This window comes from Kitasatospora sp. NPDC032121, assembly GCF_055580145.1.
In genome coordinates this window covers 1-57671 of the sequence record NZ_JBVILX010000006.1, presented here as the reverse complement: position 1 = coordinate 57671, position 57671 = coordinate 1, and the positions used below count along the sequence as shown (strand labels likewise).

Here is a 57671-nt window from a genome sequence, read left to right as displayed (position 1 = left end):
ACGCCCGTCCGACCCTCACCGAGCTGGTCGACGCCCAGGTCGCCCGCACCCCCGACGCCCCCGCGCTGTACGCCGAGGGCACCACCCTCACGTACGCCGAGCTGGACGCCCTCGCCAACCGGCTGGCCCGGGTGCTGGCCGCCCGCGGCCTGGGCGCCGAGGACGTCGTCGCGCTGGCCCTGCCGAAGTCCCCCGAGGCGATCGCCGCGATCCTCGCCGTCGCCAAGACCGGCGCCGCCTGGCTGCCCGCCGACCCGGCCTACCCGGCCGAGCGGCTGCGCCACATGCTGACCGACTCCCGCGCCGCCCTGGTGCTCACCACCGCCGAGGCCGCCGGGCAGCTGCCCGGGACCGGCGCCCCGCTCCTGCTGCTCGACTCCCCCGAGCACCGGGCCGAACTCGACGCCCAGCCGGACACCCCGTTCACCGCCGCCGAGCGGGTGCGGCCGCTGAGCGCGCTGAACACCGCGTACGTCATCTACACCTCCGGCTCCACCGGCGTGCCCAAGGGTGTGGCCGTCACCCACACCGGGCTGCCCAGCATGATCGGCACCCAGGTCGCCGCCACCGGGGTCGGCCCCGGCAGCCGGGTGCTCCAGGCCTCCTCGCTCAGCTTCGACGTCTCCGTCTCCGACCTGTCCGTGGCGCTCACCACCGGCGCCGCGCTCGTCCTGCCGCGCGAGCAGAGCCAGTTGGTCGGCGAGCCGCTGGCCGCCCTGATCGACCGGTTCGGCGTCACCCACGCCGACATCGCCACCGCGATGATCTCCACCCTGCCCGACCTGCCGATGCCCTCGCTGCGCACCCTGATCGGCGGCGGCGAGGCCGTCTCCCGCGAGCTGGCCGCCCGCTGCGGCCGCGGCCGGCTGATGCTCAACAGCTACGGGCCGACCGAGGCCACCGTCATCGTCTCCATGAGCGAGCCGCTCACCGGCGAGGAGCAGCCGCCGATCGGCCGGCCCTGCCAGGACGTGCGCGTCCACGTGCTGGACGAGCGGCTGCGCCGGGTCGAGCCGGGCACCGTGGGCGAGCTGTACCTGGCCGGCCCGCACCTGGCCCGCGGCTACCTCAACCGCCCCGGTCTGACCGCCGAGCGCTTCGTGGCCGACCCGTACGGCGAGCCCGGGAGCCGGATGTACCGCACCGGCGACCTCGGCAGCTACCGCCCGGACGGCCAGCTGGACTTCCTCGGCCGGGCCGACGACCAGGTGAAGATCCGCGGCTTCCGGGTGGAGCTCGGCGAGATCGAGCAGACCCTCTCCGCCCACCCCGAGGTGCGCCAGGCGGTGGTGCTGGTCCGCGAGGACCGCCCCGGCGAGCGCCGCCTGGTCGGCTACACCGCCGGCGCCGCCGACCCGGCCGAGCTGCGGGCGTACTGCGCCGAGCGGCTGCCCGACCACATGGTGCCCACCGTCGTGGTGCTCGACCGGCTGCCGCTGACGCCCAACGGCAAGGTGGACAAGCGCGCCCTGCCCGCGCCGGTGTTCGGCGCCGGCGAGGAGGACGGCCGCGCCCCCGTCGGGGAGCTGGAGCACACCCTGGTCCGGCTGTTCGGCGAGGTGCTGGGCCTGCCCCGGGTGGGCGTCACGGAGTCCTTCTTCGAGCTCGGCGGGGACTCCATCGTCGCCATCCAGCTGGTCTCCCGGGCGCGGCACGCGGGCCTCCAGCTCACCCCGCGCGACGTGTTCCTCGCCCCGACCGTCGAGGCGCTGGCGCTGATCGCCCGTCCGCTGGAGGGCCCGGTCGTCGTCGAACCCGCCGGGGCCGGCCTCGGCGAGGTGCCGCCGACGCCCATCGTGCACTGGCTGGCCGCGCAGCACGGCGCGGTCGAGAGCTTCTACCAGTCGACCCTGCTCACCCTGCCCGCCGGCACCACCCGGGAGCACCTGGCCGCCGCCGTCCAGGCCCTGCTCGACCACCACGACCTGTTCCGCGCCCGCACCTCCCCGCTCGCCGAGCGCCCCTGGACGCTGCACGTGCCGGAGCCCGGCACCGTCGCCGCGGCCGACGTGCTGAGCCTGGTCGAGGGCCCGGCCACCGCCGGGGCGCTGCGCGCCGCGACCGAGGCCGCCCGCGAGCGGCTGTCGCCCGAGGACGGCCGGATGGTGCGGGCCGTGCGCTTCGACGCCGGCCCGGAGCTGCCCTCGCAGCTGCTGCTGGTGATCCACCACCTGGTGGTGGACGGCGTCACCTGGCGCATCGTCGAGGAGGACCTGCTGGGCGCGCTCGACGCGCTCCGCGAGGGCCGGGCCGTCGAGCTCGCGCCGGTGCCCACCTCCTTCCGCCGCTGGGCCCAGCGCCTCACCGCCGAGGCCAACACCGACCGCCGTGCCGCTGAACTCCCGCTCTGGGAGGCCGCGTTGGCCACCCCGGACCCGCTGCTCGGCGACCGCCCGCTGGACCCGGCGCGGGACACCTACGCCACCGAGGGCCTGCTGCGGCTGGTGCTGCCCGCCGAGACCACCCAGGCGCTGCTCACCAAGGTCACCGCCGCCTACCACGCCCAGGTCAACGACGTGCTGCTGACGGCGCTGGCGCTGGCCCTCGGCCACTGGCGCGGCCGGGAGACCACCGGGCCCGACGGCGCGGTGCTGGTCACCGTGGAGGGACACGGCCGCGAGGAGATCGTGGAGGGCGTCGACCTCCACCGCACCGCCGGCTGGTTCACCTCCGTCTACCCCGTCCGGCTCGCCCCCGGGGCTCTGGAGTGGTCCGAGGTCATCGCGGCCGGCCCCGCGCTCGGCCGGGCCCTCGGCCGGGTGAAGGAGCAGCTGCGGGCCGTCCCGGACAACGGCATCGGCTTCGGCCTGCTGCGCCACCTCAACCCGGAGACCGCCGCCGTCCTCGCCGACCGCGCCGACCCGCAGATCGAGTTCAACTACCTGGGCCGCTTCGCGCCCGAGGGCGTCACCGCCGAGGACGTGCTGGCCGGCACCGAGGCGATGTCCGAGGGCGCCGCGACGGGCCTCGCGCTCGGCCGGGTGCTCGGCCTGGACGCCACCACCGTGGACACCCCGCAGGGCCCGCTGCTGGTCGCCCAGTGGTCGTACGCCTCCGGGCTGCTCTCCGAGGAGCGGGTGCGCGCCTTCGCCGAGGCCTGGTTCGCCGCGCTGGGCGCGCTCGCCGAGCACGCCGAGCGGCCGGACGCGGGCGGGCACACCCCCTCCGACTTCCCGCTGGTCGAGCTGACCCAGGACGAGGTGGACGCGCTCGCCGCCCACCACGCCCCGGCCCGCCTGGTGGACGTCTGGCCCACCTCGCCGCTCCAGCAGGGCATGGCCTTCCACTCGGCGTACGACGCCGAGGGCGCGGACGTCTACACCTCGGTGGTGACCTTCGACCTGACCGGCCCGGTGGACGCCGACCGGCTGCGCGCCGCCGCCGAGGCGCTGCTGGTCCGCCAGCCGAACCTCAGGGCCGCGTTCCACCAGCGGCACGACGGCCCGCCGGTGCAGGTCGTCCCGGACGGCGTCGAACTGCCCTTCACCGTCCTCGACCTGAGCGGGCACGCCGACCCGGGGGCGGAGGCCGCCCGGATCGCCGCCGCCGAGTACGGCCGCCGCTTCGACCTGGACCGCCCGCCGCTGCTGCGCTACACCCTGCTCAGGCTCGCCCCCGGGCGCCACCAGCTGATCGCCTCCGCGCACCACATCCTGCTGGACGGCTGGTCCACCCCGCTGTTCGCCGAGGAGCTGTGGGGCCTGTACTTCGAGCAGCCGATGGCCCCGGCCGCCCCGTACCGCGAGTACCTGCGCTGGATCACCCGGCGCGACGGCGTGGCCGCCCGCGCCGCCTGGGCCCAGGCGCTGGCCGGCGCCGACGAGCCCACCCTGCTCGCGCCCGGCCGCTCGGCCGCCACCCCGCAGCTGCCGCTGCGCCTGCGCACCGGGCTCACCCCGGAGCGCACCGAGGCCCTCGCCCGTACCGCCCGCCGCTACGGCGTCACCCTCAACACCCTGGTCCAGGCGGCCTGGGGCGTGCTGCTGGCCCGGCTCACCGGCCGCGAGGACGTGCTGTTCGGCACCACCGTCTCCGGCCGCCCGCACGACCTGCCGGGCGTGGAGCGGATGATGGGCCTGCTCATCAACACCGTGCCGGTGCGGGTGCGGCTGGACCAGGCGGAGAGCTGGGGCCAGCTGCTGCTGCGCCTGCAGCACGAGCAGTCCGCACTACTGGACCACCAGCACCTCAGCCTCACCGAGATCCAGCAACTCGCCGGAATGGGAAGCCTGTTCGACACCGTCACGGTGTACGGCAACTACCCGGACCCGTCCGCCCTGGACGGCGCCGACCCGAGCGGCGCGACCGGCGTCACCCTCGTCGAGGACGTCGACAGCGCCCACTACCCGCTGGTGCTGGCCCTCACCCCCGGCGACGGCCTCCAGCTGCGCCTGGACCACCAGCCGGACGCCTTCACCGCCGACGAGGCCCGGGCCCTGCTGGACCGCTTCCTCGCCCTGCTCGACCGGATCGTCGCCGACCCGGCCGAACTCGTCGGCACCGTCGAGGTGTTGACGGCGGCCGAGCGCGCCGAGCTGGTCACCGGGTGGAGCGGCACCGACACCCCGCTGCCGGAGGGCTCGCTGCCCGAGCTGTTCGAGGCGCGGGCCGCCGCCGCCCCGGACGCGATCGCGCTCACCGCCGACGACGCCGAGCTGACCTACGCCCAGCTCAACGCCCGGGCCAACGGCCTGGCGCTGCGGCTGGTCGAGGCCGGGGTCGTCCGGGAGACGCCGGTCGCGCTGATGATCGACCGCTCGGCCGCCCAGGTGGTGGCGATCCTGGCGGTGCTCAAGGCCGGCGGCCTCTACGTGCCGCTGGACGACGCCCAGCCGACGGACCGGCTGCGGACCGTCCTCGCGGACGCCGGGGCCGAGCTGGTGCTGGCCGACGACGCGCACCGCGAGCACCCCGCGCTGGCCGGCCTGACGGTGCTCGACCCGCACGCCGAGGAGCACCCGGAGAACCTCGGACTGCCGCAGCGCGCCGACCAGTTGGTGTACGTGATGCACACCTCGGGCTCGACCGGCGTACCCAAGGGCATCGCCGTCACCCACCGCGGCGTGGTGGACCTCGCCCTCGGCGGGCAGTTCACCGGCGGCGGCCACGAGCGGCTGCCGGTGCACGCGCCCTCCGCCTTCGACGCCTCCACCTACGAGATCTGGACCCCGCTGCTCTCCGGCGGCCAGCTGGTGATCGCCCCGGCCGGCCGGCTCGGCATCGCCGAACTGGCGGCGGTGATCGGCCACGAGCGGACCACCTCCGCCTGGATCAGCGTCGGCCTGTTCAACGTGCTGGCCGCCGAGGCCCCGGAGACCTTCGCCGGGCTGCACGAGGTGTGGACGGGCGGGGACATCGCCTCGCCGGTCGCCATGCGGCGGGTCCTGGACAGCTGCCCCGGACTGCGGCTGGTCAACGTCTACGGGCCCACCGAGACGACCACCTTCGCGACGCACTTCCCGATGACCTCGGCCGCCGAGGTACCCGCCGTCGTGCCGATCGGCCGGCCGCTGCCCAACAACCGGCTGTACGTGCTGGACGCCGGGCTGCGCCCGGTGCCGGTCGGGGTGGCCGGCGAGCTGTACATCGGCGGCAACGGCCTGGCCCGCGGCTACGTCCGTCGCCCCGGCCTGACCTCCGAGCGCTTCGTGGCCTGCCCGTTCGGCGAGCCCGGCGGCCGGATGTACCGCACCGGCGACGTGGTCCGCTGGACCCCTTCGGGTGACTTGGAGTTCGTCGGTCGAGCGGACGACCAGGTCAAGCTGCGCGGCTTCCGGATCGAACTCGGCGAGGTCGAGGCGGCGTTCACCGCCCACCCGGCGGTCGGCCAGGTCTGCGTGGCGGTCCGCCAGGACCAGCCGGGCGACAAGCGCCTGGTCGCGTACGTCACCGGCGAGGTGCGGGCCGAGGAGCTGCGCGACTTCGTCACCGACCGGCTGCCCGGCTACATGCTGCCGGCCGCGATCGTCGTCCTCGACGAGCTGCCGGTGAACCCCAACGGCAAGGTGGACCGCAAGGCCCTGCCCGCGCCCGACTACAACGGCGCCGACGGCGGACGCGAGCCGCGCAACGCCACCGAGCGGGCCCTGTGCGAGCTGTTCGCCGAGGTCCTCGGGCTCACCCGGATCAGCATCGACGACAACTTCTTCGAGCGCGGCGGGCACTCGCTGCTCGCCACCAAGCTGGTCAGCCGCGTCCGCGCCGGGCTCGGCGCCGAGCTGCCGATCCGCGCGCTCTTCGACAATCCGACGGTGGCCCTGCTGGCCGCCGCGCTGCCCGACTCCGCCGCAGCCCGCCCGGCCCTGCGGCCGGCCGGGCGGCCGGAGCGCGTGCCGCTCTCCTCCGCCCAGCAACGCCTGTGGTTCATCGAGCAGTTCGAGGGTCCGAGCGCGCTCTACAACACCCCGGTCGCGGTCCGGCTCACCGGTGCCGTCGACGCCGCCGCCCTGGAGCGGGCCGTCCGGGACGTGGTGGAGCGGCACGAGGTGATGCGCACCGTCTTCCCGACCGTCGACGGACAGCCGTACCAACTGGTCACCGGTGCGGACGACTTGGCCCTGCACCGGGTGCGGGTCGCCGACGAGGCCGAGCTGCGGACCGCGCTGGTCACCGCCGGCGAGGAGGTCTTCGACCTCGCCCGCGACCTGCCGGTGCGCGCCACCCTGCTGTCGCTGCCGCACGACGAGCACGTCCTGCTCGTGCTGATGCACCACATCGCCAGCGACGGCTGGTCGGTCGAGCCGCTCTTCCGCGACCTCGCCGAGGCCTACCGGGCCCGCTGCGCCGGCGCCGAGCCGCAGTGGCGGCCGCTGCCCGTGCAGTACGCCGACTACACCCTCTGGCAGCGCGAACTGCTCGGCACCGACGAGCGGCCCAGCGCCCTGCTGAACGCCCAACTCGCCTACTGGCAGCAGGCCCTGGCCGACGCACCGGAGGAGCTGGCGCTGCCCTACGACCGGCCGCGCCCGGCCGTGCCGGGGCACCGGGGCGGCCTGGTCGAGGTCGCCGTCGACGCCGAACTGCACGAAAAGCTCGGCGAGTTGGCGGCGGCGCAGAACGCCAGCCTGTTCATGGCGCTGCAGGCCGCGGTGGCCACCCTCTACACCCGCCTCGGCGCCGGCACCGACCTCCCGCTCGGCACCCCCGTCGCCGGCCGCACCGACGAAGCGCTCGACGACCTGGTCGGCTTCTTCGTCAACACCCTGCTGCTGCGCACCGACACCTCCGGCGACCCGAGCTTCCGGGAGCTGCTCGACCGGGTCCGCCGCACCGACCTGGACGCCTACGACCACCAGGACATCCCCTTCGAGCGCCTGGTCGAGCACCTCAACCCGACCCGCACCCCCGCCCGCCACCCGCTCTTCCAGACCCTGGTGGCCCTGGAGAGCCGGGTCCCGGTGCCGGCCGCCTTCGGCGACCTGGGCTGCGCGGAGCACCCCTTCGAGCTGGACGTGGCCAAGTTCGACCTGTCCTTCCGCTTCACCGAGCAGGGCCCCCAGGCGGGCCTGACGGTGGCGGTCGAGTACGCCGTCGACCTCTTCGACCACGCCACCGTCGCCGCCCTCGGCGAGCGGCTGCTGCGGGTGCTGCGCGCCGCCGTCGCCACCCCGGACGCGCCGATCGGCGGCATCGAGATCCTCGACCCGGCCGAGCGCGAGCGGCTGCTCACCGGCTGGAACGACACCGCGGCGCCCGTCCCGGACGCGACCCTGCCGGAGCTGTTCGAGGCCCAGGCCGCCGCCACCCCCGACGCGCCGGCCGTGGTCACCGCGGACGCCACCCTCAGCTACGCCGAACTGGACTCCCGCGCCGAGCACCTGGCGACCCACCTGGCCGCCGCCGGGGTCGGCGCCGAGACGCCGGTGGTGCTGCTGATGGACCGCTCCGCCGACCTGCTGACGGCGATCCTCGCGGTGGCCAAGGCGGGCGGCGTGTACGTCCCGCTGGACGACCGGCACCCGGCCCAGCGGCTGCGGCGGATCACCGCCGAGACGGCTGCGGCGCTCGTCCTGGTCGACCCGGCGCACCGGGACCACCCGCTGGCCGCCGACGCCCCCTGCCCCGTCCTGCCGCTCACCGAGGGCTGGTTCGACGGTCCGCGCGAGCGGCTCGCCCACCGGGCCGCGCCCCACCCGGAGCAGCTCGCGTACGTGATGTTCACCTCCGGCTCCACCGGGGAGCCCAAGGGCATCGCGATCACCCACCGGGACGTGGTGCAGCTCGCCACCGACCCGTGCTGGCGGCACGACGAGGGCCTGCGGGTGCTGTTCCACGCGCCGCACGCCTTCGACGCCTCGACCTACGAGATCTGGGTGCCGCTGCTGTCCGGCGGCCGGGTGGTCGTCGCGCCGCAGGGCGACCTGGACGCGGCCGCCATCCGCGACCTGGTCCGGGTCCACGCGCTCACCCACGTGCACGTCACCGCCGGCCTGTTCCGGGTCATCGCGGAGGAGGACCCGGCCATCTTCGCCGGTGTGCGCGAGGTGCTGACCGGCGGCGACGTGGTCTCCGCCCCGGCCGTGCGCCGGGTGTTGGAGGCCGTCCCCGGCATCGCGGTGCGGGCGCTCTACGGACCGACCGAGACCACCCTGTGCGCCACCCAGTACCCGATGCCGGACGCCACGGCGGTACCGGGCACGGTGCCGATCGGGCGCCCGCTGGCCAACACCCGGCTGTACGTGCTGGACGCCGGGCTGCGCCCGGTGCCGGCCGGGGTGGCGGGCGAGCTGTACATCGCCGGGGCCGGCCTGGCCCGCGGCTACGTCGGCCGCCCGGCGCTCAGCGCCGAACGCTTCGTCGCCTGCCCGTTCGACGAGGCGGGCGGCCGGATGTACCGCACCGGTGACCTCGCCCGCTGGACGGCATGGGGGTCCCCCGGGCCGGAGAGTGGGGGAGGCGTCCTGGAGTTCCTCGGCCGGGCCGACGACCAGGTGAAGATCCGCGGCTTCCGGATCGAACTCGGCGAGGTCGAGGCCGCGTTCACCGCCCACGAGAACGTCGGCCAGGCGCTCGCGGTGGTCCGCGAGGACCAGCCGGGCGACAAGCGCCTGGTGGTGTACGCCACCGGCAAGGCCACCGACGGCGAGCTGCGCGCCTTCGTCGCGGACCGCCTCGCCGGCTACATGCTCCCGGCCGCCGTCGTCGTCCTGGACAGCCTGCCGGTCACCGCCAACGGCAAGGTCGACCGCCGGGCCCTGCCCGCGCCCGAGTACGCCGGGGCGGCCGAGGGCCGCGCCCCGCGCACCGAGCGCGAGCGGGAACTCTGCGCCCTGTTCGCCGAGGTGCTGGGCGTGCCGACGGTCAGCATCGACGACCGCTTCTTCGACCTCGGCGGCCACTCCCTGCTCGCCACCCGGCTGGTCAGCCGCATCCGCGCCACCCTCGGCGCGGAGCTGCCGATCCGCACGCTGTTCGACGCGCCCACGGTCGCCGCCCTCGCCGCCGTCCTGCCCGGCGGCGAGCAGGCGCCCGCACCGAAGAAGGCCCGCCCGGCCCTGCGGCCGATGCGCCGCCCGCAGGCCTGACCGGCGGCGGGACGCGGGCCGCCCACCGGCGGCGGCCCGCCCCGCCCCTCGACCGCCGCGCCCCACCGGGCGGAGCGGCCCCACCAGCCACAGCAGCCGTACGTCGCCAGTCGGAGGCAGACCTTGATCCCGTTGTCGTTCGCCCAGCAGCGGCTCTGGTTCATCGAACAGTTCGAGGGCCCGAGCTCCCTCTACAACACTCCGTTCGCCCTCCGGCTGACCGGTGAGCTCGACGCCGCCGCCCTCGAGGGCGCGCTCGGGGACGTGGTGGACCGGCACGAGGTGCTGCGCACCGTCTTCCCCACCACCGACGGCCAGCCCCACCAGCACATCCTCGCCGAGGGGCGCCCGCCGCTGCACCGGGTGCCGGTGGCCGGCGAGGCCGAGCTGCACGAGCTGATGCGCGAGGCCGCCGGGCAGGTCTTCGACCTCGCCTCGGACCTCCCGGTCCGGGCCTGGCTGTACACCCTGCCCGCGCCGGACGAGCACGTCCTGCTGCTGCTCACCCACCACATCGCCAGCGACGGCTGGTCGGTGGCCCCGCTCTTCCGCGACCTCGCCGAGGCCTACCGGGCCCGCCTCGCCGGCACCGAGCCGCAGTGGGAGCCGCTGCCGGTGCAGTACGCCGACTACACCCTCTGGCAGCGCGAGCTGCTCGGCGAGGAGGACGACCCGGAGAGCGTCGTCTCCCTGCAACTCGCCTACTGGCAGCAGGAGTTGTCCGGCCTGCCGGAGGAGCTGGCACTCCCCTACGACCGGCCGCGCCCGGCCCTGCCGAGCCGCCGCGGCGGCGCCGCCGACTTCGAGCTGGACGCCGAACTGCACACCGCCCTCACCGAGTTGGCCTCCGGACGGCACGCCAGCCTGTTCATGGCGCTGCAGGCCGCGGTGGCCGCCCTCTACACCCGCCTCGGCGCCGGCACCGACCTCCCGCTCGGCACCCCCGTCGCCGGCCGCACCGACGAAGCGCTCGACGACCTGGTCGGCTTCTTCGTCAACACCCTGCTGCTGCGCACCGACACCTCCGGCGACCCCAGCTTCCACGAGCTGCTCGACCGGGTCCGCCGGGCCAACCTGGACGCCTACGACCACCAGGACATCCCCTTCGAGCGCCTGGTCGAGCACCTCAACCCGACCCGCACCCCCGCCCGCCACCCGCTCTTCCAGACCGTCGTCACGCTGAACGCGGAACGGGCCGGCGACCTCGCCTTCGGCGCCGCCGTGGGCACCCCCGTCGAGGTCGGCGAGGCGCAGGCCCAGTTCGACCTCAACTTCAACTTCGTCGAGCGGCTCGCGCCCGACGGCACCTGCCTGGGCGTGCGCGCCGCCGTCGACTACGCCGCCGACCTCTTCGACCACTCCACCGCCGTCTCCCTCGCCGAGCGGCTGGTACGCGTGCTGCGCGCCGCCGTCGCCGCCCCCGAGGCGCCGATCGGCACCGTCGAGATCCTCGACCCGGCCGAGCGCGAGCGGCTCCTCACCGGCTGGAACGGGCCGGCCGCGCCCGTCGACGAGCAGAGCCTGCCCAGGCTGTTCGAGGCCCAGGCCGCCGCCACCCCCGAGGCCCTCGCCCTGGTCTCCGACACCGAGCGGCTCGACTACGCCGAGCTGAACGACCGCGCCAACCGGCTCGCCGCCCTGCTGCTGGAGCGCGGGCTGAGCACCGAACAGCCGGTCGCGGTCCTGATGGAGCGCTCCGCCGGGCTGCTCACCGCCGTCCTCGCGATCGCCAAGGCGGGCGGCACGTACGTCCCGCTGGACGACCGCTACCCGCTGGACCGGCTCCAGCACATCCTCGCCGACACCCGCACCGGCCTGCTGCTCGTCGACCCGGCCCACCGGGGCCACCCGGTGCTCGCCACCGGCGGCTTCGCCACCGTCGAGGTCACCGGGGAGCTGCTCGACGAGGCCCCCGCGGCGGACAACCCGGCCGTGCCGGTGCTGCCCGGCCAGCTGGTCTACGTGATGTACACCTCCGGCTCGACCGGGGTGCCCAAGGGCGTCGCCGTCACCCACCGCAACGTGGTCGACCTGCTCGGCAACCCGCACTTCCGGGCCGGCCACCACGAGCGGGTGCTGCTGCACTCGCCCACCGCCTTCGACGCCTCCACCACCGAGATCTGGGCGCCGCTGGTCACCGGCGGGGCGATCGTCCTCGCCGAGCCCGGCGAGCTGGACATCCGCCGCCTCGCCGAGACCGTCACCACCCACCGGGTGACCCTGGTCCAGGCCCCGTCCGGCCTGCTGCGGCTGATGGCCGACGAGAACCCGGCCGCCTTCCGCGACGTACGCCAGGTGTGGACCGGCGGCGACGTCGTCCCGCCGGAGTCCGTCCGCCGGATCCACCGGGCCTGCCCTGACACCGACGTGCTCGCGGTGTACGCGCCCACCGAGACCACCGCCATCAAGACCGTCTTCACCATGCGCCCGGCCGAGCCCGTCCCCGCCGTGGTGCCGATCGGCAGCCCGCTGAACAACACCCGGCCGTACGTGCTGGACACCGCGCTGCGGCCGGTGCCGGCCGGTGTGGCCGGGGAGCTGTACATCGCCGGCGAGGGCCTGGCCCGCGGCTACGTCGGCCGTCCCGCGCTGACCTCCGAGCGCTTCGTGGCCTGCCCGTTCGGCGAGCCGGGCAGCCGGATGTACCGCACCGGCGACCTGGTCCGCTGGACCGCCGACGGCGTGCTGGAGTTCCTCGGCCGGGCCGACGACCAGGTGAAGATCCGCGGCTTCCGGATCGAACTCGGCGAGGTCGAGGGCGCGTTCACCGCCCTCCCGGCCGTCGGCCAGGCCTTCGCCGTGGTCCGCGAGGACCGGCCCGGCGACAAGCGCCTGGTGGTCTACGCCACCGGCGGGGCCACCCCCGCCGAGCTGCGCGCCGCCGTCGCCGACAGCCTGCCCAGCTACATGCTCCCGGCCGCCGTGGTCGTCCTCGACGCCCTCCCGGTGACCGCCAACGGCAAGGTCGACCGGCGCGCCCTGCCCGCCCCCGACTACACCGGGGCTGCCGAGGGCCGCGCCCCGCGCACCGACACCGAGCGCGCGCTGTGCGAACTCTTCACCGACGTCCTCGGGTTGGACCGGATCGGGATCGACGACAGCTTCTTCGACCTGGGCGGCCACTCGCTGCTCGCCACCAAGCTGGTCAGCCGCATCCGCACCGCGCTCGGCACCGAACTGCCCGTCCGGGCACTGTTCGACGCCCCCAGCGTGGCCGCGCTGGCCGCCGCCCTGCCCACCCCGGGCACCGAGGAGCCGGCCGCCCGTCCGGCCCTCGGGCCCGCCGCGCGGCCCGAGCGCGTCCCGCTCTCCCCCGCGCAGCAACGCCTGTGGTTCATCGACCAGTTCGAGGGCCCGAGCACGCTCTACAACACCCCGTGCGCCCTCCGGCTGACCGGCCCGGTCGACGCCGCCGCCCTCCACGCGGCCCTGGCGGACGTGCTCGACCGCCACGAGGTGCTGCGCACCGTCTACCCGACCACCGACGGACAGCCGCACCAGCTGATCCTGGAACGCCCCGAACTCCCGCTGCGCACCGCGGCGGTGGCCGACGAGGAGGAGCTCCACCGGGCCCTCGCCGAGGCCGGCGCGGAGGTCTTCGACCTCGCCCGCGACCTGCCGGTGCGCACCACCCTGTTCTCGCTGCCCGGCGAGGAGCACGTCCTGCTGGTGCTGATGCACCACATCGCCACCGACGGCTGGTCCGTGGTCCCGCTGCTGCGCGACCTCGCCGAGGCCTACCGGGCCCGCCTCGCCGGCACCGCGCCGCAGTGGCGGCCGCTGCCCGTGCAGTACGCCGACTACACCCTCTGGCAGCACGAGCTGCTCGGCACCGACGAGCGGCCCAGCGACCTGCTGAACGCCCAACTCGCGTACTGGCAGCAGACCCTGGCCGACCTGCCGGAGGAACTCACGCTCCCCTTCGACCGCCGGCGCCCCGCCGCCCCGAGCCGCCGCGGCGCCGCCGTGGAGCTCCGGATGGACGCCGGACTCCACGCCGCCCTGGTCGAGTTGGCGCAGCAGAGCCGGGCCAGCGTGTTCATGGTGATGCAGGCCGCGCTGGCCACCACGCTGGGCCGGATCGGCGCGGGCGCCGACCTGCCGATCGGCACCGTGGTGGCCGGCCGCACCGACGAGGCGCTGGAGGACCTGGTCGGCTTCTTCGTCAACACCCTGGTGCTGCGCACCGACCTGAGCGGCGACCCGAGCTTCCGCGAGCTGGTGGAGCGCGTCCGGGTCGCCACCCTGGACGCCTTCGAGCACCAGGACGTGCCCTTCGAGCGGCTGGTCGAGCTGCTCAACCCGGTGCGCTCGACCGCCCGCCACCCGCTCTGCCAGGTGATGCTCACCTCCGGCGGCGAGGCCGGGGAGATCAGCCTCGGCGGCCTGCCCGGCCGGGTCGAGCAACTGGACTCGGACCTCGCCAAGTTCGACCTGACCTTCGCCTTCAGCGAGAGCTTCGACGCGGATGGCGGGCCGGCCGGGCTGGGCCTGACGCTGGAGTACGCCGTCGACCTGTTCGACCGGGCCACCGCCGAGGCGACGGCCGCCCGCCTCGAGCGCGCCCTGCGCGCCGTGCTGGCCGACCCGGACCAGCCCGTGGGCCGGGTCGAGGTGCTGGCGCCCGAGGAGCGCGAGCAGCTGCTCACCGGCTGGAACGACACCCGGGAGGACCTCCCGCTCGGCACCTTCCCGGCGCTGTTCGAGGCGCGGGCCGCCGCCCGGCCGGAGGCCGTCGCGCTGTCCTTCGGCACCGAGCGGGTCACCTACGGCGAGCTGAACGAGCGCGCCAACCGCCTCGCCCGGCTGCTGACCGAGCACGGCGCGGGCCCCGAGCGGTTCGTCGCGATCGCCCTGGAGCGCTCGGTCGAACTGATCGTCGCCCAGCTCGCGGTGCTCAAGGCCGGCGCCGTCTTCCAGCCGCTGGACCCGCGCTACCCGGCCGACCGGATCGCCTACATGCTGGACGACGCCTCGCCCGCGCTCGTCCTCACCAGCAAGGCGCTGGCCGACGGCGTGCTCGGCGACAGCACCGTCCCCCGGCTGCTGCTGGAGGACCTGGACGCCTGCGGCCACCCGTCGCACGACCTCACCGGCACCGGGATCACCCCGCACTCCGCCGCGTACGTCATCTACACCTCGGGCTCCACCGGCCGCCCCAAGGGCGTGGTGGTCACCCACAGCGGCCTCGCCGCCATGGTGGAGAGCCAGCGGCGTAACCTGGCCGTCACTTCGGACAGCCGGGTGCTGCTGTTCGCCTCGCCGTCCTTCGACGCGGCCGTCTGGGAGCTGGGCATGGCCCTGCTCACCGGCGCCCGGGCCGTCCTCGGCGACGCCGACCAGCTGCTGCCCGGCCCCTCGCTGACGGCGCTGATCGCCGAACAGGGCGTCACCCACCTGACCCTGCCGCCGACCGCGCTGGCCGTGCTCGCCCCGGACGCGCTGCCCCCGGGCACCACCCTGGTGGTCGCCGGCGAGGCCTGCCCGCCCGACCTGGTCGAGCACTGGTCGGCCCGGCTGCGGATGGTCAACGCCTACGGCCCGACCGAGTCCACCGTCTGCGCCAGCATGAGCAGCCCGCTCAGCGGCCGGATCGCCCCGCCGATGGGCCGGCCCGTGCTGGACACCCGGCTCTACGTCCTGGACGCGGCGCTGCAGCCCGTCCCGGCCGGGGTCGAGGGCGAGCTGTACATCGCCGGCGCGGGCCTGGCCCGCGGCTACCTCAACCGGCCGGGCCAGAGCGCCGAGCGCTTCGTCGCCGACCCGTACGGCGCCCCCGGCAGCCGGATGTACCGCTCGGGCGACCTGGTCCGCCGCCAGGCCGACGGCACCCTGGAGTACCTGGGCCGCACCGACCACCAGGTCAAGATCCGCGGCTTCCGGATCGAGCCCGGTGAGATCGAGGCCGTGCTCGCCCGGCACCCCTCGGTGGCCCAGGCGTTCGTGCTGGTCCGGGAGGACCGCCCGGGCGACCGCCGGCTGGTCGGCTACGCCGTCGCCCACCCCGGGCAGAGCGTCGACCAGGCCGCGCTGCGGGCCCACGTCGGCGCGTCCCTGCCCGACTACATGGTGCCCTCGGCGGTCGTCGCCCTGGACGCCCTGCCGCTGACCGCCAACGGCAAGGTCGACCGCAAGGCCCTCCCGGCCCCCGACACCACCTGGCTCGGCTCCGGGCGGGCGCCCGCGACGCCGCGGGAGGAACTGCTCTGCGGCCTGTTCGCCGACCTGCTCGGGCTGGAGAAGGTCGGCGTCGACGACAACTTCTTCGAGCTGGGCGGGCACTCGCTGCTGGCCAGCCGGCTGGTCGCGGACCTGCGCGAACTGGTCGGCGAGGACGAGGAGATCGGCGTCCGCGCGGTGTTCGAGGCGCCGACCGTCGCCCGGCTGGCCGAGCGGCTCACCCTGGGCCCGGCCGCCGAGAGCTTCCCCGTCCTGCTGCCGATCCGCACCCGCGGCTCGCGCCCGCCGCTGTTCTGCGTCCACCCGGCCGCCGGCATCAGCTGGGTCTACACCGGCCTGCTGCGCCACCTCGACGCCGAGCAGCCGATCTACGGCCTCCAGGCCCCCGGCCTGGCCGACCCGAGCGCCCACCCGGCCACCGTCGAGGAACTGGCCCGCACCTACCTCGCGCAGATCCGCGCCGTCCGCGCCGAGGGCCCGTACGCCCTGCTCGGCTGGTCCTTCGGCGGGGCCGTCGCCCACGCGATCGCCGCGCTGCTGCGCGAACAGGGCGAGGAGGTCCGGCTGCTGGCCCTGCTGGACGCCTACCCGGGCACCGGCGAGCCGGGGCCCGAGCAGTGGCGGGACGACCCGGCGCAGCTCGAACTGATCCTCGACTCGCTCGGCCACCCGGTCGGGGAGGTCACCGCCTGGCCCGCGGACGAGGACGGCTACGCCGCGCTCGTCCGGGGCGGCGAGGGCCCGCTCGCCGGCCTCAGCGGCGCCGGGGTGGCCCGGGTGGTCTCGGTCTTCCAGGCCAACGCCGAGCTGTCCCACGCGCTCCCGCTGCCCGGTTACGACGGCGACGCGGTGTTCTTCACCGCCGCCAAGGACCGGCCCACCGACGCCCCCGACCCGGAGAGCTGGCGCCCGTACCTGGGCGGTCGGCTCGACGTCCACGAGGTGCCGAGCACCCACGGCGCGATGACGAGCTCCGAAGCGCTCGCCGTCATCGGCCCGGTGCTCGCCGCCCACCTGACTCCCTGACCAGTCCGCCCCACCGACTCAGCACCCCTACCGACCGCAGGCAACCGACCTGCGCACACCACGCGGACCGCACCCGGCCCGCCCACGGAGAAACGGACACCACCATGACCACTGCGGCCATCCCCGACACCTGGCGTGGCATCACCCCGTCGCCGATCACCTCGACCGACGCCTACAACGGCTTCATCGCCGCCAACGTGATCTTCGCGCTGGACCGGATCGGCCTGCTGGAGACGATCGGGCGCGGCGAGCCGCTCTCGGCCGCCGAGGCCACCGCCCAGGCCGGCGACACCGCCCGCACCGAGGCCGTGCTGCGCGCCGCCGCCGACTACGGCTACCTCAAGGCCGACGGCGACGCCTACCTGCCCACCGAGGCGGGCCTGGAGATCGCCGCCGCGCGCGGCTACTTCACCTGGGCCGTCGGCGGCTACCACGACGTGTTCGGCCGCGCCGGCCACCTGAGCGCCGGCACCCACCGCTACAACGAGGACGTCTTCCGCGACGAGGCGATGGTCGCCCTCGGCTCCGCCCAGTGCGACCAGTCGATGTTCGCCGCCCAGCTGACCGACGTGCTGAACGGCATCGACTTCCGCACCATCGCCGACCTGGGCTCCGGCACCTCCGCCCGGGTGCGCCGCGTGGTCTCGCAGCGCGAGGGCACCCGGGGCCTGGGCATCGACATCAGCCGCCCGGCCACCGACATCGCCCGCCGCGACATCGTCGAGGCCGGCATGCAGGACCGGGTCACCGCCGTCCGCGCGGACGTGCTGGGCCTGCTCGGCACCCAGATCGACAACGACGCCGAGGCCGCCGAGGTGGCCGAGGTCGACACCGTGATGAGCTTCTTCCTGCTGCACGACCTGCTGGCCGACCCGACCACCCGCTCCTCGATCTTCACCCGGATGCGGGAGGCCTTCCCGAAGGCCCGCACCTTCGTCCTCGGCGACACCATGCTGCGCGACCCGGGCACCTCCGAGGGCGCCCAGCCGGTCTTCTCGGTCGGCTTCGAGCTGGCGCACGCGATGATGGGCGTGCCGCTGCACACCAAGGCCACCTACGAGCAGCTGTTCACCGACGCCGGCCTGCGGATCGACCGCGTCGAGGCGCTGGCCACCCCGCACTCCTGGCTCTACGTCCTCCAGGCCGACTGATGGCCGCCCCGTCGGGCGCCAGATACCTGCTGGCGCAGAACGAGCACCCGTACCCGCCGCTGCCGTCGGTGCGGGCCGCGCTCGCCGAGGCCAGTGCCGACGTGCACCGCTACCCGGACTTCCGTCCGGAGCGGATCGCCGGGATCGTCGCCGACTGGCAGGGCGTCCCGGCCGGCCAGGTCGTGGTCGGCCACGGCTCGGCGGGCGTGGCACTGGACCTCTTCCACGCCGTCGTCGAGCCCGGCGACAACGTGGTGCACTCGGACCCCTGCTTCGACGCGTACCCGCTGTTCTGCGAGATCGCCCGGGCCGAGGCCCGGCCGGTCCCGCTCGGCCCCGACGCCCGGCACGACCTGGCGGCGATGGCCGAGCGGATGGACGGGCGCACCCGGATCGTCGTGCTGTGCAACCCGCACAACCCGACCGGCACGGTCTACTCCTGGGCCGAGCTGACGGAGTTCTTCCGCCGGGTGCCGTCCACCGCGCTGATCCTGCTCGACGAGGCGTACGTCGACTTCGCCCAGGGCTGGCAGGCCCCGGACGTGCCGGCCCGGATCGCCGAGTGGCCGAACCTGGTGGTGCTGCGCACGCTGTCCAAGTCGCACGGCATCGCGGCGCTGCGGATCGGCTACGCGCTGGCGGAGGAGTCCGTGGCCCAGCGGGTGCGGGACCACCAGGTGCCGTACGCGGTGAACCGGCTCCAGGAGGCGGGCCTGCTCGCCTCCGTCGCCGCCGGGGACGAGATGGCGCACCGGATCGCCGAGATCGCCGCGGAGCGGGAGCGCACCGGGGCCGAACTGCTGCGGCTCGGCTGGACGGTGGCGCCCAGCGTCACCAACTTCCTGTGGGTCGACGCCCCCGGGGACCAGCTGCCGCTGCGCGCGGAGCTGGAGCGCCTGGGCGTGGCCGTCCGCTACTACCCGGGCCTCGGCATCCGGGTCGCCATCGGCGAGAAGGACGCCAACGACGCGGTGATCGAGGGTTTCGCCGCCGTCGCCCCGCTCGCCCCGGCCCACCCCGTCGCACCCTGACGCCCGGCGCCCTGAGCACCCCGGGTGCGTCAGGGCGCACCCCGGGCACTGCCCGCACCTGCGGAACCGCCCGCACCTCCCGCACGCCGCACCATCGCACACCCACGCACACCCCGAAGCGCCGCCGTCGGCGCAGCGAAGGAACCGCCATGCACCCGCTGTTGGCCCGCCCGGAGTTCCGGCGCTACCTCGTCGGGCAGACCCTGTCCGTCCTCGGTGACAGCGCCCTCTCCATCGCCCTCGGCATCTGGGCCAAGGTGCTGACCGGCAGCAACTCCGCCGCCGGTCTGGTGCTGTTCTGCTTCTCCGCACCGCTGCTGCTGCTGCCGCTCGGCGGCCTGCTCGCCGACCGGGTCCGCCGCAGGCCGCTGCTGGTCGGCGTCAACCTGGCGGTGGCGGTGTCGCTGCTGCCGCTGCTGCTGGTCGACGGCCGGGACACGGTCTGGATCATCTACTGCACCGCCACGGTCTGCGGTCTGGCCGGGGCCGTCCTGGCTCCGGCGCAGAGCGCGCTGCTGCGCAGCATCCTGACGGAGCGTCAGGACTTTGGCGCGGCGGCCGGGCTGACCCAGAGCGCCCGGGCCGGCACCACCCTGGTGGCGCCGCTGGTCGGCTCGGGGCTCTACGGCTGGTTCGGCGGGCACGCGGTGGCCGTGGCCGACCTCCTCGTGCTGCTGCTGGCGGCGCTGAGCTTCCTCACCCTGCGGGTGGAGGAGGTCAAGCCGGAACCCTCGGGCCTGCGGTGGCGCCGCGAGGTGCTGGCCGGCTTCGTCCACCTGCGCGCCTCGGTCGGGCTACGGTCGCTGGTGGCGGCCACCGCCGTCTCCGGCTTCGTACTGAGCCTGCTCCAGCCGGTGCTGTTCGCGCTGACCCAGCACGGGCTGCACCGCTCGCCGCAGTTCCTCGGCGTGCTGGAGACCACCGAGGCGGTCGGCGCGCTGGGCGGCTCCGTGGTCGGCGGTCTGCTGATCGGCCGGCTCGGACCGCGCCGGACGGTCATGGCGGGGTCGGCGGTGTTCGGCCTCGGGACCGTCCTGCTGCTCGCCCCGTCGCTGTACGTGGTGGAGGTCGGCCTGGTGATCGCGGGCGCGGGCATCCCGGCCGCCATGGTCGGGCTGGCCACCGCCGCCCAGGCGTCCACCCCGCCGCAGCTGATGGGGCGCGCCCAGGCGGCCGTCAACCTCTCGCTCACCGCACCGCAGGCGCTGGCCGTCGGCGTCGGCTCCGGCCTGGTGGCCGCCCTGGACTTCCGGGTGGTGCTGGGCGTGATGGTGGTCGGCGCGCTGCTCGCGGCCGCCCACCTGATCGGCAAGCCGGAGGCCCCGACGGAGCCGCCGGGCGCCGAGTCCGAGGACAAGGACAAGGACGAGGACGAGGACGAGCCCCGGACCGAACCCCAGCCCGAGCCCCGGTCCGAACCCCTGACCCGGCCCGAATCCGCATCCGAGCCCCGGCCCGAGGGCGCGCCCGCGCCCGAGGGCCCGGCCGAGCGGCAGGACGCCAAGGACCTCCAGGCCGGCTGACCGGCCCCGGCGTACCCGCCCCGCCCCACCCCACATACCTGCACGACCCCGCACGTCCGATCACCCGATCACCCCTCAGCACCTCCCGTCCTCCTCACGAGAGAGCTCCTCCGATGACCGACCGTTCTTCTCCCGCCGCCACCCCGATCCCCGTCGCGCTGGACCACGTCGAGTTCTACGTGGCCGACCTGGGCGCCGAGACCACCCGGCTGACCGCGGAGTACGGCTTCGAGCTGCTCGTCCCGCCGACCGAGCGCGGCGACGCCGCCGAGCGCTGCCTCTCCGCGCTGTTCGGCCAGGCCGACATCCGCCTGCTGGTCACCCAGCCGCTGGCCGCCGGCCACCCGGCCACCGACTACCTGGAGCGCCACGGCGACGGCGTGGGCGCCCTCGGCCTGCGGGTGTCGGACGCCGCCGACGCCTTCCACGTCCTGACCGCGCGCGGCGCCGCCGCCCTGCGCGAGCCGCAGGCCGCCGACGGCTGCGTCACCGCGGTGGTCGACGCCTTCGGCGACGTGGTGCACACCCTGATCGAGCGCGGCCCCGAGGTCCCGGCCGGCCGCATCCCCGGCCTGCCCGACCCGGCCCCGCTGACCGGCGAGGGCCAGGTCGGCCTGCGCTCCGTCGACCACTTCGCCGTCCTGGTCCCGTTCGGCGAGCTGCGCAAGACCGAGCACCGCTACCGCGAGGTCTTCGGCTTCCGGACGATCTTCGAGGAGCGGGTCGAGGTCGGCGCGCTCGGCATGGACTCGGCCGTCGTGCAGAGCGCCGACCGCAGCGTCACCCTCACCCTGATCGAGCCGCTCACCGCCGACGCGGGCGGCCAGATCGCCTCCTTCCTGGCCGGCCACGGCGGCGCCGGGGTGCAGCACGTCGCCTTCGCCGCCGATGACGCGGTGCACTCCGTCTCCGTCATGGCCGAGCGCGGTGTGCCGTTCCTGCGCACCCCGCAGACCTACTACGACGCGCTGCCAGACCGCCTGACGCCGCTGCGGCACTCCTTCGAGCAGCTGCGCGAGCTGAACCTGCTGGTCGACCAGGACCACGACGGCCAGCTGTTCCAGATCTTCACCCGCTCCCAGCACCCGCGGAACACCTTCTTCTTCGAGGTGATCGAGCGCATCCGGGCCCGCAACTTCGGCAGCAACAACATCCGCGCCCTCTACGAGGCCGTGGAACTCCAGCGCAACGCCGGCGAAGTGGCCGGATGAGCGCGTCCGTCCGCAGCGAACCCCCGGCCGACGTGCGCCCGGCACTGTCCGTCGCGGAGTACGCCGACCGGGCCCGGGCCGTGCTCGCGCCCGAGGTCTGGGAGTGGCTGGAGGGCGGCGCCGAGCGCGAGTTGACCCTCGCCGCCAACCGGGCCGCCTTCGACCGGGTGGGCCTGGTGCCCCGGGTGCTGACCGACGTCGGCACCCGGGACACCGCCGCCACCCTGGTGCGCAGCAGGGCGGCGCTGCCGGTGGCGGTGGCACCCGTCGCCTACCACCGGCTGTTCCACCCCGAGGGCGAGCTCGCCTCGGCCCGCGCCTCGGCCGCCGCCGGCGTGCCGTTCACCGTCGGCACGCTCAGCAGCGTCGGCTTCGAGGAGCTGGCGAAGACCGGTGCCACGCTCTGGTTCCAGCTGTACTGGCTGCGCGACCGCGGCCGGCTGCTCGACCTGGTCAGGGCGGCCGAGGAGGCCGGCAGCGAGGCCCTGGTGGTCACCGCCGACGTGCCGTACATGGGTCGCCGGCTGCGTGACGCCAGGAACGCCTTCGCGCTGCCCGACGGCGTCCGCGCGGCGCTGCTGGAGGGCGGCGCCGCCGGGCGGGCGCACCGGTCCACCACCGCCGTCTCGGCGGTGGCCGCGCACACCGCCGAGCTGCTCTCCCCCGGCGTCACCTGGGCCGATCTCGAGTGGCTGCGCGGGGAGACCGAACTGCCACTGGTGGTCAAGGGCGTGCTCGACCCGGCCGACGCGCGGCGGGCCGCCGGCATCGGCGCCGCGGCCGTGGTGGTCTCCAACCACGGCGGCCGCCAGCTCGACCGGGCCGTGCCCGCGCTGACGGTCCTGCCCGCCGTCGCCGAGGCGCTGGCCGGCGAGGACTGCCAGGTGCTGATGGACAGCGGGGTGCGCGGCGGCTCGGACGTGCTCACCGCGCTGGCCCTCGGCGCCACCGGGGTGCTGCTGGGACGCCCGCTGATCTGGGGCCTGGCGGCCGGCGGCGAGGCGGGCTGCACCGAGGTCCTCGACCTGCTCGCCGCCGAACTGCGGCACGCGCTCGGCCTCGCGGGCTGCGCCGACCTCCGGGCCGCCGCCGAGCTGCGCACCACCACCCTGCCCTGCACCACCTGGAGCACCCCGTGACCACCACCTCCGCACCGCACGACCTGCTGCTGGCGGGCCTGCACACCTCGCTCGCCGACCCGGCGATGACCTCGATGAACCTGCTCAACGAGATCTCCATCCGCTACCCGGAGGCGGTCTCCTTCGCGGCCGGCCGCCCGGCCGAGCGGTTCTTCGAGACGGACGCCGTCCACCGCCACCTGGACCGCTACCTCGACCACCTGCGCACCGAGCGCGGGCTGACCGAGGAGCAGGCCCGCCGCCAGGTGCTCCAGTACGGGCGGACCAAGGGGATCATCCACGACCTGATCGCCACCCACCTCGCGACGGACGAGGGCATCGAGGTGCCCGCCGAGTCGATCGTGGTGACGGTGGGCTGCCAGGAGGCGATGTTCCTGGTGCTGCGGGCGCTGCGCCGCGGCCCCGAGGACGTGGTGCTGGCCGTCTCCCCCACCTACGTGGGGCTGACCGGCGCGGCGCTGCTGGCCGACCTGCCGGTGCGGGCCGTCGCCGACGGCCCGGACGGCGTGGACCTCGCCGACCTGCGCCGGCAGCTGGCCGCCGCCCGGGCCGAGGGACTGCGCCCGCGGGCGCTGTACCTGGTGCCGGACGTGGCCAACCCGAGCGGGGCCAGCCTGCCGCTGGAGCTGCGCCGGGAGCTGCTGGCGCTGGCCGGCGAGGAGGACTTCCTGCTGCTGGAGGACAACCCGTACTGCGTCTTCGCCGGTGAGGAGCGGCTGCCCTCGCTCAAGGCGCTGGACACCGGGCGGCGGGTGGTCCACCTCGGCTCCTTCGCCAAGACGGCCCTGCCGGGTGCCCGGGTCGGGTACGTGGTGGCGGACCAGCTGGTGGCGGACGGGCAGGGCGGCACCGCGCTGTTCGCCGACCTGCTCGGCATGATCAAGAGCATGACCACGGTGAACACCTCGCCGATCGCCCAGGCGGTGATCGGCGGGGCGCTGCTGGAGCACGGCCACAGCCTGCGGGCCGCCAACACCGAGGTGGCCGCGCTCTACCGGCGCAACCTCGCGCTGGTGCTGGAGGGCCTGGCCCGGCGCTTCCCGCCCGGCAGCGGGGTGACCTGGAACGAGCCGCGCGGCGGGTTCTTCCTGGTGCTCACGGTGCCGTGCGTGGTGGACGACGCGCTGCTGGAGCGCTCGGCCTCGGAGTACGGGGTGATCTGGACGCCGATGTCGCACTTCTACCCGGGGGCGGGCGGGGAGCACCAACTGCGGCTCTCCGTCAGCCAGGTCGACCCGGCCACCGTCGACCGGGGGCTGGACGGGCTGGCCGCGCTGCTCACCGCGCACTCCTGACCCGCGGGGCCCCGGCCCACCCGGAAGGGGCGTCCGTCGAGGGCGCCCCTTCCGGCGTACGCGCCGACTCCGGACGGTGACGGTGCGCTTCGGCGCGGCCACGCTGGGGCAGCCTCCCGGCGCAAGCACCGCAGCCCACCGAGGAGGACCCATGCCGCACGGCGAGAACCGGCCCGCCGGACACCAGCCCACCGAGGAGGCCCTGCGCCGCTCGTCCGCCTTCCTCGTCGACGAGGCGCTCGGCTTCGTCTTCCCCGCGGCCCTGCGCGCCGCCGCCGACACCGGGGTGGCCGACGCCCTCGCGGACGGCCCGGCCACCGCCGCCGAACTCGCCGCCGCCACCGGCACGGACGCCCGCAACCTGTACCGGGTGCTGCGCCTGCTCGCCACCCGCGATGTGGTGGCCGAGGACGAGCAGGGCCGCTTCACGCTGACCGAGGCCGGGCAGGCGCTGCGCGGCGACGTCCCGTACTCGGCACGCAGCGCGGTGCGGATGCTCACCGACCGGACCTTCTGGCGGCCGGCCGAGCGGATGGCGCACTGTCTCACCGAGGGCACCACGGCCTTCGACTCCGTCTTCGGGATGCCGTTCTTCGACCACTTCGCCCGGGACGAGGAGACCGCCGCCGTCTTCCACGTCGGCATGGCGGCGATGTCCGACCCGGAGAACGCCCCCGTCGCGGCCGCCTGCGACTTCCCCGACACCGGCACGGTGGTGGACGTCGGCGGCGGTCACGGCGGGCTGCTGCTGGAGGTGCTGCGCCGCAACCCCGGCCTGGAGGGCGTGCTGTACGACCGCGCCCACGTGCTGGCCGGCCACCGGCTGGACGGCGACAAGGAGGTCGCGGGCCGCTGGAGCACCGCGGAGGGCGACTTCTTCACCGGGGTGCCCGCCGGGGACGTCCTGCTGCTCAAGCGGATCACCCACGACTGGGACGACGACCGGTGCGTCACCCTGCTGGGCCACTGCCGGCGCGCCCTGCGCCCCGGCGGCCGGGTGCTGGTCCTGGACGCCGCGGTCCCCCGGGACAACGCGCCCCACCAGGCCAAAACCCTGGACCTGATGATGATGGCCTCGCTCACCGGCCGCGAGCGCACCGAGGCGGACTTCGCGGAGCTGTTCGACCGGGCCGGCCTGCGGCTGTCCCGGGTCCTGCCCACGGGGACGGTGCTGTCCGTGGTGGAGGCGGTCGCCGCCGACTGACCGACCACCGCGTCCGACGGCCACCCGCGCGCGGATCTCCCGACGCACCGACCGCGGCCGCTTTCCCCCGTCCGGACGGTGCCGACACGAAGGATTGCCGCCAGAATGGTCTGGTCGCGAACCGTCGTGACCGGAACGGCCGTTGGGGGCGATCATGGACGAGGCTCGGAACCTCCAGGGCGGCGGCGGGTGGTCGCTCGCCCCGGTCGCGATGCTGCGCCACGCGGGCTACCCGCTCTCCCTGCTGGACCGCGTCGTCGACTCCCCGACCGCCCGGGCCGCCGACACCGTGCTCGCCCTGCGCGACGAAGCCGTCGAGCTGGGGCGGCGGTTGAAGGCCGCCCTGCGTGCGGAGCGGGCCGGCACCCGGGGCGACCTCGCCTCCGGTGTCGGCATGCTCCGCCCTTTCCCGCCCGCCGACCTCGCCCGGCTCGAGGCCGAACTCGGCCCGGCCGCCCTGGACTCGGCCAAGCGCTACCAGGACGCGGTGCGGGCCCTGGACGCCCACTGGGCGGCGTTCGAGCGGCAGCACGGCGCAGCCCTCGCCGCCGCCCGCGGGGCGGTCCTGGACCTCTTCCGCGAGCCCTCCCTCCAGCAGGTCCTGCTGCTGTCCAACGACGCCCGCTTCGGGGAGTTCGCCGCCTGGATCGCCTCCGGCGGCGCCGGCTCGGACGGGCACGTCAGGCGGATGACCGACCTGCTCGCCATGTACCTCCAGCGGGTCACCACCAAGAACGAGACCCACGCGCACTTCGGTCCGCTCGCCGTCGCCCGGACGTCCCCGCGGGGCCCCGCCGGCGTCACCTGGTCCACCGGCCCGCTGCGCCGGGTCGCCCGGCTCAGCCACTGGGCGGGCGAGGCGATGGCCGCGGTCTTCAGCGCCCGGCCGGAGGCCTTCGAGACGGTGCGCCCCCGCCGGCGCCCGCTCGCCTTCGCCGAGGGCCCGGTGGTGCGGCTGTACGCGTTCGAGGCCACCACCGGCATGCCGGACGGCTGGCGCTTCGTCGCGGTGAGGACCGACACCTTCGACGCCCACCGGCGCTGGCTCTGGGAGCGCTGCGACGGCGAGCGCACGGTGGCGCGGCTGCGCGCCGACTGGGCCGGACGGCCGGACCGCCCGGCCGACCGCACCTTCGACCGGGTGCTCGCCGAACTCGTCGACCAGGACTGGCTGGTCGGGCGCTGGGAGATCCCGATCGGGTCCACCGACGTGCTGCGCTCGCTCGCCGGGCACCTCCCCGACGGCTCCCCCGACCTCGCCGTGGTGCGCCGCTTCGAGGACGGGCTGCGCCGCTTCGCCGAGGGCCCGACGGCGGGCCGCGCGGCCCTGCTCGGCGAACTCAAGGAAGCCTTCGAGGAGGTCGCCGGGACGCCGGCCCACCGCTCCGGCGGCCGGCACTACGCCGACCGCGGCATCCTCCACGAGGAGGCCTACAGCCCGGTGCGGGACGTCGTCCTCGGCCCGGACATCGCCGAACTGGTCAGCCGCGCGCTCTCCCCCGTCTACGACCTGACGCTGCTCGTCCCCCGGCTGCGCGTCCGCCGCGAACTGGCGATCCTGCACCACTGGACGGCGCGGCGCTTCGGCCTCGGCACGCCCGTACCGCTGGCGGACTTCTACGCCGCCTTCTTCGCCGACCGGCCGCTGCTCGCCGCCCGGTGCGAGGAGGTGGACCAGGAGATCGCGGCGCTCGACCGGGAGGTCGTCGCCCTGCTGCTGGACGGCGCCGAGGACGGCCGACCGGAGAGCGTCGTCGAGCGGGCCGGGCTGGAGGAGCTGCTCGCCCGCCACCCGGCCGCCCCGCCCGCGCTGTGCAACCCGGACGTCATGCTCGCCGCGCCCAACGCCGCGGCGATCGGGCGCGGCGAGTTCCTCGCCGTCGTCGGCGACTGCCACGCCGTTCGCGAGGCGCTCACCCACTCGAGCTTCGCCCCGCTGCTCCAGGCCGAGGCGCCGGAACTGCTCGACGGGATCCACGCCCGGTACCGGGGGCTGCTCGACGAGGACGAGGTGCTGGTCGACCTCTCCCGCTCGCACCCCGACAAGACCGCCGCCCAACTCACCTACCCCTGCCCGGACCTGGAGGTGTACGGGCGCTCCCCGAAAGCCCGCGGCGACGTCCTGCGGCCCGACCGGCTGTACCTGGTGGCCACCGCCGACCGGGTGGAGCTGCGCGCCCACGGCCTGACGGGCCGGTTGAAGCTGCTCGCCCCGCCGGCCGGCGGCCCCGGCATCCGCCAGGACCCGCTCTCCCCGTTCGCCTTCCCCCGGCACTTCGGCGGCGTCGGAGTCCGGGACCGGGACCGCGACCACCTGCCCCGCATCCGCTGCGGCCGGGTCGTGCTGCACCGGGAGCGCTGGCGCATCCCCGCCGGGGCGCTGCGCGGCTGGAGCCCGGGCGTCCACCGGTCCAGGGGCGACGCCGCCGAGTTCGCCGCCGCCCGCGGGCTGCGCCGCGAACTCGGCCTGCCGCGCCGCGGCTTCCTGAAGATCCCCGGCGAGCCGAAACCGGTCTACGTCGACTGGGACTCGCCCCTCGTCGTCCGGCAGGTCTTCCGGCTCGCCCGGAGGACGGCCGCCGCCCTGGAGTTCACCGAGATGCTCCCCGCCCCGGAACACCTCTGGCTCGACATCGACGGCGAACGCCACACCAGCGAGCTGCGCTGTGCGGTCTTCTCACGCCGCTCCCCCTGAGCGCTCCACGCCGAGCGCTCCGTCTCCCGTGCTCCACCCCCGTGCTCCACCACCAGTGCTCCACCCCCGTGCTCCGCCCCCCGTGCTCCACGTCGAGGACGCCACGCCCTCACCGACCGAAGGCACCGTCATGACCAAGAGCTGCATCGTCCAGTTGCCCTTCCCCTCGAGCCACGACCCCGACCCGAAGCTGGCGCGCTACTACGACGACTACGACCGGCGCTTCCGGGCGATGCTGCCCGAGTACTTCATCCCGACCGACGGCCTGTGGGAGATGCCGCTGTGGGTCGCCCACCTGACCGCCCTGCTGGACACCGCGGGCCTGGACTCCGTCTTCCGCGACCTGTCCCGGACCCCGGCCGAGCCGGAGCGGTGCGCCGAGCCGCTGCTGGACGCGACCGCCGCCGGAGACCTCGTGCTGATGTCCCCGCTCGCCCAGAACCTGCGCCTCGCGCTGGAGGTGGCCGAGCGGCTGGAACGAGCCCGCCGGCGCGTCGTCCTCGGCGGCAACATGGCCCCGCTGGCCCCGGACGGTGCCGTGCACGCCGTCCACCGCGGCCAGCTCGACGCCGCCTTCGTACACCGGCTGGTCGAACTCGCCTCCGGCTCCGGCGGCAGCCTGGAGAAGCCCCTGCTGCCCGGGCTGGTGTCCGACCGGATCACCTGGGCGCCGGACTACCGCCACCTCGCCGGCTACCAGGGCCGAGTGCCGCTGCTGCGGCTCAACGCCAGCCACGGCTGCCTGTACCAGTGCTCGTTCTGCGGCGACGCCTGGAGCAGGCAGCTGACGCTGGTCGCCAGGGACGCGCTCGCCCGGGAGGTGGACGAGCTGACCGCCCGGTTCCCGGACACCCGGCTCTTCTACATCGGCGACAAGACCTTCGGCCAGTCCCGCGAGGCCGTCGGCAACCTGCTGGACGTCTTCCGCGACCGCCCCGGCCACCGGTTCATCGTGCAGACCCACGTGATGCAGGTGAAGGAGTGGATCGTCGACGCCATGCTCGAACTCGGCGTCGTCGCCGTCGAACTCGGCTTCGAGTCGGCCGACTCGCAGATGCTGAAGCGGCTCGACAAGCTCTCCCGAGGCCTGGACGACTACACTTCGAAGATCCGTCAACTCAGCGACGCCGGGCTGAAGGTCGTCCTCAACATGATGGGCGGCCTCGACGAGGAGACGGAGGCCTCGCACGGCCAGACCGTCACCTGGATGCGGGAGAACGAATCGGCGCTGTGGCTCTTCAACCTGTACAACTTCGTGCCGTACCCGCTGACCCCGGACTTCCCCAGGCTGCGCGAGCGCATCTTCAACTGGGACTTCGCCGACTGGCGGGAGGACGCCCCGGTCGTCTACCGGCCGCGGCACCTGTCCCCGCAGGACAGCTGGGACCTGTTCCAGGAGAAGATCGCCACCGCCCACGACGTCATCCGCGGCCCCCGGCCCGCACCCGTCCCCGTGCCCGCCGTACGGAAGGACTGACATGACCGAACTCCCCGACTTCGAGGCCCTGCAGCACAGCGTCTCGCCCGAGGACTTCGAGCAGGACCCGCTGCCGGGCTGGGCCGGCGTCGGCACCCTGTTCGGCGCCCCGACCACCACCGCCGACCGGGTGGACGTCGGCGGGGCGGGCTGGGTGGTGTCCGGCGTTCCGTTCGACGCCACCGCCAGCTCCCGGCCGGGCGCCGCGGAGGGGCCGCGCGCCGTCCGCCAGGCCAGCCTGGTCTTCTCCAGCTACCTCACCAGCCTCGGCCAGTGGCGGATGCTGGACACCCGCACCGGCCGGACCTTCCGCTACCGCGCGCCCCGCGTCGCGGACGCCGGCGACCTGCACGTCTACCCGACCGACACGGTGAAGACCTTCCAGGCCGTGGCCGCCGAGAGCCGCCGCCTGAGCCGCGACGCCCCGCGCCTGGTCTTCCTCAACGGCGACCACTCCTGCACCTTCCCCACCTTCGCCGGCTTCCGCGCCGGACGCCTCGACCGCGGCGCCGGCCGGGTCGGGTTCGTCAACATCGACCACCACTTCGACTTCGGCAACTGGAGCACCCTGCACGGGCCGCTCTACCACGGCTCCAACTCCCGCCGGATCAGCGAGATCCCGCGGATGCGCCCGGAGGACATCGCCTTCGTCGGTGTCGGGGACGTGACGAAGTACGACCAGTTCCGCGGCCTGCTCGAACGCGGCTTCCACGTCGTGCCCGGCTCCGCGATCACCCGGGACGGCGCCGCCGCGGCGCTGCGCCCGGTGATCGAGGAGCTCGGCTCGCGCTGCGACACCGTCTACGTCTCCCTCGACATCGACGTGCTCGACAGCGCCGCCGCGACCGGCACCGGGCACGTCACCATGGGCGGCATCACCATCGGCGACCTCCTCGACGTCTACGAGGAGCTGCGGGCGCTGCCCGTCGGCGCCCTCGACGTCGCCGAGGTCGCGCCCCGCTACGACCCGTCCGGCGGCACCGCGCAGATCGCCGCCCGGCTGCTCTTCGAGTTCCTGTTCCGCACCGAGGTGGCCCCGGCCGAACTCGCGCCCTGGGCCACCGGCGGCACCCCCTCCGCACCCCGGGAGCACCGGTGAGATTCACGCCCCACGAAGCGCAGTTCGACTGCACCCCGCTGGTCTCCGGCGCCCCCGCCGAGCGCGAGCGGGCGCTGGACGCCCTCGCCGCCGAGGCCGTCGAGGTCGTCCACCGGGTCGGGTACGCGGTGTTCCGGATCGGCCGGCTGCGGCTCGGGGTCGAGGACAGCCGCCGGCTGTCCACCGGCATCGTCGAGCGCGTGCGCACCGCGCTGATCGCCCGCGGAGCCCCCGGGCGGATGCGGCTGGAGGTCGACCGGGCGCAGCGGACCCACGTGCCGGAGGGGCACGCCACCCGGACCCTGCTGCCCCACCACGACGGCCAGCACTGCTCGTACCTGACGCCCAGCCTCCGGGACGCCCCCGACTGGGACCCGGCCCGGCGCACCTACGGTGACTCCGGGTACACCACCACCCCCGCGCACAAGATGTACCAGGGCATCTTCCTGCCCGAGGTCGGCGAGGGGCTGAGCGTCACCACGTACTACGACTGGCTCGGCGTGATCGACGAGGTGCTGGAGCGGCGCGGCGTCGACCGGGGCGCGGACCCGGCGGCGGCCGCCGCGCGCTGGCTCGGCGACAACCTGAACCGCGGCCTGGAGCGCCAGCCCGAGCACGGCTGCGCCTACCCCTCGGTGGGCGCCATGCTCGGGCTGGAGGAGCCGCTCTGGCACGGCCTGTCCTTCCACCACGGCGAGGCGGTGCTGACGAAGGAGGAGCGCCGTCGCTACCCGGCCGCCGCGCCACTGGCCCGCGACTGCCCCTGCGGCGAGTGCCGGGGCGAGGCCGCCCGGCTCTTCTGCCACCTGGTGCTGATGGCCACCGGCCTGACCTGGGCGCGGTTCCGCCGCCGCTGGGAGGTGCTCGTCCCGGGCGAGCAGTGCGACCTGCTGCTCGGCCACAACCTGACCATGCTGCACGGCGGCCTGGCCGGCGGCGCGGGGCGGATCATCGAGCCGCTCTGCCTGGTCGTGGACGAGCCGTCCGGCCCCGCGTACGAGCGCTGGCTGGCCGCGTCCTGGCGGCGCACCCTGCCCGGAGCCCGCTGATGGCCGGGAGCCCGCCGACGCGGGGGGCGCCCGCCACCCTCGCCACCCCGGTCGACCTGCACCTGCACACCCGGCACTCGGACGGGGACGAGGCGCCGGCCGACCTGGCCCGGCGGTGCGTGGAGGCCGGGCTGCGGGTCGCCGCCGTGACGGACCACAACACCCTCGCGGGCGTCGCCGCCTTCGAGCGGGCCGCCGACGGGCGCCTCACCGTGGTGCCGGCCTGCGAGATCACCACCGTCTGGCGCGGCGGCGAGGCCCACTGCCTGGCCTACTTCGTCGACCCCGGCGACGGGCCGTTCCGGCGGCGGATCGGGCGCGTCCACGACGCCGAGCTGGCGTGGTGGCGCGGCTGGGCCGAACGGGTGCGGGCCCTGGGCGTGCCGCTGGACCGGGCCGGGGTCGAACGGCGGATCGGCGGCGACCGGGTGGCCCACGTCGACGACTACCTGGCCCTGCTGCTGGACGCCGCGCGGGGCGACCCCAGGTTCGCCCCGTACACCGAGGGCGGCGACCGGTTCGCCCGCCTCGCCGCCGACTGGTGCCGGCCCGGCCGGCCGCTGCACGTCGAACACCCCTGCTACCCCGAGCTGGTGGACGTGCTGCGCTGGATCGAGCAGGCGGGCGGGGTCGCCGTGCTCGCCCACCCCGGCCCGCTCACCGCCGGTCTGAACGCCCCGGAGTGCGCCGCGCTGCTGGAGCCGCTGCGCGCCGCCGGGCTGGCCGGCCTGGAGGTGTGGACCAGCTGGCACACCCCGGCCGACAGCGCCCGGCTCACCGAGGCGGCCGGGCGGCTCGGCCTGGTCGCCACCGCCGGGTCCGACTACCACGGGGCGCGGGTCAAGCCGTGGGCGCCGCGCCCGGGCCTGCTGCCCGCGCTCCCCGCCGATCCGTTCGCCGTCCTGGACGCCCTGCACGACCGCCGTCCGCCCGTCCACTCCACTCCCAGGTGAGGCTGTGACCACCGTCAACGACCCCCAGACCGGCACCGGGCACGCCGCCTGGCAGCTCGCGCCGGTCGTCGTGCTCCGCCAGGCCGGCTTCCCGATGGAGCTGCTCGCGCCCCTGGCGGACCCGGCCGCCGCCGAGGAGGCCCACGCACTCGTCGCCCGCGGCCGTCGACTGCGGGAGCTGGCCGAGGAGTTGAAGGCCGTCCTGCGCCGGCACCCGGTGCCCGGCGCCGCCCGGCTGTCCTCCACGGCCGGCTTCCTGCTGCCCGTCCCCGGGCCCGCACTGGCCGCCGCGGCCGCCGCCGTACCCGCCGACGCCGCCACCGTCCTGCACGCCTACCAGGACGCCGCCCGGCACTTCGCCGAGGAACAGGAGCGCTTCTCCGCCCGGCACCGGGACCGCCTCGACCGGGCCGGGGCCGCCGTGGTCGAGGCCTTCGCCGACGAGCGGCTGCGGCAGGTCCTGCTGCTCTCCAACGACTCCGCCTACCCCACCTTCTCGACCTGGCTCGACGGCCACGACGGCGGGACGGGCCGGCGCACCCGCAAGATGACCGACCTGCTGACCATGTACCTCCAGCGGGTCACCACCAAGAACGAGACCCACTCGCACTTCGGCCCCTTCACCCCCGGCCGCCTGGGCACCGCCCCCGGCATCGCCTGGTCCGGTGAACGGGAGCTGGACCGGCGGGCGCTGTTCAGCCACTGGGCCGCCGAGCGGCTCGCCCGGAGCGCCGCCGCCGTTCCCGGCCTGCTCGACCACGCCCGGCCCCGGCGCCGCCCGCTGTCCTTCCTGCGCGACGGGAGGATCGACCTCTACGCCTTCACCACCCGCGACGGCCTGGACACCGACTGGGACTTCCGGCACCTCGGCGGGCGGCCGGTGGAACCGTACGAGGCCTGGCTGTGGCGGCACTGCGACGGCGAACGCACCCTGCGCGAACTGCGGCAGGCCTGGCAGGACGAGCTGCGCTGCCCCGCCCCGTTCGACCGGGTGCTCGCCGCACTCGCCGACCACGAATGGGTGGTCGTCGAGTTCGAGATCCCGATCGGCGACCACCGCCCGCTGGCCGCCCTGCGCGAGCAACTGCTCGCCGCCCCCGCCGACCTGGCCGCCCCGCTGCTCACCGCGATCGACGGCTTCGAGGCGGACCTGACCCGCTTCGCCCGGCTGCCGCTGCCCGAACGCGCGGCCGCGCTCGCCGCCACCAAGGCCCGGTTCGAGCAGCTGACCGGCGGCCCCGCGAACCGCAACAGCGGCCTGCACTACGCCGACCGCAGCATCCTGTTCGAGGAGGCGCGCGGCCGGCCGGCCGACCTGACCGTCGGCCCGGACCTCGCCCGCTTCATCACCGACGAGCTGGCCGTCGTGTACGAGACCGTGCTGGCCGGCCCGCGCCTGCGGATGCGGCGCGAACTGGTCGTCCTCACCCGGTGGGTGGCCGAACGGTTCGGCCCCGGGGTGGAGATCCCGCTCGACCTGCTCTACGCCGAGTTCTTCCGCGACCGGGACGCCATCGCCCGGGAGTGCCTCGCCGTCGAGGCCGAACTCGCCGAACTCGACCGGGCGATCGGCGCGGCCCTGCTCGGCGAGGCCGCGACGGACCCGGACCGCTCCGAGGTCGTGGTGGACCGGGAGCGGGTGGCGGCCGTCCTCGCCGCGCGGCCCGGCGGCCCGCCGGCGCTCTGCGACCCGGACATCCTGTTCGCCGCGCGGAGCCGGGAGGACCTGGCCGAGGGCCGGTTCACCGCCGTCATCGGCGACTGCCACGCGGTGCGCGAGGTCATCACCCACACCAGCTTCGGCCCGCTGGTCCAGGAGCACGTCCCCGAGCTGCTCCCCGAGGTGTACCGCGGCTACCGGTCCCTGCTCGCGGACGACGAGGTGCTCGCCAACCTGTCCCGCGGCCACCCCGACAAGTCCTCCACCCAACTCGTCTACCCCTGCCACGACCTGGAGGTCTACGGCCGCTCCGGGCAGTCCCGCGACCGGGTGCTGCAGCCCTCCCAGCTGTACCTGGTGCTGCGCGGCGACCGGCTGGAACTGCGCGCCCACGGCGTCGCCGGCCGGCTGCGCCTGATGGCGCCCCCGGCCGGCGGTCCGAGCATCCGGCAGGACCCGCTCTCCCCGTTCGCCTTTCCCCGGCACTTCGGCGGCGCCGGGCTGGACGCGCCCGAGCTGGCGCACATCCCGCGGATCCGCTGCGGCCGGGTCGTGCTGCAGCGCGAGACCTGGCGGATCCCCGCCGACCGGCTGCGCGACACCGGCGCCCTCGGCCGGCAGAAGGGCCGGGACGACGCCGCCCGGTTCGTCGCCGCCTGCCGGCTGCGCGCCGAGCACCGGCTGCCCCGGCACGTCTTCGTCAAGGTCCCCGGCGAGCCCAAGCCGGTCTACGTCGACTGGGACTCCCCGCTGCTGGTACGGCAGTTGGTCCGGCTGGCCGGCGGGACCGACGGCACCCTGGAGGTCTCCGAGATGCTGCCCGCCCCCGACCAGCGCTGGCTGGAGGTGGACGGCCACCGGTACACCAGCGAACTGCGCTGCGCCGTCTTCTCACCGGGGGACGGCCTCGCGACGGCGGACGGCCCCGCGACGGCGGACGGCCCCGAGGCCGGGGACGGTCGGCGGTCGGAGCCGCGCGGGTGAGCACCGACACCGCCGTCCGTCCGAACTCCGGCTACCGCCGCGTCCTCGGCGCCGCCGCCTCCTCCGCCGTCGGCGACGGCATGCGCTTCGCCGCGCTGCCGCTGCTGTCCGCCGCGGTGCTGCACGACGCCTTCCGGGTGTCCGCGGTCACCGCGGCGACCACGCTGCCCTGGCTGTTCTTCGCGCTGCCCGCCGGGGCGTACGCCGACCGCTTCGAGCGCCGGCGGCTGATGGTCCTCGCCGACCTGCTGCGCGCCGTGGTGCTGGTCCTCACCACCGTGCTGCTCGCCGCCGGCCGGCTGGGCTTCTGGCCGCTGGTCACCGCCGCGTTCCTGCTGGGCGTCGGCGAGGTGCTGTTCGACTGCGCGTCCTTCGCGCTGCTGCCGGGCGTCGTGCCCAAGGAGCGGCTGGAGTCGGCGAACGGCCGGCTCTTCGCCGTCCAGACGGCCGGGCGCGACCTGCTCGGGCAGGTGGTCGGCGGCGTGCTGTTCACGGTGGGCCGGGCCGTGCCGCTGCTGCTGGACGCGCTCTCCTTCCTCGTCTCCGCGGTGCTGCTGCGCGGCGTACGCGCGCCCGAGCCCGAACCCGGCCCCGCCCCGGCCGCCGGTGGGCCGCGCCTGCCGGCCGACATCCGCGAGGGCGTCGCGTTCGTCCTCCGCGACCGCCTGCTGCGCGCCCTGACCGTCTGCGCCGGCGTCGTCAACGCCGTCTACCTGGGCCAGATCGCCGTCCTCGTCATCCTGGTGCGCGACGTGCTGGAGCTCCCGGACTCCGCGTACGGGGCGCTGCTGGCCGCCGGGGCGGTCGGCGGCGTGGCCGGCGGCGCCGTCGCGAGTCGGCTGACCAGGGCGATCGGCCGGGCCCCGGCGCTGGTCGGCAACCTGGTCCTGACGGGCGCCGCCGGCCTGGCGGTGGCCGCCACCGACCGGGTCGCCGTCGTCGCCGTCGCCTACTGCCTGGCCGGTTTCGCCCTGATGGTCTGGAACGTCGTCGCCGTCTCGCTGCGCCAGACGATCATCCCGGACCGGATGCTCGGCCGGGCCACCGGCGTCTACCGGCTGTTCGCCTGGGGCACGATGCCCCTCGGCGCGCTGGTCTTCGGCCGGGTGAGCGCCTCGGCGGGACCGCGCGCCGCCTTCGCCCTCGGCGGCGCCGTCACCCTGCTGACCTGCCTGCCGATCGCCTGCACCCTGCTGCGGGACGGCAGGATGAGCGACCGTCACGAGACACCGGAGGACGCCCCATGAGCGAACGCTTCGCCGCGCTGGACCGACTGGCCGAACAGTGGGGCCTCAGCGGCCTCGAACTCGTCGGCAAGGGACTGGAGTTCACCGTGTTCCGGGCCCGGGCGCGGGACGGCGCACCAGTCGCCGTCCGGCTCGCGCACCGCCGCTTCGACTCCAACGCCAACGACCCGCACGTGGACACCCGCGCCCTGCTCGTCCAGGAGCACGCCATCGCCCGGCACCTGGCCGAGCACGGCCTGCCCGTCGCCCGGGTCCGGGAGCTGGTCCTCGCCGACGACCCGAACTCCCCCGACGTGCTGCTCTCCGACTACGTCCCCGACGACGGCTCCCCGCTCGACTCCCACGCCCTCGGGGAGCTCCTCGCCCGGCTCCACCGGGTGCCCCCGCCGCCGCTGCGCCCCGTCGCCGCCGAGGGCGGCACCACCGCCGAGGCCCTCGCAGCCCGGATAGGCCGCCGCTGGGCCGAACTCGCCCGCCGCGTCGACGACTGGCCCGCGCCCCCGGCCCCCGGGCTCCTCGCCCGCCACCTCTCCCCGCTCACCGGGAACAGCCTCCTCCACCTCGACGTCCGCAGCTCCAACATCCGCCGCCACCAGGGCCGCACCACCGCCCTCCTCGACTGGTCGAACGCCCTGCTCGGCACCCCCGCCCTGGAGTTCGGCCGCCTCGCCGAATACGCCCGCTACCCGGAGAACGACCTCGACCTCACCGCCCTGCGCGCCGGCTACGCCACCCTCGCCCCCGTCCCCGCCGAGGACGACCCCTGCCTCCTCGCCTGCCGCCTGGACGCCGCCCTGATGCTCGCCCTGGTCTTCCTCTCCGAAGCCCCCGACCCCGCCCTCGCCCCCGCCGCCACCGCCCACGCCCGCGACCTGGCCCTGCGCCTCAGCCGCTCCTGACCGCGGTCCACGCGAAACGCCCGGCCGGGAGGCCCCGGCCGGGCGTTCGCGCCACACTCCCCGGGCGGATGCGCCCACGGCAAGTCGTCGGCGGGCGGGAAAACCGGCGGTGCAGCTTGCTGCCACCGTGACGGGCTGTCCTCGGGCGCGCCGCGGGGTCATGCTGACCCTGGGCCCGTCGACACCGCGGCCGCCGAGCAGCCGGGTGAGGGAACCGCCATGACCATCGAGAGCACCGCGATCGTCGCCCCGGCACCCGCCGCGGCGCCGGTCCGCCGGGGCGTGCGGCACCTGGTGCACTGCCCTCCCTCGTGGGACCGCTACCTGCTCGCGGCCCCCGCCACCGGCGAGGACCGCTTCCTGCTCACCGGCGACATGCCCGGCGACCACCCGCTGTTCAACGACGGGCCCGGCCAGTTCCACGACCCGCTGGTGGTCGCCGAAGCCCTCCAGGAGACCGGCGAGTTCATCGGCCGCCAGTACTTCGGCATCGCCGCCGACCGGCCCGGACTCTACCAGCGGTTCGGCCTGCGGCTCACCGACCTCGCCGCCTGGCGCACCGGCCCCGACCCGGCCCGGATGACCGTCGAACTGTGGGCCGCCCCCACCGGCACCGCGTCCGGGGCGCCGTCCGGGCTGGACCTGCGGCTGGACGTCTCACTGGACGACGTGCCGTGCGCGACCGGCGCCGCGGCCCTCGCCTTCGCCCCGGCCACCCGCGGCGGCCCCGGCTGGCCGCTGCGGGCCGCCTGGCCGGCCCCTGCCGTGCGGCCGGTCACCCCGGCCGAGGTCGGCCGGCTCGACCCGGCCAACGTGGTCGTCGCCGAACCGACCCCGGCGCCCAGCGGCCGGCTCAGCACCTGGGTGCTGCCCAGCCGGCAGAACCCGGCGCTCGGCGCCGCCGCCGGCGGACGGCTGTCCGGCACGCTGCTGCTGGAGGCCGTACGGCAGTGCGCGGTGCTGACCGCCGGACGGGCCGTCGGGCTGGTGCCCGAGCGGTCCGTGCCGGCCGGCTGCGAGATCCGCTTCCACGGCCGGCCCAGATCCGCCTCGCCGCTGCGCTGCGCGGCCGTCCCCGGGGCCCTCGACCGGGACGCGGCCGGCCGGCCCGCCGTCCCGGTCACCGTCACCCTGGTCCAGGACCGGGTGACCGTCGGGGAGGCCCGGACGCTCGTCGTCCAGGACTTCTGAGGGGGACGGACTCCACGGGGGACGGACGAGGTGGCAGACGGGGGCGTCGCCGCGGGGAGCGGGTGACGGGCGGAGCAGACAGGGGGCAGGGGTGAGGTTCCGGATCCTGGGACCGATGGAGATCGAGGGGGACGGGGGACCTGCGGTACCGCTCACCCCGGGGCCCCCGAAGGTGCGGACCGTCCTGGGCACCCTGCTGGTGCAGGCCAACCAGGTCGTGACGGTCGACACCCTGGTGGCCGAGCTGTGGCGGGACGCGCCGCCGCGCACCGTCAGCACCACGCTCCAGGTCTACATCTCCCAGCTGCGCAAGCTGCTGGACGCCGCCGACCCCGGGCGCGGACGCGACCTCCTGCTCACCCACGCCCGCGGCTACCGGCTCGCCGTCGAGGACGACGGGCTCGACCTGGCCGCCCTGGAGGACCTGCACCGCCGCGGCCGGGAGGCCCTGGCCGCGGGCGACCACCGCGACGCCGCCGACCTCTACCGCAGGGCCGCGGCCCTGCGGCGCGGCCCGCTGCTCTCCGACACCCCGCACGGCCCGCTGCTGGAGTCCGTCGCCACCCAGCTCGCCGAGGCCGAGAGCACCGCCCTCGCCCACCGGATCCACGCCGACCTGCAACTCGGCCGGCACCACGAACTGATCGGCGAACTGCGCACGCTCACCGCGCGGTACCCGCTGCGCGAGGAGCTGCACGAGCACCTGCTGCTCGCCCTCTACCGAGCCGGCCGGCAGGCCGAGGCCCTTCAGGCCTTCGCCGCGCTGCGCACCCACCTGGTCGCCGAACTCGGCGTCGAACCCGGCCCGTCGGTGCAGCGGCTGCACGGGCGGATCCTCACCGGCGACCCCGGGCTGCTGCGCACCCCGGAGCCGGCGGCGGGCGGCCCCGCCACACCGCGCGGGCCGGCCGCCGAGCCGCCCGACGTCCGGGCCGGCACCGCGCTGCCCGCCGCCGACCCGGCCTTCACCGGCCGTGGGCCCGCCCTGGCCCTGGTCGAGGAGTTCCTGCGGAACGCACCCGCCGGCACGTTCGTCGCGATCGCCGGCCAGCCCGGGGTGGGCAAGACCGCCCTCGCCCTGGAAGCCGCCCACCGCAGCGGGCCCGCCTTCCCCGACGGCCGGCTCTTCCTCGACCTCCAGCCCGAGCCCGGCCGGCCGCTGGGCGCGGTCGAGGCGGTCACCGCCCTGCTGCGCCGGCTCGGGGTCCGGCCGGCCGCCGGCGCCGGCGCCGGCGAGCTCCTGGACACCTGGCAGCAGGAACTGACCGGGCGCCGGCTGCTGCTGGTGCTGGACAACGTCGACTCCGAGGCGCAGCTGCGCCCGCTGCTGCCCGGCACCCCGGGCAGCGCCGCGATCGTCACCGGCCGCCGGCTGCCGGTGGGGCTCGGCGGGATCCGGCCGGTGGTGCTGGACGTGCCCGATCCGGCCGAGTCCCGGCGGCTGTTCGCCGCGGTGGCGGGCCACGGGCGGGAGGCGGCCGAGCCGGAGGCCGTCACCGAGTTGCTGGAGCTGTGCGGCCACCTGCCGCTCGCCGTCCGGATCGCCGGGGCCCAGCTGACGGCCCGTCCGCACTGGAGCGCGGCCACGCTGGTGGAGCGGCTGCGCGAGGAGCGGACCCGGCTCGGCGAGCTGCGGATCGGCGGGCTCGACGCGCGGGCCGCGCTGGTACGCGCGTACCGCGACGCCGGGCCGGTGCTGCGGTGGGCGTTCCGGCTGCTCGGGCTGCTGCCGGCCGGGCCGTTCGGGCCGGCCGCGGCGGACGCCGTGCTGGGGCTGCCGCGCTCGGAGACCACCCGGCTGCTGGACGAACTGGTCGACGACCGGCTGCTGGTGGCGGGCCCCGAACAGGGGCGCTACCGGCTGCCGGAGCTGCTGCGGGTGCTGGCCGTGGAACGGCTGGCGGACGAGGAGGGGCCCGCCGAGGCCGCGGCCGCCGTGGAGCGGCTCTGCACGGAGTACGCCCGGGCCGCCACCCAGGTCACCGCCGTGCTGACGCACGGCCTGTCGGCCGACGGCGCCCGGTGGGACACCGCCCAGCTGCGGCCCTCCGACTGGTTCACCCGGGAACGTGACGCGCTGGTCCGGGCCGTCCGGCAGGCCCACGGGTACGGCCGCTGGGCCGCGGTGGTACGGCTCGCGGGCGCGCTGCGCGGCCACCTCGAGGCGCACGCCGACTGGGCTGCCTGGGCGCGGACGCACACCCTCGCCCTCGACGCGGCCCGCCGCTGTGGCGACCGCGCCGCCGAGGGTCGCATGCTCCGCTCGCTCGGTGACCTCGCCTGGGAGCAGCGGCGCCCGGCCCAGGCCGAGGAGCACTACGAGCTGGCCCGGCGGATCACGGAGGAGACCGGCGACCGCGCCGAACTCGCCCTCACTCTGGTGGGGCTGGCCGAACTCCGTTGCGACAGCGGCGAGTTCGGTGCGGCGGCGGAGCTGCTCGCGGCCGCCCCCGACGTCGCCGAGCCGCGCCCCCGGTTCGAGGTGCGGCGCGCGCTGGCCCTGCTGGCCCTGGCGGGCGAGGACCACCTCGGCGCCCTCGCCCACTTCACCGCCTGCCGCGACCTCGCCCTCGCCCTGCACGACCGGCGCCTGGAGTCCTTCGCCCAGCGCGCGATCCACGCGCTGCACGGCGACCGGCCGGCCGCGGCCCGGCCCGTCGAGTTCCGCCCCGGCGTCTGGCGCCTTCCCCGGCCGGCCCCGTACGTCCTGCGCTGACCGGCCGGGGCAGGGACCGGGGCAGGACGACGCGGCCGGGCCGGACGACGGTGGTCGTCCGGCCCGGCCGCGCACAGGGGTCAGAACAGCCGGGGCCCGGGAGTCACACCCGGCCGCCGGAGCCGAGCAGGTGCATCTCGGCGGCCAGTTCCTGACGGCGGGTGATGTTGAGCTTCCGGTAGATCCGGGTCAGGTGCTGCTCGACGGTGCTGACGGTGATGTAGAGCTTGGCCGCGATCTCCCGGTTGGTGTGGCCGTACACCGCGAGCATGGCCACCCGCTTCTCGGAGTCGCTGAGCCTGGCCTCCACCTCGACCTGGCCGCCGGCGCAGCGGCCGTTGTCCTCGGCGTCGCCGCCGGGCGGCAGGTCGAGGCCGGGGGCGATCTGCTCGCGCAGGGCGTCCGCGCCGCACTCCTTGGCGAGCTGCCAGGCGCGCCGGTTGACCATGTTGGCCCGGCCGGAGTCGCCGTTCTCCTTCAGCACCCACGCGAAGTCGACCAGGGTGCGGGCGAGTTCGTAGCGGTCCTCGGAGTCCCGCAGCTCGTCGACCGCGCGGGCGAGCAGGGCGTGCCGCTCGCGGGGGTCGCTGAGGGCGGCCCGGACCCGCAGGGTGAGGCCGGAGATCCACGGGTGGGCGGCGTCGCGGAAGGCGAGCTGGTCGGTGATCAGTCGGGCGGCCTGCTGGGGCTCGCCGAGCTGGATCAGCGCCTCCGCCGCACCGGTGCGCCAGGGGGCGAGCAGCGGCCGGTCGAGCCCCCACCGCTTGAGGGTGCGGCCGATCTCCAGGAAGTCGCCGAGCGCCGCGTGGAAGCGGTGGGTCGCGAGGTGGTACTGGCCGCGGGCCCGCAGGTAGCGGATGCCGTGGATGCTGGTGCCGAGCCCTTCGGGCAGCGGCCGGCTGAGTTCGCGGGCGGCCGTGTCGTGGCGGCCGGCGGCGGTGGCCGCGCGGATCAGGACGGAGGCCACTCCCCCGGCGAACACGCTGCCGCCGCGTTCGGGCAGCAGGTCCAGGGCCGCCTCGGCGTGCTCCCTGGCACCGGCGAGGTCGCCCTGGCGGAGCAGGGCGTCGGCGTACAGGGCGGTGAAGGTGGACTGCCACCCGGGGGCGCCGCGCCGGACGGCCTCCTCCATGAAGACCTGGCACCAGGGCAGCGCGCGGGCCGGTCCGTCGACGCACAGCAGGGCCCGGATGGCCTGCACGATGGGGGCCGCGGTGCCGCCGCCGAGGGTGGCGCCGCGCAGGAACATCTCGGCCGCGGCGACGGTCGCGCCGCCCGCCGAGTACTCGGGGACGGCCCACAGCCCGGCGGGGGCGCAGGGCCTGACCAGCAGGGGTGCGCCGGGGGCGGCCGGCTCGGCCGCGGCCCCGCTCTCGGCCGGGGTCGGGCCGCCGCCCCACCACGGGAAGGCGGAGAGGCCGTCCAGCGGGTCGCCGCCGCGGCCGAAGCGGACGGGGTGGGCGGGCGGGACGGCCTGCTCGGCGTCCCGGTCGGTGGTGAAGCGGTCCAGCACCTCGGCCGCCTCGTCGATGCGGCCCTGCTCGGTGAGCAGCCGGGCGAGCGGCCCGAGCCTGGCCTGGCCGAGCCGGCCGGCCCGCAGGGTCTCCAGCGGCCCGGCGAGGTCGCGCTCGGCGGCGCTGGGGTTGGTGCGCCAGGTGATCCCGGCGAGCATGGTGCGGAAGTGGTTGCGCTGCTCCTCGTCGACCCGGCCCCGGTGGGCGAGTTCGAGGCAGGCGGCGGCCCGGTCGGTGTCGCCGTCGGCGAGCAGCTGCTCGGCGGCGGTGGAGAGCACCGCGACCGCCCAGGGCAGGTCGGTGGAGCCGACGCACAGGAGCTGGGCGGCGACGGCGGCGGTGGGGGCGCCGTCCCGGTAGAGGAGTTCGGCGGCCCGCCGGTGCAGGTCGGCGCGGTCCCGCGGGTCCATCCGGTCCAGCACCGCCTGGCGGGCGACCGGGTGGTGGAAGCGGTGGCCGTCGAGGATGCCGGCGGCGGTGAGCGCGGCGGTGTCGCGGCCGACCGTGCCGGCGGTGCTGTCGAGCATCCGGACGGCGAGGTCGTCCGAGGCGTGCTCGCCGAGGACCGCGGTCACCTCGGCGAGCCGGCGGGCGGCCGGTCCGCAGCGGCGCAGGCAGGCCAGGACGGCCTGGGTGAAGGCGCGGCCGGGCTCGGGGGCCCGTCCGCCGACGCGGTACTCCTCGACCAGGGCGCGGAGCAGCAGCGGGTTGCCGCCGGCCACCTCGGCGGGCGGCCGGCCGCCGGCCGGGGCGTCGCGGAGTTCGGCGGCGACCAGCCGGGCCACCGCGTCGGGGCGCAGCCGCTCGGCCCTGATCCGGACGAAGTTGCGGGTGCGCAGCAGCTCGGTGCCGTAGCGGTCTTCCCCGGACTTGTGCAGCGACTCGGTGCAGGCCAGCAGGACCCGGGCGGAGCGGGTGCGGCGGACCAGGTGGAGCAGGTAGCGGCAGGACAGCTCGTCGATGTGGTGCAGGTCGTCGACGCAGATCACCACCGGCGCGGCCTCGGCGAGGCGGTGCACCGCGGCGCACAGCGCCTGCATCACGTCGGTCCGGTCCGGGTCCGCGGCGTGCGCCGGATCGGGCAGGGCCCCGGCCGGGGCGGCCGCCAGCAGCTGGCCGACGACGCCGAGCTCGAGGTCGCGCTCCACCGCGGTGCCGATGGCGCGCAGCACCACCGCCCCGGCGGTGGCGGCCCGCTCGGCGAGGGTTTCCAGGAGTTCGCTCTTTCCGCAGCCGACGGCTCCCTCGATCAGTACGATCCCGGGAATTCCCCGTACGCATTCGTCGAGGGCCGAATCCAACAGATCCAGTTCTCGCTCACGATCGATCAACACTCTTGTCATCCCCCGGTTTCTTCGGTACCGCAGAACCAATCCCGTATGGCGGCGGGGAAAAGCACGGCCCCGTGCTGGGAAGCCCTGGAAAACCGTGCCGGCGGAGTGTCGGCCGACCGGTCTTCACCCCGATCCGCCCGGTGTCGGCTCAGACGGCCCGAATTCTCACCGGGGCGGCCTGGGCGGCGTCCCCGGGGCCGGTGTGGTGGCGGCCGACGCCCCAGCGGTCGTCCATCGCGAGGACGTCGTGGCGGCCGGCGCCCCAGCGGTCGTCCATCTGCCCGATGTGGGAGAACCTGGCCAGACCCCAGCGGTCGTCCGCGGTGAGCTCGGCGCCGAGGCCCGGGGTGTGCCCGTGAGTGAGCAGGGGGGCGATCACGGCCGCCAGGAGGACGGTGGGGGCGAGAACCCTGGCCCGGATCGTTGAAATCTTCACGGCTTTCCCCTTGAGCAGTATTGAGCGGGCGTCAGTACGCCCCGATCCCGCGACCGCCCCGCAGCCTGGCGTCGCTCGGGCCCTACTCTGCCGCTTCCCGAGGCCCCCGTCCGAGTGGATCTCGATGGCGTAAAGTTGCATGGCAGGAACTTCGCAAACACCGACGGGGGGACACCGGGTGTTCGGACACCAACCTGTCCAGTCCGGCTTCGCAGAGCTGGACGATCTCAGCGCCCTGGCCTACGGCCACGCCGTCGAGTCCGGCCGGTTCGACCGGGCCGCCATCGCTGCGCGGCTGGAGCTCGAGGACGAGGCCGAGGTCGACCGCATCGAGCAGGTCCTGAAGGTGATGCGCCTGCTCCAGCCCCGGCCGGGCGATCCGAGCGTGCTCGTCCCGGTCAGCCCGGACGTCGCCGCCGCCGACCTGGTCGGGCCCGCCGAGCACCACATCCGGGACCTCAAGCAGGCGGTCACCGACGTGCGCAGCAAGCTGCTGTCGCTGACGCCGCTGTACTACGAGGGCCGGCGGCTGCGGAACCGGGTCGAGGCCTTCGACGTGGTCAACGACGTCGACACGATCCAGAACATGCTCGACCAGCTCGGCCAGACCTGCCGCAAGGAGGTGCTGACCGTCCAGCCCGGCGGCGGCCGCCCCGCCACCCTGCTGCCCGCCGCCCGCCGGTCGGCGGAGGGGATGCTGGGGCGCGGGGTGCGGATGCGCACCATCTATCAGCACACCGCCCGCTGCGACCTGGCGACCAAGTCGTACGTCCGGGACGTCACCGCGCTCGGCGCCGAGGTCCGCACCGCGGACCAGGTGATCGACCGGATGCTCGTCTACGACCGGGAGACGGTCTTCCTGCCCGCGCGCGTCGCGGGCGAGGCGACCATGGGCGCGGCGATCGTCCGCGAGCCGACCCTGGTGGCCTTCGTGTGCGCGGTCTTCGAGCACCTGTGGGAGAGCGCCAGCCCGTTCGTGGCGGACACCCCGAAGGCCGTCCCGAGCACCGACGAGCTCAAGCTGTCGATCATCCGGCTGATGGCCCGCGGCCACAAGGACGAGATGGTGGCCCGCCGGCTCGGCATGTCGGTGCGCACCTGCCGGCGTCACATCTCGGAGATCACCGAGGAACTGGACGCGGCCAGCCGGTTCCAGGCGGGTTACAACGTGGCGCTGGCACGGTTGTTGGAGAGCGAGTCCGCGCTCGTCGCGCCGCAGGACGGCGAGCCGGTCTAGGTCGAGGGTCGTGGGGCGGGTTCCGGGGCGGGTTCCGGGGAGCATCGTCCCTCACCCCCGGCCCGGACGGGGCTCGTAGAGCGCGGCGCTGACGTAGTGTCCGCTGTCCAGCTCGAAGGTGCGGAAGGCCCACTCGCGGTGGCTCCCGGCGCTGCCGTCGGGGCGTTCGACCCGCACCGGGCTGTCGTCCGGGCCGAAGCCGAACTCGGTGAAGTCGAAGGACCGGCCCGGCCCGAGGGCCTTGCGGTAGGCCTCCTTGCGGTTCCACAGCCGTACCAGGGCCGGGTTGCGCTGCTCCTCGGGCCGGGCGGCGAGGGCGACCAGCTCGTACGGGGTGCACAGGTGGCGGTCCAGGCCCTGCGGGTACAGCTGGCGCTCGGCGCTCTCGACGTCCACGCCGATCAGGCCGCGGGTGGTCAGGCCGACCAGCAGCAGGTCCTCGGACAGGCTCAGACCGACGTCGAGCCGGTCGTGGCCGCGCAGGTAGGGACGGCCGGTGGGGCCGTAGACGAGTTCCGCGCCGTCCGGGTCGCCGTCGAACAGGGTGCCCGCCGCGCGCCGCAGCAACTCCCGCGAGGCGGCGTAGCGGTGGACCACGTCGGGGCCGGCCAGGCCCAGGTAGCGCGACCAGTCCCGGCCGAGTGAGCAGGTCGACGCCCCGTCGGCCGAGGGGCGCGTCCCCAGTCGGGCGAGCCGGGTGTAGATCAGCACGGTGCCGTGGTCGGACAGGTCCGCCCTCGCCCGGTTCCACGCGTCGCCGCCGGAGTCCACCTCGATCGGGTCGCCGACCGGCGGGTCGAGCGTGGAGGTCCCCGGCTGTGTCATGCCTTCTCACTCCAGAACTGTGGGGATTTCCCCGGAGGTCGCCCACTCCGGGGTCGTACGCGGAACAAGCCGGAAGTCGATCGTCCCATCCGGCACCGCGAGCTCCTGTGCGGGGCTTGCGAGTTCGGGCGGCGCGCCCGAACTATCCGGTTCAACGGATAGGCAACCCACGGTCGTTCACGGATCGAGACGGAAATGGCCACGTCTTTGCCTACATCACACCAGGCTTTTACCTTGTGCGAAACCCCTCGCCTGTGACACCTCGGCGGCCCGCCCCCCGGACACCCCTCCAGCATGACCGACGCCGCTAAAGCACCGCTAGGGCCCGGGCCTAGGGCCTGGTCCCGTCGAGGTAGGCCAGGACGGCCAGCACCCGGCGGTTCTCGCCCTCGGAGACGCCGAGGTTGAGCTTGGCGAAGATGTTCGAGGTGTGCTTGCTGACGGCCCCCTCGCTGAAGTGCAGGCGCTGGGCGATCGCGGCGTTCGACAGGCCCTCGGCCATCAGCGCCAGCACGTCCCGCTCGCGCGGGGTGAGCAGGGCCAGCGGCTGGTCGTAGGCGTTGCGGGCGAGCAGCCGGGAGATCACCTGCGGGTCCATCACGGTGCCGCCGGCCGCCACGGTGTGCACCGCGTCGACGAACTGGTCGGCCTTGGACACCCGGTCCTTGAGCAGGTAGCCGACACCGCCGACGCCGTCCGCGATCAGCTCGCGCGCGTACAGCTGCTCGACGTGCTGGGAGAGCACCAGCACGGGCAGTCCGGGCTGCTCCCGGCGAGCGGCCAGCACCACCTGGAGCCCCTCGTCGGTGAAGGTGGGCGGCAGCCGGACGTCCACCACCGCGATGTCGGGCCGGTGCTCCGCGAGGGCCGCGGCCAGCTCCGGGCCGCTCTCCACCGCCGCGACGATGTCGTGCCCGTGGGCACGCAGCAGCAGGGCCAGTCCATCCCTCAGGAGGACGAGGTCCTCGGCGAGGACAACACGCACGGTAGCTCCATGATCAGCCGGGTCGGCCCCCCTGGGGGGCTGCTCAGCGTGAGCGTACCGTCGAAGGCCGCCAGCCTGCGCTGGATGCCCCGCAGGCCGCTGCCCTGGCCCGGGTCCGCCCCGCCCTGCCCGTCGTCGGTCACCTCGGCCCGCAACAGCCCGGCGGCGTGCGACAGTTCGACGGTCGCGGCGCGGGCCCCGCCGTGCTTGACGGCGTTGGTCAGCGCCTCGCTGACGGCGAAGTAGACCGCGGACTCGACCGGCGACTCGGCCCGGCCCGGCAGGTCGGCCAGGACCTCGACCCGCAGCGGCACGTCCAGCGCCAGCGCGCGCACCCCCTCGACCAGTCCGCGCTCGGCGAGCACCGGCGGGTGGATGCCGCGGACCAGGTCACGCAGCTCCTGCAGGGCCTGGGTGACGTTCTCCTGCGCCTCCGTCACCACCTGCCTGGCACAGGCGGGATCGCGGTCGATCAGCGCCGCGACCGCGCCCAGCCGCAGGCTCACCGCGACCAGCCGGGCCTGGGCCCCGTCGTGCAGGTCGCGTTCGATCCGGCGCAGCTCGGCGGCCTGGGCCTCGGTGGCGTCCAGGCGGATCTCGGTCAGCTGCTCGACCCGCCGGGCGAGCCGGGAGCGTTCGGTGGGGCCGAGCAGGGCGCGCGTCCAGTGGCCGTACAGCCACAGCGACGGCTCCGCGAGGGCCAGGCCGGCGAGGGTCAGCGCGAGACCGAGCACGGGCGCCAGCGCGCCGCCCAGCGGCAGCAGTTCGTAGCCGGGGCCGGGCGGCAGCAGCGGCTGGGCGAGCCCGTACAGGCCGTAGCCGGTCAGCAGCGGAGCGGCGAGCGCGATCACGCCGCCGACCAGCGGGTTGAGCAGCACCCACAGCGCGTCCCGCCAGGTCGCCGGGTCGTTCCACAGCCAGCGGACGGTGCGCGAGATGCCCGCGAACCAGCGGCTCTTGTGGTAGTCGTGGCCGGTCCAGAACCAGCCGTGCAGGGTGCGCTCCAGCGCCGGGCGCGGCGAGTACGGCGACGGGACGGGCACCTGCGACCAGTGGCCGGCCACCCAGCGGGCGCGCTCGGCGGCCGCCCGGACCAGCCTGGTCGCGGCCGGGAAGAGCGGGAAGACGCCCAGGCAGCACCAGAGCAGGAAGCCGACCAGGGACACCGCCAGCAGCAGCGCCGCCACCGGGGTCAGGAGGGTCAGGACGACGAGGCGGCCGAGCGCACGCGCGGCCCGGCGCAGGGCCCGCGCCGCGTCGGTCGGCGCGGCCTCACTCGGCTCCACGGCCGCTCGGGACTGCGTGCTGGTCACGGCACCTCCGGTGCGGGGTCGGGCGGGGCCGCCGGGCGGGCGGCCGTGCTGGTCATGATCCCAGCCCGGCGCGGCGGGCACGGGACGCGGCACGGCCCGCCCTGACGGGGGTCCAGGGCGGGCCGGGCCGGGCGGTCGGTCCTGATCAGCGGACCGCCGCCCGCTCTCGCGGCGCCTCGGTGGGCCGGGGCGCCTCGTGGTCGGGGGTGCCGGGCCGGTTGGCCCGCACCAGCAGGTAGACGGTCCAGAAGCAGACCAGGCCGAGCACCATGAAGGCCGCCGCCACCGGGATCTGCAGGGCCGACGGGGCGTACAGGGCGACGAACCAGGACCGGGTCGGCACGCCGAAGGCCGACAGGCAGAGCGCCACCGCCCCCTGCGGGGCGAAGCTCAGGATGCCGAGCGTGATCAGGGTGCCGACGGCCGCGGCACGGCCACCGGAGAGGTCGCCCAGACCGCCGGCCTCGGAGGCCGAGCCGTCCTCGGCCTCGGACTTCGCCGCCTCGGGCGCCCGGCGGACGCCCTTGCGCATCACGTCGAGCAGCTCGGGCCCGCGGTTCTCCAGCCGGCGCTGGGCCGCCCGGCCCAGGCCCCAGGCGTACAGCAGGCCGGTGGCCACGCCGGCCACCACGCCGGCCCAGCGCAGCGGCGCGCTGTCCAGCACCGTGCCTGCCACCACCACGCCCACGGCGGGCAGGGCGCAGAACAGCTGGAACAGCAGCACCACCAGGGTCTGCAGGCGGACCTGGTCGCCGCTCTCGTCGTTGAAGCCGTCCAGCGGGTTGCCGCCCGGCCGGTCGGGGAACGGCGCGGCGCCGAGCACCGACATCAGCGGGATGAGGCCGGCCGCGCCGCCGAGCACGGCGGGCAGGACGGCGAGCACCCACGGCCACGCCCAGCCGGCCGAGGAGACCGCGGTCAGGGCCAGGGTCAGCACCAGGGTGACCGGGGCGACGATCAGCAGCCAGGTCACCTGCCGGGCCCGGACGTCGACCCGCTCGGCGCCCGGGACGACCAGGGTCAGCCAGATCGCCCCGGCGTCCAGGCCGTACAGGTTGGCGCACAGCGCGCCGGCGAACAGCGCGGCGACCACGCCCGTCCACGGCAGCATCACCTGGAAGCCGCTGAGCAGCGGCAGCAGGCCGGTGAACACGCCCGTCCACAGGGCGATCCGCAGGAAGCGGGCCCGGCGCGGGTCACGCGCCCACAGCCGCAGTTCCTTGCCCATCACGGCGCCGCCGACGGAGTCCGGCAGCAGCCCGCCGGTGGCGCGGGCGGAGCCCTGCTGGGCCTTGCCGCCGGTGGTGCCCCGCACCAGCTGCCGGGACAGCATGGCCGCCCAGACCGCGAACAGCAGCAGGCACAGCACCGCCAGTCCGCCCAGGGCGGCGGCGACCGTCGCCCAGTCCGAGCGCCGGGCGGCGTCGACCGCGACCACGGACCAGCCCGAGGGCAGCAGCCGCACCACGGTGCCGGCGTTCGCCGCCCACTCGCCGGTGAACAGCTTGATGAAGAAGCCGATCGCGAACCAGCCGGTGTTCAGGAAGGCCACCACGAAGCCGACCACCAGCGAGGAGACCTCCCAGCCGAGGCGCGAGCGCACCACGCTGCCCAGGCCCTGCATGGTGAACTTCGCGAGCACCACCACGAACAGCAGCTGCAGCAGGGTGGCGGGGACCGCGACCAGCAGGGGCAGCAGCCCCAGGCAGGCGCCGCGGACGATCAGCACGCTGAACGCGACCAGGCCGAGCAGCGGGGTGATGCCGATGAAGCCGGCGCCCAGCAGCCCGAGGGCCAGGGTGCGCGGGCGCAGCGGCACCAGGGTGAAGTAGTCGAGCCGCAGTGTCGCGTCACCGCCGGTCAGCATCGGCCCGAGGGCCCAGCCGAGGGTCCACAGCAGCATCACCACGGCCAGCACGCCGACCCCGGCCTCCGGGGTGTCGTAGTCCACCAGGCCCAGCAGCGCGGTGCCCACCGCGACCAGGCCGCCGAACACCGCCCCGAGGATCAGGCTCGCCGCCCGGGGCCCGGACATCGACCGCCGCAGGACGGTCAGTTTCATCCCGCTCAGGACGCCAACCACGACAGCCCCTCCGCTCCTCCGGTACGGGCGCCGACCAGCTCGACGAAGACGTCCTCCAGGGTGCGGCCGGCCCGGACCTCGGGCACCGTGCCGGCGGCCACCACGCGGCCCTTGGCGATCACGCCGACGTGGTCGCAGAGCTGCTCGACCAGGGCCATCACGTGGCTGGAGAAGACCACCGAGCCGCCGGAGGCGACGAAGCGCTGGAGGATGACGCGGATGGTCGCGGCGGACACCGGGTCGACGGCCTCGAAGGGCTCGTCGAGCACCAGCAGCCGGGGGGCGTGCAGGAGGGCGGTGGCCAGGCCGATCTTCTTGCGCATGCCGGTGGAGTAGTCGATCACCAGCGTCCGCTCGGCCTCGGTCAGCTCCAGGACGGTCAGCAGCTCCTCGGCCCGGGCGTCCACCGTGCGGGCGTCCATGCCGCGCAGCCGGCCCAGGTAGTGCAGCAGCTCACGGCCGGTCAGCCGCTCGGGCAGCATCATGCCGTCGGGCAGCACCCCGACCAGGGACTTGGCGTGGACCGGGTCGCTCCAGACGTCGACCCCGAAGATCTCCGAGGTCCCCGCGTCCGGCCGCAGCAGGCCGACCGCCATCGACAGGGACGTGGTCTTGCCCGCGCCGTTGGGGCCCACCAGTCCGTAGAACGACCCGCTCGGCACGACCAGTTCGACGCCGTCCACCGCGGTGTACGCTCCGAACCGCTTGCGCAGACCCGACAGCCGCAGCGCCGGCGCCCCCTCGTCGACCGGCGGACGGGATCCCTGGCCCGCGTGCACCGTTCCTCGCACCTCTTCCTCCCACCTCACCCGCGGCCACCGCCGCCCGTCACCGCCTCGCAGCTCCGAGCGGCTCGTCAACGACAGTAGGCGGCGGCGCGGACGAGCAGAATCCACCTTCGCCCCCGTCAGGGGGTGGGTCTGGACCCACCCCTACGGAGCGTGCGCCCACGAAGGGGTCGAGGCCGCCCGGTTAGGGGTTCAGCACCACAGGATCCGCACATACCGTCCGACCGCAGGACCGTCCTGCTGACCACGCGTCGACCCGGCCGGAGGCGTACCCATGCCCACCCTGTCCGACAGCGAGCTGGACACCCAGCTGCGCACCGCCCGTGCGGCCCTGAAGTCCGTGGGCGCACTCGGCGACATCTACGCCCAGCTGCTGCTCGGCCAGGAGGACCCGTACCCGCTGTACGAGCGGATGCGACCGCGCGGGCCGCTGCAGCGCAGCATGATCGGGTCCTGGCTGGTCGTCGACCGGGCGCTGGCCGACGAGATCCTGCGCGACCGGCGCTTCGGCCGGCGCACCACCAAGGGCGAGTGGCCGGAGGGCCCGTCCGACTTCGACAACTCCTTCCTGGCGATGGACCCTCCCGAGCACACCCGGCTGCGCCGGATCGCCACCCCGGCCTTCGGGCCGCGCGCGGTGGCGGCGTTCCGGCCCGAGGTCGAGCGCGCCTGCCACGAGCTGCTGGACCGGGTCGACACCGGTGCCCCGTTCGACCTGATGGACGCCTACGCCAAGCAGGTGCCGGCCCGGGTGATCGGCGCGCTGTTCGGCATCCCCGAGCAGGAGCAGCCGCGCTTCGACGAGCTCTGCCGGGGCCTGAGCCTGGTCCTGGACGGCGTGGTCTCGCTCGCCGAGGTCAAGGAGCTGCAGGCCGCCGTGGACGGCACCAGGGAGCTGTTCACCGAGCTGCTGGAGCTGCGCCGCCGCTCCCCCGGCGACGACCTGGTGAGCCGGCTGCTGGCCGACGTGGACGCCGAGCGGCTGACCGCCGAGGAACTGGTCGCGATGTGTGGGATGCTCGCGCTGGCGGGCACCGAGACCACCGTCAACCTGATCGGCAACGGCACCCTGGCCATGCTCGGCGAGCGCGCGGTCTGGGAACGGCTGTGCGCGGACCCGGAGCTGGCGCCGCGCGCGGTCGAGGAGTCGGTGCGCTACGACACCTCGGTGCTGATGCAGAGCCGCTTCACCCACCAGGAGATCGAGATCGCCGGGCGCCGGCTGCCGGTGGACGCCCAGGTGATCATCCTCACCGGCGCCTGCAACCGCGACCCCGGCGCGTACGCCGAGCCGGACCGCTTCGACCTGGACCGCGCCGGCGAGCCGGACCACATCTCCTTCTCCAGCGGCATCCACTACTGCCTCGGCGCCCCGCTCGCCAAGCTGGAGGCGGAGGTGGCCTTCCGGGTGCTGTCGCAGCGCCTGCCGGGGCTGCGACAGGCCGGCCCGGTGCGCCGGCGGCTGTCGCCGTTCATCCGCGGCCTGCACGCCTTCCCGGTGACGGCCTCCTGACCCCGTACGCAACGCGCCGAGGCCCTGCCGGACGTCCGGCAGGGCCTCGGTGCTTCGATGCTTCGATGCTTCGGTGCTTCGCGGGTCAGTCCTTCTTCTCCGCCGTTCCTTCGATGAACTCGGCGATCTGACGCGGCGTCGGCATGGCGAAGACGTCCGCCAGGCCCAGCTTCACGCCCAGCTTCTCCTCGATCCGCTGCGCCAGTTGGGCGCCGAGCAGCGAATGCCCGCCGCTGGCGAAGAAGTTGGAGTCAGCCGAGAGGTCCGAGCGGGACAGCAGCGACGCCCAGATCGCCACCAGCGCGCCCAGCAGGCCCTCTTCCTCCTCCACCCGCGCCTCCGTTCCGGCCGCCGCGGCCCGGCCGGCGGAGGCGGCGCGCCGCTCCTCGGCGATCCGGGTCAGCCTCGGGTAGTCGACCTTCTCCGTGACGGTCTTGGGCAGTTCGTCGAGCAGCACGAAGTCGTGCGGCACGGCCGCCCTGGGGAGCCGGTCGCGGGCGTGCTCCCAGAGCCGGTCGCCGATCCCGCGGGCCGCCTCGTCCGCCTCCGCCTCGGACTGGCCCGGCTTGCGCGGCACCTCGACGAAGGCCACCAGCAGGCCGTCCGCGCTGGTGTCGCCGGCGACCACGACCGCGGCCCCCTCGGCCTCCGGGTGCTCGGCCAGCACCGCCTCGACCTCGCCGAGCTCGATCCGGTTGCCGCGCAGCTTGATCTGCCGGTCGGCCCGGCCGAGCAGCTCCAGGCTGGCGTCCGGGTTCCAGCGGGCCTGGTCGCCGGTGCGGTAGTACCGCCCGTAGCGGGGGTGCTCGCGGAACTTCTCGGCCGTCAGCTCCGGGCGTCCGTGGTACCCGAGGGTGACGCCGTCGCCCGCGATGCACAGTTCGCCGCGCACCCCGAGCGGCAGTTCCCGGCCGTCCGGGTCGGCGACGAACACCCGGGTGTTGCGGATCGGGCGTCCGACGCCGATCCGCTCCGCCGACTCCATGACGGCACCGGTGGACCACACCGTGGTCTCGGTCGGCCCGTACAGGTTGCGCAGCTCGGCGCCGGTGGCCAGCAGCCGCCGGGCCAGCGCGGGCGGCATCGGCTCGCCGCCGCAGACCAGCCGGCAGCCCGCCAGCTCCCCGCCGGCCTCGTCCAGGACGAGGCGCCAGGTGGTGGGGGTGGCCTGGATGACGTCCACCCGGTGGCGGCGCAGCACCTCGGCCAGCGCCCGGCCGTCGGTCCTCGCCGCGTCCGGGGCGACGACCAGCCGACCGCCCGCGAACAGCGGCAGGAACAGGTCCATCACCGACATGTCGAAGGCGAAGGTGGTCATCCACAGGCCGCCGTGTTCCGGCGTCAGGCGCATCTCCTCGCGGAAGTGCGCCACCAGGTTGGCCAGGTTGCCGTGGCTGACCAGGGTGCCCTTGGGGCGGCCGGTCGAGCCGGAGGTGTAGATCAGGTAGGCGCGGGTGTCCGGTGCGCCGGCGCCGTCGAGCGCGCGGGACGGGTCCGCGGCCGGGGCGTCCTCGACGGTGACCAGCGGGACGGCCGCGCGGGGCCGGCCGTCGGCCGCCGTGTCCTCGGGCAGGGTGATCCCGGGGCCGGTGACGACGGTGCGGGTGCCGGAGTCGGCCAGGGTGTCGGCGACCCGGTGGTCCGGGTGGTCCGGGTCGATCGGAAGGTAGGCTGCCCCGGCCAGCCAGATGCCGAACACGGCGGCGACCAGGTCGGGGCCGCGCCGGGCGCACAGGCCGACGATCTCGCCGGGGGTGACGCCGGACTCCCGCAGCAGCTCCCGGGTGGCGGCCGCGGCGTTCCACAACTGCCGGTAGGTGACGGTGCGTTCGCCGTCCTGGACGGCCGGGGCGTCCGGTGTCAGGGCGGCGTGGCGGGCGACGGCGGCGAGGACGGTCGGCGGGACGTCGGTGCTCCCGGTCCGGTTGGCGGCCTCGATCAGCTCGGTGTCGGTGGCGCCGCGCAGCGGGTGCTCGCCGACCGGGAGGTCCGGGTCGGCGCCGAGCGAGACCAGCAGGGCGTCGTAGCGCTCCAGCAGCCGCTCGACCTCAGTGGCGGTGTGCACGTCGGTCGAGTAGCGGCCCTTGACCCGCAGCGCGTCGCTGCCGGGGGCGACGACGAACTCCAGGTCGAACTTGCTGGTGCCGTTCTCCAGGCTGACCGCGGCGGCCTGCCGGCCGGCGATGGCGAAGGGCGCGAGTCCGCCGCCGGGCGCGTAGTTGAACAGGTGCCGGAACGCGGTGGTGCGCCAGGAGCCGCCGGTGCGGGGCAGTTCGGGCAGCATCAGGTCGATCGGGACGTCGGCGTGCGCGAGGGCGTCGAAGTAGCCCGTCCGCGCCCGGGCGACCAGCTCCCGGAAGCCGCCGCCGAGGTCGACCGGCAGGCGCAGCGGCAGCACGTTGACGTGGTAGCCGACGGCCCGGGCGGTCCGCTGGTCCCGGACGTTGACGGGGGTGCCGACCACGATGTCGGGACCGGCGCCGTGCCGGGCCAGCAGCAGGTCGAAGGCGGCCAGCAGGACGACCGCCTCCGGGGCGCGCAGCTCGCGCTGCAGCCGGGCGAGCGCGTCGGCGGCCGCCTGCGACAGCACCCGCTCGACGTAGCCGCCGGCCAGGGTCGGCTCGGTGGTCTCGTCCTCGCCGAGCCACAGGTCGAGTTCGTCGGCCCGGTAGCCGGCCAGGCCGCGGCGCCAGAACTCGACGCTCTGCGCGCTCGGGGCGGCCGACTCGACGACGGGGACCTCGGGCAGCAGCTCCGCGGGGACCGGGCGGCCGGCGAGCGCGGCGTCGTACGCGGCGGCCAGCTCCTCGAACAGGAAGGTCGCCGAGATGGTGTCGAAGACCAGGTGGTGGGCGGCGACGCAGACCACGTCGCCCGCGGGCGTGTGCAGGTGCCGCAGCCGCACCAGCGGACGGTCGGTCACCGCGAAGGCGTGCCGGGCCATGGCGGCGAGTTCCGCGTCGACGGCGTCCTCGGCGACCTGCGCGTACTCCGGCTCGAACCCGGCCTCGGCCTCCGTCAGCAGCCGGTGCAGCAGCCGGCCCTCCCGCACCTCGAAGCCGGTCCGCAGCACCCGGTGGCGGCGGACCAGCAGCCGGGCGGCCCCGGCCAGCGCGGCCGGGTCCAGCGCGGTGTCCACCCGGAAGGCGACCGCGACGGTGTTGGCCGCGGTGCCCGGGACGAGCCGGTCCATCAGCCAGAGGGCCTCCTCCTTCGGCGTGACCGCCGTCGCCGCCCGCTCCGGCTCGCCGGCGTCGTTCTTGCGTACCAGGCGTCGCATCTGTCGGCTCCCCCTAGCGCGCCGCGAGCAGGTCGGACACCGCGGCGGCGACCTCCGGCCGGCGCAGCAGCTCGTGCCGGTCGATGGCGAAGGGCAGCTCCCGCGCGCCCAGGTGCAGCCCGTCGACCGGGGTGTCGGAGCTGACCACGGTGGAGGTGCTGACGTCCGCGGCCGTGGTGACCTGCGTCGCGGCGACCAGGTAGGCGAGGTAGGAGTCGAACATGGCCATCAGCTCGGCGCGGCGGTCGGCGTCCAGGCCGACCCGCTCCAGGCCGAGGTCGCCGTACTCACGGTAGAGCGCGACCAGTGCGGCACCGACCGCGACCGGGTCGGTCTCGGTCTCCTGCATCCGGTAGCCGGCGCTCTGGGCCGCCTGGATCTCCTCGGGGGTCAGCACGCCCGTCAGCCGGTCCACCAGCTTGTGGAACTGCCAGTACATGACCAGCGGGCTGACCGGCTCGGGGTCGAACAGCACCATCACCGGGTGGTGGCCCTGGCGGGCGGCGATCCTCTCGCCGAGCGCCGAGCCGAAGATCCCGCCGACGCAGAAGCCGAGCACGCCGCGGACGACCGCGCCCACGGGCAGCGCCTCGATCCAGCGGTCGAGGTAGTCGTCGCCGCGCATGCCGGTCTCCTCGCCGGGCGCGGGCTGCATGGTCTCCCAGACCGAGTACGGCCCGTCCAGCATGGGCACCAGGTCGCCGAAGGCGGCCTCGGCCCGGCCCGGGGCAAAGAAGTCGACGGCGAGGACGAGGTCCGTCGGGTCTCCGCTGTGCAGCACCCGCCAGGGGGTGGTGTGCTCGGCCATGTTGGTTCTCCAAGAGGGAATGGAAACGGCGCGGAGTCCGCCCGTTCCTCTGCGGTCAGGCTAGGGACGGGGGTTCGCGGCGGGCACCCCTGTCGGAACCCCTACCACCCCCCGGTGCTGCGAACGGTCGGGCCGTCGCGGCGGCCCGGGGGGGGGGGGGGGGGGGGGGGGGGGGGGGGGGGGGGGGGGGGGGGGGGGGGGGGGGGGGGGGGGGGGGGGGGGGGGGGGGAGGGGGGGGGGGGGGGGGGGGGGGGGGGGGGGGGGGGGGGGGGGGGGGGGGGGGGGGGGGGGGGGGGGACAA

Annotated in this window: 29 protein-coding genes and 1 pseudogene (1 of these 30 running past the window's edge); 21 read left to right on the top strand and 9 right to left on the bottom strand. The window is 75.4% G+C overall.

Going from position 1 to position 57671, the window contains the following annotated elements; genetic code table 11:
• From ACZ5OX_RS18155 to ACZ5OX_RS18065, 19 genes and pseudogenes are all read left to right on the top strand, one after another.
• Positions 1–9524 carry the 3' portion of an amino acid adenylation domain-containing protein gene (locus tag ACZ5OX_RS18155; protein ID WP_465630946.1) on the top strand. Its footprint begins 76 nt before the window's first position, so the window shows 9524 of its 9600 coding nt (coding positions 77–9600); the start codon falls outside the window, past its left edge; the stop codon is at positions 9522–9524.
• 123 nt (positions 9525–9647) lie between these two features.
• Positions 9648–16730 (top strand): annotated as a pseudogene (locus ACZ5OX_RS18150) (amino acid adenylation domain-containing protein); the annotation flags it as partial.
• Positions 16731–16834: 104 nt separating this feature from the next.
• Entirely contained in the window at positions 16835–17881 is a 1047-nt protein-coding gene (locus ACZ5OX_RS18145; protein ID WP_465630944.1) for an SAM-dependent methyltransferase, read from the top strand.
• Positions 17881–18912 carry a pyridoxal phosphate-dependent aminotransferase gene (locus ACZ5OX_RS18140; RefSeq protein WP_465630942.1) on the top strand — a complete coding sequence of 344 codons (1032 nt, stop codon included), beginning with the start codon at positions 17881–17883 and terminating at the stop codon, positions 18910–18912. Before ACZ5OX_RS18145 ends, ACZ5OX_RS18140 begins: the two co-directional genes overlap by 1 nt.
• Positions 18913–19061: 149 nt before the next feature.
• Positions 19062–20435, top strand: coding sequence for an MFS transporter (locus ACZ5OX_RS18135; RefSeq protein ID WP_465630940.1), 1374 nt, complete (start codon positions 19062–19064; stop codon positions 20433–20435).
• Positions 20436–20548: 113 nt separating this feature from the next.
• Complete coding sequence (gene hppD / locus ACZ5OX_RS18130) at positions 20549–21646, top strand: 4-hydroxyphenylpyruvate dioxygenase (protein ID WP_465630938.1); 1098 nt, start codon at positions 20549–20551, stop codon at positions 21644–21646.
• Entirely contained in the window at positions 21643–22785 is a 1143-nt protein-coding gene (locus tag ACZ5OX_RS18125; RefSeq protein ID WP_449808780.1) for an alpha-hydroxy acid oxidase, read from the top strand. The genes hppD and ACZ5OX_RS18125 overlap by 4 nt, the downstream gene beginning before the upstream one ends.
• A 65-nt stretch (positions 22786–22850) precedes the next feature.
• Positions 22851–24080, top strand: a complete 1230-nt coding sequence (locus ACZ5OX_RS18120) for an aminotransferase-like domain-containing protein (RefSeq protein ID WP_465631390.1) — start codon at positions 22851–22853, stop codon at positions 24078–24080.
• Positions 24081–24231: 151 nt separating this feature from the next.
• Positions 24232–25284, top strand: coding sequence for a methyltransferase (locus tag ACZ5OX_RS18115; RefSeq protein WP_465630937.1), 1053 nt, complete (start codon positions 24232–24234; stop codon positions 25282–25284).
• Between the two features lie 154 nt (positions 25285–25438).
• Entirely contained in the window at positions 25439–27979 is a 2541-nt protein-coding gene (locus tag ACZ5OX_RS18110; RefSeq protein WP_465630935.1) for a lantibiotic dehydratase, read from the top strand.
• A 130-nt stretch (positions 27980–28109) separates the two neighbouring features.
• Complete coding sequence (locus tag ACZ5OX_RS18105; RefSeq protein ID WP_449788676.1) at positions 28110–29456, top strand: B12-binding domain-containing radical SAM protein; 1347 nt, start codon at positions 28110–28112, stop codon at positions 29454–29456.
• A gap of 1 nt (position 29457) precedes the next feature.
• Positions 29458–30555, top strand: coding sequence for an arginase family protein (locus ACZ5OX_RS18100; protein ID WP_465630933.1), 1098 nt, complete (start codon positions 29458–29460; stop codon positions 30553–30555).
• Positions 30552–31604, top strand: a complete 1053-nt coding sequence (locus ACZ5OX_RS18095; RefSeq protein ID WP_465630931.1) for a hypothetical protein — start codon at positions 30552–30554, stop codon at positions 31602–31604. The genes ACZ5OX_RS18100 and ACZ5OX_RS18095 overlap by 4 nt, the downstream gene beginning before the upstream one ends.
• Positions 31604–32557 (top strand): PHP domain-containing protein, encoded by a 954-nt coding sequence (locus tag ACZ5OX_RS18090; protein ID WP_465630929.1) that lies wholly within the window; start codon positions 31604–31606, stop codon positions 32555–32557. Before ACZ5OX_RS18095 ends, ACZ5OX_RS18090 begins: the two co-directional genes overlap by 1 nt.
• A gap of 4 nt (positions 32558–32561) precedes the next feature.
• Complete coding sequence (locus ACZ5OX_RS18085) at positions 32562–35201, top strand: lantibiotic dehydratase (RefSeq protein ID WP_465630927.1); 2640 nt, start codon at positions 32562–32564, stop codon at positions 35199–35201.
• Entirely contained in the window at positions 35198–36448 is a 1251-nt protein-coding gene (locus ACZ5OX_RS18080; protein WP_465630925.1) for an MFS transporter, read from the top strand. Before ACZ5OX_RS18085 ends, ACZ5OX_RS18080 begins: the two co-directional genes overlap by 4 nt.
• Positions 36445–37347 carry a phosphotransferase family protein gene (locus tag ACZ5OX_RS18075; RefSeq protein ID WP_465630923.1) on the top strand — a complete coding sequence of 301 codons (903 nt, stop codon included), beginning with the start codon at positions 36445–36447 and terminating at the stop codon, positions 37345–37347. Before ACZ5OX_RS18080 ends, ACZ5OX_RS18075 begins: the two co-directional genes overlap by 4 nt.
• A gap of 219 nt (positions 37348–37566) precedes the next feature.
• Entirely contained in the window at positions 37567–38538 is a 972-nt protein-coding gene (locus tag ACZ5OX_RS18070) for an AfsA-related hotdog domain-containing protein (protein WP_392872660.1), read from the top strand.
• A gap of 115 nt (positions 38539–38653) precedes the next feature.
• Positions 38654–41254: an AfsR/SARP family transcriptional regulator gene (locus ACZ5OX_RS18065; protein WP_465630921.1), complete on the top strand. Its 2601-nt coding sequence runs from the start codon at positions 38654–38656 to the stop codon at positions 41252–41254.
• Between the two features lie 103 nt (positions 41255–41357).
• Here ACZ5OX_RS18065 and ACZ5OX_RS18060 read toward each other — a convergent pair whose 3' ends face one another.
• Positions 41358–44102, bottom strand: coding sequence for a helix-turn-helix transcriptional regulator (locus tag ACZ5OX_RS18060; protein WP_465630919.1), 2745 nt, complete (start codon positions 44100–44102; stop codon positions 41358–41360).
• Between the two features lie 148 nt (positions 44103–44250).
• Entirely contained in the window at positions 44251–44538 is a 288-nt protein-coding gene (locus ACZ5OX_RS18055; protein WP_465630917.1) for a hypothetical protein, read from the bottom strand.
• 178 nt (positions 44539–44716) lie between these two features.
• Between ACZ5OX_RS18055 and ACZ5OX_RS18050 the strand changes: the two genes are divergently transcribed.
• Positions 44717–45775, top strand: a complete 1059-nt coding sequence (locus ACZ5OX_RS18050) for a hypothetical protein (RefSeq protein ID WP_449788687.1) — start codon at positions 44717–44719, stop codon at positions 45773–45775.
• A 51-nt stretch (positions 45776–45826) separates the two neighbouring features.
• Here ACZ5OX_RS18050 and ACZ5OX_RS18045 read toward each other — a convergent pair whose 3' ends face one another.
• The 5 genes from ACZ5OX_RS18045 to ACZ5OX_RS18025 all read right to left on the bottom strand — a co-directional run bounded on the left by ACZ5OX_RS18045 (position 45827) and on the right by ACZ5OX_RS18025 (position 51772).
• Positions 45827–46600 (bottom strand): 4'-phosphopantetheinyl transferase family protein, encoded by a 774-nt coding sequence (locus tag ACZ5OX_RS18045; protein ID WP_449788688.1) that lies wholly within the window; start codon positions 46598–46600, stop codon positions 45827–45829.
• Positions 46601–46931: 331 nt separating this feature from the next.
• Positions 46932–47585, bottom strand: a complete 654-nt coding sequence (locus tag ACZ5OX_RS18040; protein ID WP_449788689.1) for a LuxR C-terminal-related transcriptional regulator — start codon at positions 47583–47585, stop codon at positions 46932–46934.
• Entirely contained in the window at positions 47549–48898 is a 1350-nt protein-coding gene (locus ACZ5OX_RS18035; protein ID WP_465630914.1) for a sensor histidine kinase, read from the bottom strand. Before ACZ5OX_RS18035 ends, ACZ5OX_RS18040 begins: the two co-directional genes overlap by 37 nt.
• 145 nt (positions 48899–49043) lie before the next feature.
• On the bottom strand, positions 49044–50960 hold the full coding sequence (locus ACZ5OX_RS18030; RefSeq protein WP_465630912.1) for a hypothetical protein: 1917 nt from the start codon (positions 50958–50960) through the stop codon (positions 49044–49046).
• A 5-nt stretch (positions 50961–50965) separates the two neighbouring features.
• Positions 50966–51772 carry an ABC transporter ATP-binding protein gene (locus ACZ5OX_RS18025; RefSeq protein ID WP_465630910.1) on the bottom strand — a complete coding sequence of 269 codons (807 nt, stop codon included), beginning with the start codon at positions 51770–51772 and terminating at the stop codon, positions 50966–50968.
• Between the two features lie 271 nt (positions 51773–52043).
• On the opposite strand from ACZ5OX_RS18025, the gene ACZ5OX_RS18020 reads away from it, so the two are divergent.
• Positions 52044–53282 (top strand): cytochrome P450, encoded by a 1239-nt coding sequence (locus ACZ5OX_RS18020; RefSeq protein ID WP_392872689.1) that lies wholly within the window; start codon positions 52044–52046, stop codon positions 53280–53282.
• A gap of 85 nt (positions 53283–53367) precedes the next feature.
• On the opposite strand, the gene ACZ5OX_RS18015 is transcribed toward ACZ5OX_RS18020, so the two are convergent.
• Together ACZ5OX_RS18015 and ACZ5OX_RS18010 are read right to left on the bottom strand one after the other, a co-directional pair.
• Positions 53368–56562, bottom strand: coding sequence for a non-ribosomal peptide synthetase (locus ACZ5OX_RS18015; RefSeq protein WP_465630908.1), 3195 nt, complete (start codon positions 56560–56562; stop codon positions 53368–53370).
• Between the two features lie 13 nt (positions 56563–56575).
• Positions 56576–57370 (bottom strand): hypothetical protein, encoded by a 795-nt coding sequence (locus tag ACZ5OX_RS18010; protein WP_465630906.1) that lies wholly within the window; start codon positions 57368–57370, stop codon positions 56576–56578.
• Positions 57371–57671: the final 301 nt, after the last annotated feature.

Excerpts from the sequence above, each read along its gene's own strand:
- ACZ5OX_RS18145 (WP_465630944.1), top strand. The coding sequence starts at position 16,835 with ATGACCACTGCGGCCATCCCCGACACCTGGCGTGGCATCACCCCGTCG.
- ACZ5OX_RS18140 (WP_465630942.1), top strand. The coding sequence starts at position 17,881 with ATGGCCGCCCCGTCGGGCGCCAGATACCTGCTGGCGCAGAACGAGCAC.
- ACZ5OX_RS18135 (WP_465630940.1), top strand. The coding sequence starts at position 19,062 with ATGCACCCGCTGTTGGCCCGCCCGGAGTTCCGGCGCTACCTCGTCGGG.
- hppD (WP_465630938.1), top strand. The coding sequence starts at position 20,549 with ATGACCGACCGTTCTTCTCCCGCCGCCACCCCGATCCCCGTCGCGCTG.
- ACZ5OX_RS18125 (WP_449808780.1), top strand. The coding sequence starts at position 21,643 with ATGAGCGCGTCCGTCCGCAGCGAACCCCCGGCCGACGTGCGCCCGGCA.
- ACZ5OX_RS18120 (WP_465631390.1), top strand. The coding sequence starts at position 22,851 with ATGACCTCGATGAACCTGCTCAACGAGATCTCCATCCGCTACCCGGAG.
- ACZ5OX_RS18115 (WP_465630937.1), top strand. The coding sequence starts at position 24,232 with ATGCCGCACGGCGAGAACCGGCCCGCCGGACACCAGCCCACCGAGGAG.
- ACZ5OX_RS18110 (WP_465630935.1), top strand. The coding sequence starts at position 25,439 with ATGGACGAGGCTCGGAACCTCCAGGGCGGCGGCGGGTGGTCGCTCGCC.
- ACZ5OX_RS18105 (WP_449788676.1), top strand. The coding sequence starts at position 28,110 with ATGACCAAGAGCTGCATCGTCCAGTTGCCCTTCCCCTCGAGCCACGAC.
- ACZ5OX_RS18100 (WP_465630933.1), top strand. The coding sequence starts at position 29,458 with ATGACCGAACTCCCCGACTTCGAGGCCCTGCAGCACAGCGTCTCGCCC.
- ACZ5OX_RS18090 (WP_465630929.1), top strand. The coding sequence starts at position 31,604 with ATGGCCGGGAGCCCGCCGACGCGGGGGGCGCCCGCCACCCTCGCCACC.
- ACZ5OX_RS18075 (WP_465630923.1), top strand. The coding sequence starts at position 36,445 with ATGAGCGAACGCTTCGCCGCGCTGGACCGACTGGCCGAACAGTGGGGC.
- ACZ5OX_RS18070 (WP_392872660.1), top strand. The coding sequence starts at position 37,567 with ATGACCATCGAGAGCACCGCGATCGTCGCCCCGGCACCCGCCGCGGCG.
- ACZ5OX_RS18065 (WP_465630921.1), top strand. The coding sequence starts at position 38,654 with ATGGAGATCGAGGGGGACGGGGGACCTGCGGTACCGCTCACCCCGGGG.
- ACZ5OX_RS18045 (WP_449788688.1), bottom strand. The coding sequence starts at position 46,600 with ATGACACAGCCGGGGACCTCCACGCTCGACCCGCCGGTCGGCGACCCG.
- ACZ5OX_RS18030 (WP_465630912.1), bottom strand. The coding sequence starts at position 50,960 with ATGAAACTGACCGTCCTGCGGCGGTCGATGTCCGGGCCCCGGGCGGCG.
- ACZ5OX_RS18020 (WP_392872689.1), top strand. The coding sequence starts at position 52,044 with ATGCCCACCCTGTCCGACAGCGAGCTGGACACCCAGCTGCGCACCGCC.
- ACZ5OX_RS18015 (WP_465630908.1), bottom strand. The coding sequence starts at position 56,562 with ATGCGACGCCTGGTACGCAAGAACGACGCCGGCGAGCCGGAGCGGGCG.
- ACZ5OX_RS18010 (WP_465630906.1), bottom strand. The coding sequence starts at position 57,370 with ATGGCCGAGCACACCACCCCCTGGCGGGTGCTGCACAGCGGAGACCCG.